We start from the raw sequence: 55,877 nt of genomic DNA on the forward strand, positions 1-55,877 counted from the left end.
CGGGGACCATCGGCACGCTCAATGCCACGGACATCACGACGTCCAACCTGTCGGCAACCACAGGCACCATCGGCACACTGAACGCGACGGACATCACCACGTCCAACCTCTCGGCCACGACCGGGACGATCGGCACGCTCAACGCCACCAACGTCACGACTTCGAACCTGTCGGCGGCGAGCGGCACGATCAACAACCTGACGTCGACCAACCTCACGACGACCAACCTCTCGGCGGCGCAAGGCACGATCAACACGCTGAACGCCACCAGCGTCAGCACCACCAACCTGTCGGCCGCCAGCGCCACCATCAACGCACTGAGCGTCGGCACGATGAGCGCGTCGACGGTGAATGCGAGCACGGTGAACGCGACCACCGGCAACTTCCAGACGATCACGGCCGCCAACGGCAACATCACGGTGCTGAACACGCAGACCGGCAACATCACCACCATCAACGCGGTGACGGGCAACGTCACCACCTTGAACGCAGGAACGGTCAACGTCACGGGCAACGTGACCGCCGGCGGCACGGTCACCGCGGGCAACGGCGTGGTCGCCAACGGCCGCGTTCAGAACGTGGCACCGGGCGTGCTGCCGACGGACGCCGCGAACATGTCGCAGTTGAACCAGGTGCGCACCGAGGTCCAGGACGCACGCAAGATCAGCAGCACCGGCGCGGCCATCGCGATGGCGGCGGCCGCGGTGCCGGCGCTCGAGGCGGGCAAGAACTTCGGGCTCGGCGTGGGCGTGGGCACGTACGACGGCCGCTCGGCCATCGCGGCGGCCGCCAGCTTCCGCATCGGCGAGTCCGCACAGATCAGGGTCAACTTCGGCAGCGGCAACAACGGCAAGGTCGGCGGCGGCGTCGGCGCATCCTGGTCCTGGTAAGCCGTTCGGCGAGCGCTGCGGCCTGTGCGCCGCACCGCTCGCCGGAGGGACTCCGCGCAAGGCCGGCCCCTATACTGGGTGGCCGGCCTTTTTCATGGATATCGAGGCCGCGCCTGCATCGGTCGGTCTCTTGAGCGTTCACTCCACGGCGTCATGAATTCACCTTCTCTTGCCCCCGCTCCCGCCGCCCCGGCCGAAGATGCCGGCCGCCTCCTGGAACAGGGACTGGGGCTGCACCGGGTGGGCCGGTTCGCCGAGGCGCTGCAGGTCTACGAGCACCTGCTGAGCCGCTTTCCGGAGCACGCCGACGCACTCCATCTCACGGGCGAGGCGCTGTACCGGCAAGGCCGGCCGAAGCTGGCGCTGAACTATGTGAACCGCGCGATCGCACGCACGCCGCACCACTTCTACTTCAACACCCGCGCCACGATCTTCATGCACATGGGCTTGCTGGCCGAAGCGCAGCAGGACCTGCGCCGCGCCGTCAAGGCGCAGCCGAACTACCCCGAGGCCTACGTGAACCTGTCGGCGGTGTACCGCCAGCAGAAGAAGTTCCGCCAGGCGCGCGAGGCCGCGGCCGAGGCCACGCGGCTCGCACCGCAAGCGCCGGCCGCATGGAACAACGCCGGCGCCATCGACATGGAACAGGACCGCTTCGACGAAGCCGTCGAGCAGTTCGCGCGGGCGCTCGGGCTGGACCCGGGCTACATCGTCGCGCACAAGAACATCGGCAAGATCCGCGCGCACCAGAACGACTGGACGGGTGCGCTCGCCTCCCTGGAGCAGGCCCAGACCGAGCCGCCGGACTTCGAGGCCAGCTACCTGCTGGCCCGCGCGCTGATCCACTGCGGCCGCAACGAAGACGCGGTGAGTCCCATGCAGCGCGCCATGCGCCATTCGACGATCGAGGTGCGCGCCCGGGCGCTGTCGGAACCCGACGCCATGGCCGCGCTCTACGGTGTCTGCGCCACGCTGGAGGGCGCGGCGATGCGCTTCGGCGAATCGGCGGAGCTGTACAGGCTGGCCCTGGAATCGATGCCGGAGCAGGAAGCGCTGCTCAACAACCTGGGCGCCAACAACTTCCGCCAGGGCCACTACGACGCCGCCATCGAGGTGCTGAAGAAGGCGCTCGAACTGCATCCGGGCCAGGTGCTGGCGCGCTGCAACCTGGGCGTGACCTACGTGATGGCGGGCCAGTCCGAAGCGGCCATTGCGGAGTTCGAGCAGTGCATGCGCGACGACCCGGACTTCATGCCGGCGATGGTGTGGCTGCTCGGCGAAAAGGCGCACATCGCGCGCTGGGACGGCACGCCCGAACTGCGCGAGCGCATCGCCACGCGCCTGGACAGGCCGGACAACGACCAGACCGCGTCCTCCTTCATCCTCATGTCGAACTACGACGACGCGAAGCGCCTGATGGCCTGGACGCAACGCTCGGCCACGCTCGCCGACACGAACGCGGGCATCAGGTCCTTTGCCGATGCCGGCGCGCGCCGCACGGCGCCGCGCATCCGCGTGGGCTACTACTCGTTCGACTTCCGCAACCACCCGGTGGCCCACCTCACGGCCGAGCTCTTCAACCTGCACGACCGCAACGCATTCGAGGTGTTCGTCTATTCCTACGGCCCCGACGACGGCCACCCGGCGCGCGCGCGCATCGCCGCGTCGGCCGAGCACTTCGTCGACATGCACGGCCAGTCGATCCAGCAGATGGCCGAGCGCATCCGCGAGGACGAGATCGACATCCTGATCGACCTGTCGGGCGACACGCGCGGCGCCAAGCCGCAGGTGATGGCCTACCACGCGGCGCCCGCGCAGCTCATGTGGCTGGGCTACATGGGCACCAGCGGCACGCCGAGCTACGACTACCTGGTGTCCGACAACTTCCTCTCGCCGCCGGGCACCGAGGATTGCTACACGGAAAAACTGCTGCGCCTGCCCGAGACCTTCCAGGTGATCGACACGCAGCGCCCGGTGAACCCGCGCAAGGCCACGCGCGCCGCGCACGGCCTGCCCGAGGACGCCTTCGTGCTGTGCAACTTCTCGCAGTCGTTCAAGATCCAGCCCGAGACCTTCGACGCGTGGGTGCGCATCGTGCAGGGCATTCCGAACGCGGTGCTGTGGCTGGCGCAGGGGCCCGACGGCTTCGAGCGCAACCTGCGCGCGCACTGGGAAGCCGCGGGCCTGGCGGCCGAACGCCTGGTCGTGTCGCCGCGCATGCCGGTCGACCAGCACCTGGCGCGCATCGGCCTGGCCGACCTGTTCATCGACACCTTCCCCTACAGCAGCGGCGCGACCGCGAACGACGTGCTGTGGTCGGGCGTGCCGCTGCTGGCGCTCACGGGCACGACGATGGTGTCGCGCATGGCGGGCAGCCTGCTCGGCGCCATCGGGCTGCCCGAGCTGGTGGCCACGGACCATGCCGCGTACGTGCACAAGGCCATTCACTACGCCACGCACCCCGGCGAACTGGCCGCGCTGCGCGCACGGCTCGCGGCGGCCAAGGAGGCGCGCCGCGGCTACTTCGACACGCCGCGTTTCGTGCGGCACCTGGAGGACGGCTTCCGGCAGATCGCCGCGCGCAGCCGCAGCGGGCTGGCCGCCGCGCACGTCGACGTTGCGCTGCGCCCGCTGGAGAAGTGAGCAATCGCGGGCATACTCGGCTCTCCTTCAACAGCAGAGCTCCAGCAGCCTTTTGAATCATGAGCATCCTCAGTGAATTCAAGGAATTTGCCGTCAAGGGCAACGTGATCGACCTCGCGGTCGGCGTGATCATCGGTGCCGCGTTCGGCAAGATCGTCGACTCGCTGGTGGCCGACATCATCATGCCGGTGGTCGGACTGGTGTTCGGCAGGCTCGACTTCTCGAACCTCTACGTGGTGCTGGGCACGGCGCCGGCCGGCGTGGCGAACACGCTGGCCGACCTGAAGAAGGCCGGCGTGCCGGTGCTGGCCTACGGCAACTTCATCACCATCGCGGTCAACTTCGTGATCCTGGCTTTCATCATCTTCATGATGGTCAAGCAGATCAACCGCCTCAAGCGCAACGACGAGCCGGCGGCCGCCGCGGCGCCCGTCACGCCCGAAGACGTGGTGCTGCTGCGCGAGATCCGCGACAGCCTCAAGCAACGCCCGTGAGCGGCTTCAGGTGCCGTGAGCGCCCTTAAGAGCCCTGAGCGCCCTGAGCGCTCTTGGGCTGAGCGCCACTGAGCACCCGGGCCATGCGCAACGCCTCCACGAGGCTGGACGCATCGGCCCGCCCCGTGCCCGCGATATCGAAGGCGGTGCCATGGTCGGGGCTGGTTCGCACCAGCGGCAGCCCCAGCGTCACGTTCACGCCCTTCTCCACGCCCAGGTACTTGACCGGGATCAGGCCCTGGTCGTGGTACATCGCCACCACCACGTCGAACTCGCCGCTGGACGGCACGCCCGCCTTCGCGCGCGCGCGCATGAAGACGGTGTCGGGCGCATGGGGCCCGCTGGCGTCGATGCCTTCGGCGCGCGCGGCCTCGATGGCCGGCGCGATGATGTGCAGCTCTTCCGAACCGAACAACCCGCCCTCGCCCGCATGCGGATTCAGCCCCGCCACGCCGACGCGCGGCACGCGGCCCAGCGCATGGGTCAGCGCCCGGTGGGTGATGCGCAGGGTTTCGAGCACGCCTTCGAAATCCACCGCCTCGATGGCATGGCGCAGCGACATGTGGATGCTGACGAGCACGGTGCGCAGCTCGTCGTTGGCCAGCATCATGCGCACCGGCACGTCGGCCACGGTGCGGCCCAGGTGGGCGGCGGCCTCGGCCTGCAGCAGCTCGGTGTGGCCGGGGTACGGAAAGCCCGCGGCCGACAGCGCCTCCTTGTGCAGCGGCGCGGTGACGATGGCGGAGATCTCGCCGCGCAACGCGGCCCGCGCGGCCCACACCACGCATTCGCCCGCCACGCGGCCGGCCTCGGCGCTGATGCGGCCGGTCTCGATGCGCGACGGCGCCGCGATCACCTGCAGCACCGGGATGCAGCCCGGCGGCACGGTGGCGGCCTCGGCAACGGTGTCGATCTCGAGCACCGGCCAGGCCGGCCGGCCCGGCACGGCCAGGGCCTGGGACGCCTTGCGCACCGTGCCCACGTCGCCGGCCACGAACGCGCCGCGCGTGGCATCGGGCGCGTCGCGGAACGCCTTGACGATGATCTCCGGGCCGATGCCCGCGGGATCGCCGAGCGTGATGCCGATGGGTGCGTTGCTCATGCCGGGTTGTCGATGTCGATGAACTGGTGTTCGAGCCCGAGCTGCGCCGCCACGTGGGCCGCCACCGCGGGCGCGCCGTAGCGCTCGGTGGCGTGGTGCCCGCAAGCCAGGAAGGCCACGCCCATCTCGCGCGCGTAGTGGGCCTGCGGCTCCGAGATCTCGCCGGTGATGAAGGCGTCGGCGCCGGCCGCGATGGCGGCCTCGAAGTAGCCTTGCGCGCCGCCCGTGCACCACGCTATGTTCTTGATAGCGCGATGCGCAGTATCGACGAGCGTAACCGGCCTTTTGAGCACTTTTTCGACGTGCGTGGCGAGCGTCCTGGCGTCGGCGAAGCCTTCGCCGCTGTCCGGCGCACCCAGGAAGCCCAGCTCCTGCTCGCCGAAACGCCCGCCCGCGCCGGGGTGCGCCACGAGCCCCAGTTGCAGGCCGAGCTGCGCGTTGTTGCCGAGCTCGGGGTGCGCGTCCAGCGGCAGGTGGTAGGCGAAGAGGTTGACGTCGCTGCCCAGCAGCAGGCCCAGGCGCTGCTTCATCCAGCCGGTGACGCGGCCGTCCTGGCCGCGCCAGAACAGGCCGTGGTGCACGAAGATGGCGTCGGCCTCGGCGTGGATCGCGGCCTCGATCAGCGCGCGGCTGGCCGTGACGCCGGAGACGATCTTGCGCACCGTGGTGCGCCCTTCGACCTGCAGGCCGTTGGGTCCATAGTCCTTGAAGCGGCCGGGGGCCAGCAGCAGGTCGAATGCGTGAAGCAGTTCGTGGCGGGTGGTGCTCATCGCGACATTGTCGCGCTGCCCCCGCCGACCTCGGGCGCCACGCCATCGCGCATGGCATGGCCGCGCGCCGCCAGCGGCAGGAACGCGAGCAGGAAGCCCAGGCCAGCCAGCACCGCGACGTAATGCGCCGGCGCCATGCTGTCGCGCTGCAGCCAGAGCGTGAGGATCACCGGCGTCAGCCCGCCGAACACGGCGTACGACATGTTGTAGGCGAACGAAAGCCCGGTGAAGCGCACTGGCGCCGGGAAGGCGCGCACGCCCGCGATCGGCACGGTGGCGATGGTGCCCACGAACAGGCCCACCAGCGCGTAGTGCGCGTACAGCGTCGACGGCGTGCCGGGCAGCCCGGTGTAGAACAGGTAGGCCGTGGCAAACAGGCCGCCCCAGCCGACCAGCATCACCGCGCGCGTGCCGATGCGGTCGCTGGCCCAGCCGGCCAGCATGCAACCCAGCGTCAGGGTGAGCGTGGCGAGCGCGTTGGCTTCGAGTGCCAGCGCGGCCGGAATGTGGTGCACCTTCTGCAGGTACGTGGGCGTGTACAGCACCACCACCACGATGGCGGCCGACAGCACCCAGGTCAGCAGTGCCACGTACACGCAGGCCAGGCGATGCTCGCGCAGCACGGTGCGCAGCGGCAGCTCGCGCGCCACGGTGCGCCGGCCCGCCAGCTCCTTGAACACCGGCGTCTCGTGCAGGAAGCGGCGCAGGTACACCGACACCAGCCCGAACACGCCGCCCAGGATGAACGGCAGGCGCCAGGCGAAGCCGCTCACCTGCTCCGGCGAATAGTGGCGGTTGATGGCCACCGCGACCAGCGAGCCCAGCAGGATGCCGCCGGTGATGCCCGAGGTCAGCATGCCGATGCCGAACCCATAGCGCCTGGCCGGCACGTGCTCGCCCACGAACACCCAGGCCCCGGGCATCTCGCCGCCGATGGCCGCGCCCTGCAGCACGCGCATGGCCAGCAGCAGCAGGGGCGCCGCGACGCCGATGCTCGCGTAGGTCGGCAGCAGGCCGATGACCAGCGTGGGCGCCGCCATCAGGAAGATCGACAGCGTGAACATGCGCTTGCGCCCGAAGATGTCGCCGAAATGCGCGATGACGATGCCGCCCACCGGGCGCGCCAGGTAGCCGGCCGCGAAGATGCCGAAGGTCTGCAGCTGCCGCAGCCAGTCGGGCATGTCCGCCGGGAAGAACAGCGCCCCGACCACGGTGGCGAAGAAGACGTAGATGACGAAGTCGTAGAACTCGAGCGTGCCGCCGAGGGCGGACAGGGCGAGGGTCTTGTAGTCGCTCGCACCGAGGGTGCGGGACGTGCTGGGGGGCGCGGACGGGGCGGACGGCGCGGTCTGGGCGCCGTCGTGGAGGGTTGCTTCTGGAGTCATGGCTGGCAAGGAGGTCGAAACCGCGCGCCAGCCCGCGGGACCGGGTGAGAAACGGAAAAATGGCGCGCCGACGAACGCCTGGCCGCCTCCGCCGGGTGGGCAGTGCGGGAGGCCTGAGAACACGGGCCGGATGGGCTCGCTCCGCGATGCTAGGTGTTTACCCGGATTCACGCAGGCGGTATTGCTCAATCTCGACCTCGCGGCGCGGTTTCCGGCTCGTGCGGTTGAGGGACAATTGGCCACATTGCTGCGCCCCACGGCAGCGTTCCTCCGTCTTTTTCACCGATTTTTCATGAAACGCACCTGGCTGCTCTTTGCCCAAGCCGTGACTGTCCTGCTCGCGGCCTACTTCGTCGTTGCGACGCTCAAGCCCGAATGGCTCAACAGGCGCGCGACCTCGCTGGGCGGCGTGGTGTCGATCGTGGAAGCACCGGCCGGCGCCCCCGCCGCGGCGGCGCCCGGCAGCCTGAGCGTGCCGGCCAAGAAGGCCTCGCCGGCGGTGGTGAGCATCAACACCAGCAAGGCCGCGCAGCGCCACCCGCGCAGCAACGACCCGTGGTTCCGCTTCTTCTTCGGCGACCAGGACGACCAGCCCCAGGTGGGCCTGGGCAGCGGCGTGATCGTCAGCACCGACGGCTACATCCTCACCAACAACCACGTGGTGGAGGGCGCCGACGAGATCGAGGTGACGCTCAACGACAGCCGCCACGCGCGCGGCAAGGTGATCGGCACCGACCCCGACACCGACCTGGCCGTGCTGAAGATCGAGCTCGACAAGCTGCCCGTGATCGTGCTGGGCGACTCCGACGCGCTGCAGGTGGGCGACCAGGTGCTGGCCATCGGCAACCCCTTCGGCGTGGGCCAGACCGTGACCAGCGGCATCGTCTCGGCGCTGGGCCGCAACCAGCTCGGCATCAACAACTTCGAGAACTTCATCCAGACCGACGCGGCCATCAACCCCGGCAACTCGGGCGGCGCGCTGATCGACGTGAACGGCAACCTGCAGGGCATCAACACCGCCATCTACTCGCGATCGGGCGGCAGCATGGGCATCGGCTTCGCCATTCCGGTGTCGATGGCCAAGATCGTGCTCGAGGGGATCGTGAAGGAAGGCCAGGTGCGCCGCGGCTGGATCGGCGTCGAGCCGAACGAGCTGTCGCCCGAACTGGCCGAGACCTTCGGCGTGAAGGCGGACGCGGGCGTGATCATCACCGGCGTGCTGCAGAACGGCCCGGCCGCCAAGGCCGGCATTCGCCCGGGTGACGTGATCACCTCGGTGGGCGAGAAGAAGACCGACAGCGTGCAGGCGCTGCTGACCGCGGTGGCCGGCCTGAAGCCCGGCAGCACCGCGCGGTTCGCGCTGCAGCGCGGCAGCGACAAGATGGAACTGGATGTGATGCCGGGGCTGCGGCCGAAGAGCCCGGTGCGGCAGGTGCCGAACCAGCCGGAATAAAGTAAAAAGCCTTCCCCGGGGTTGCGCACACATCGTGCGCTTCTTCCTTCTTCGCCACCCCTTTGCCCCGGGGAGCAGCACCCGAGGCTCGGCATAGCCGGTGTCGCGGTGTTCAGGAACTCAGGGAATTCGGGGGAATTCCGGGGATTGGGCAGACCGAGGTTCGCCGATGGCGAGCCCCCCGGGCCCCGCACCCCTTCGCAAGATCAGCTGGAAGCCGAGTCCGCGCTTTCTTCGTCTTCGGGCTTCTTGACCGAGCTGGCGAAGTACCTGGCACCGATGATGCCCACCTCGTACAGCAGGCACATGGGCACCGCCAGCGCCAGCTGCGAGACCACGTCGGGCGGCGTCAGCACGGCGGCCACGACGAACGCGACCACGATGAAGTAGCCGCGGAAGGACTTCAGCTTCTCGATGGTCACCATCTCGAAGCGCACCAGCAGCATCACCACGATCGGCACCTGGAAGGCCACGCCGAAGGCGATGTACAGCGACAGGATGGCCTCGACGTACGAGGAGATGTCGGGCGTCGCCTGCACCGCCGCCGGGGCGAAGCGCTGGATGAAGCTGAACATCTTGTCCAGCACGAACAGCTGCACGAAGGCGATGCCGGCATAGGCCAGCAGGCTGCCGAAGAAGATCAGCGGCAGCGCGAACTTCTTTTCATGGCTGTAGAGGCCGGGCGCCACGAACATCCACGCCTGGTACATGAGCCAGGGCAGCGCCAGCAGCACGGCCGCCATCATCAGCACCTTGAGCGGCACGAAGAACGGCGAGAACACGCCGATGGCGATGAGCTTGGCGTCGTGCGGCATGTGCGCCTTGATCGGCATCGCGATGATGTCGATCAGCCCGCCGGGGCCGGGCCAGATCGCCAGCAGGATGCCCGCGATCACCAGGCCATACACGCAATAGAGCAGGCGGTCGCGAAGCTCGACCAGGTGAGCCACGAACGGCTGTTCGGTGCCCGCCAGCTCGTCTTCTTTGTCGTTGTTCTTGTTGTCGGAATCGGCCATTGGAAAAGAAGAAAGCGTGACGTCGGCCGGCGTGCGGCGCTCGGGGAACGCGGTGGTGGGGGTGCGCTAGGTGATCTTGTTGATCGTGTGCGGGCGGAAACGCGCGACGCGCGCCGCACCCGACAGCGCCTTGGTGCGCACGCCGTTTCGCGACTTGTACCACTGCGGCGTGGCGCCCTGCTTCAGCCGCCAGTTCTTGCGCGGATGCTTGTATTCGGGCGGCGGTGGCGGCTCGGGCTCGGCCAGCGCCGACAGCGTTTCGCCCGAACCGCTGAACTGCTTCTCGAAGTCGCTCGCCCCGGTGTGGATGCTGTGCTCGACGTCGCGGGCCGCATCCTCCACCGTGGTCTTCATCTTGCGGAGCTCGTCGAGCTCCATCGATCGGTTGACTTCGGCCTTGACGTCGTTCACGTACCGCTGCGCCTTGCCGAGCAAGGTGCCCACGGTGCGCGCCACGCGCGGCAGCTTCTCCGGGCCGATGACGATCAGCGCCACGACGCCGATCAGCGCCAGCTTCTCAATGCCGAGGTCGAGCACGTGCGGTCTGCGCTCAGGACTTCTGACGCGCTTCGACGTCGATCGTCGACTTGTCGCTGTTGGCCGGCTGGCCGGTCACCTGCTGGGCCGGTGCCGAAGTGCCGGCCGGCGCGTCCGCGCTGCCGTCCTTCATGCCGTCCTTGAAGCCCTTGACGGCGCCGCCAAGGTCCGAACCCATGTTACGCAGCTTCTTGGTGCCGAAGATCATGACCACGACGAGCAGCACGATCAGCCAGTGCCAGATGGAAAAAGAACCCATGGAGAACTCCTAAGAATGTGTCCGATTTTAGTCGGGTGGAATGTGACAGTTTGGCTTAACGCCGCTCAGCCGCGAAGCCAGGGCCGGGGACCGCCCATGACATGGACATGGAGATGATGAACCTCCTGCCCACCCTCGTTGCCCGTGTTGACGACGACCCGGAAGCCGCCCTCCGGATAGGGCCTGCAGCCCTGCTCCAGCGCCAGCTTGGGAGCCAGCGTCATGATCTTGCCCATGAGCGCCGCATCGTCCGGCGTGAGTTGCGCCATCGAGGCGATGTGCTTCTTGGGCACCATCATGAAATGCACCGGCGCCCAGGGCGCGATGTCGTGAAAAGCAAACAGGTCCTCGTCCTCGTAGACCTTGCGGGAGGGGATCTTGCCCTCGATGATCTTGCAGAAGACGCAGTTCGGGTCAGATGACATCTTTGGGTTCCATGGGGCGGCCGTCGTTCATGCGGATCATGCCTTTCACGATCCGGTACAGGAACCACAGCGAGATCAGGCTCCAGGCAATCCAGCCCGGGACGTAGAACACGAGAAACAGCCAGATCGTCAGGATGTACAGCAGCCCCGCCCACAGCACCGAGCGGATGCGCCAGCTGAAATGCGAGGCCTGCCAGGTGCCGGCCGCGTCGTCGCGCTTGACGAAGTCGATCACCAGCGCGACCAGCAGGATGACGATGGAGGCCTGCGCCCCCGGCACGACGGCGCCGATGGCCACGATCAGGTGCAGGACGTAGCTGACCCAGCCCCAGGTCTTGAGGGAGTCGTCGGGTTTCGCGTTCACGATGTCGTTGGCCATGGTCGGTGTCCTTTCAATCGTTGGATGCGTCAGCCTCTCCAGCTTCCCGGGCCCGCACCTTGCGCAGGGCCTTTTCCTCGATGCCGCTGGTGCCTTCGCGGCGCTCGAGCTCCGCGGTGACGTCGGCGGGCGAGAAACCGTAGTGCGCCAGCGCCACCATGGTGTGGAACCACAGGTCGGCCACTTCGTTCACTATTTTCGAGCGGTCGCCGCCGTGATCGGCGTCCTTGGCGGCCATCACGACCTCGGTGGCTTCCTCGCCGATCTTCTTGAGGAAGGCGTCGGGGCCCTTGTGCAGCAGGCGCGCGACGTAGCTCTTCTCGGGGTCGCCGCCCTGCGCGGGCAGGCGGCTTTCGATGACCGCGGCCAGGCGCGCGAGGGCGTCGGAGGTGTTGTCGGTGTTGTCAGCGTTCACGGGGGCCGTCATTTGTAGATGGATTCCGGGTCTTTCAAGACCGGTTCGACCACGGTCCACTGGCCCTTGTCGTACTTGCTGAAGAAGCAGCTGTGGCGCCCGGTGTGGCAGGCGATGCCCGGCTCGTGGCCGAGCTGGGTGACCTTGAGCAGCACCACGTCGTTGTCGCAATCGAGGCGGATCTCGTGCACGGTCTGCACGTGGCCCGACTCCTCGCCCTTGAACCAGAGCCTGTTGCGCGAGCGGCTGAAATACACCGCGCGGCCGAGCTCGGCGGTCTTCTCGAGCGCCTCGCGGTTCATCCAGGCGAACATCAGCACGTCGTTGCTGCCCTGCTCCTGCGCGATGACCGGCACCAGGCCGTTCGCGTCCCACTTCACTTCATCGAGCCAATTCATGGCGCTATTGTCAGGGATGGCAAAAGACCCTTGAGAGGCGTTCGAGCTGCGCCCTGCGGGGCCGCTCACTGGTCGATGCGCACCGGGATGCCCCGGGCCGCCATGCGGGCCTTGGCCTCGCCGACCGTGTGCTCGCCGTAGTGGAAGATGCTGGCCGCCAGCACCGCGTCGGCGCCGCCGGTCTGGATGCCGTCGGCCAGGTCGTCCAGGCTGCCGACGCCGCCCGAGGCGATCACCGGCACGTTGACGGCGTTGCTCACCGCGCGGGTCAGCTCCAGGTCGAAGCCGCTCTTGGTGCCGTCGCGGTCCATGCTGGTCAGCAGGATCTCGCCGGCGCCGCGGCGCGCCATCTCGGTGGCCCACTCGACCACGTCCAGGCCGGTGTTCTTGCGCCCGCCATGGCTGTACACGTCCCAGCCCGCGCCGCGCGTGGCGGCCTCTTCGGGGCTGCGGCGCTTGGCGTCGATGGCGACCACGATGCACTGCGAGCCGTACTTCTGCGCGGCGTCGCTGATCACCTGGGGGTCGGCGATGGCGGCCGAGTTGAAGCTGGTCTTGTCGGCGCCCGCGTTGAGCAGCCGGCGCACGTCGGCCACGGTGCGCACGCCGCCGCCCACGGTCAGCGGAATGAAGACCTGCGAGGCCACGGCCTCGATGATCGGCAGGATCAGGTCGCGGCCGTCGCTGGTGGCGGTGATGTCCAGGAAGGTCAGCTCGTCGGCGCCCTGCGCGTTGTAGCGCGCGGCGATCTCGACCGGATCGCCGGCGTCGCGCAGTTCGACGAAGTTGACGCCCTTGACGACACGGCCACCGGTGACGTCGAGGCAGGGAATGATGCGTTTGGCAAGCATGGGATGAACGGGTAAGGAATCAGAGGACGCGGAGCTGTTGCCAGCCCTGCCATTGGGCGCCGGGGGCGAGCAGCACGGGTTCGTCGATGCGGGCGGCTTCGACGCACAGCATGTGCCGGAAGCCGTCCGCGGGCATGTCGGCGAGTTTCGCACCGAGCACCGCGCCGGGGTTCCAGACCACGGTTTCGCTGCAGCTCGCGCTTTGCGAGATCTCCAGCGTGCCGGCGGGCTGCACCAGGCGCAGCGGTTGTGCGGGGGCGGCGTAGACACTGTCGAACTCTGCATCGAAATGCAACGCGGCCGCGGTTTCCACGTGGCGGTCGTCGCGCAGCGAATCCCAGCGGTTGGCACCCTGCAGGCCCTCCAGGCGGGTATCGGCGATGTCGTCCACGCGCAGGTAGGTGTGCAGCGCGGCGGCGAAGGTCCAGGGCGCGCGGTCGATGTTGGTGAGCGTGAGCGAGGTGCGCAGCTGGCCGGCCGACAGGGTGGCCTCCAGCCGTGCCTCGAAAGCGTGCGGCCACAGCGCGCGGGTGGCGTCGGTGTCGCGCAAGCTCAGCCGAAGTGACTCCGGTGTGTCGGACGCCTCGTGCTTCCAAGGCAAATTGCGCATGAATCCATGCTTGGGCAACATGCCGCGCTGGTTGAATTGGGGGCAGCAGATGGGCACGCCGCCGCGGATGGCGGCTTGCCCGTCGAACACCGCCGAAGGGCTCAGGTAAAGCCTCTCGACCCCGTCGGCCGCCGTCCAGGACAGCACTTGCGCACCGTGCAATGCCACCGTGAGGGTGCTTCCATCGGCGCCTGTGGCACGCAATGCGGGCTGGCCGCGAAACTCGATCGGGGTGATTTCCATGGCGAGAATTGTAGGCAGCGCCCGCGCGGTGGCACGGAATTGGCATCCGGGGCCATTGCGTGCCCGGGGCCTTCTTGGATACCCTGTGACCGCTTGCGGTGAAGACAGCATGCAAGTCGGTCCCGTGCACTCCAAAAATCACTCCACACAGACAAAAGGGGATACGCATGAAGAAAAAGCTGCCGATGGCCGCCTGGATCCTGATCGCGATGGTGCTGGGCATCATCGTGGGCTACATGATCTTCACGAGCTTTCCGGACAAGAAGGCCGCCAAGGAGATCGCGGACTACGTCTCCATCGTCTCGGACGTGTTCCTGCGCCTGATCAAGATGCTGATCGGCCCGCTGGTGTTCTCCACGCTGGTGGTGGGCATCGCGCACATGGGCGACGCCAAGTCGGTCGGGCGCGTGTTCGGCAAGGCCATCGGCTGGTTCCTGACGGCATCGCTGGTCTCGCTGGTCATCGGCCTGATCATGGCCAACCTGCTCAAGCCCGGCGACAACCTCGGCCTGCCGCTGCCCGACATCGGCGCCTCGGCCAACCTGGCCACTTCCAAGTTCACGCTGAAGGACTTCGTGAGCCACACGGTGCCCAAGTCGTTCGTGGAGGCCATGGCCAACAACGAGATCCTGCAGATCGTGGTGTTCTCGATGTTCTTCGGCGTGGCGCTGGCCTCGCTGGGCGACAAGGCCAAGACGCTGGTGGCGGCCATCGAGGAACTGTCGCACGCCATGCTGAAGATCACGGGCTACGTCATGAAGCTCGCGCCGCTCGCGGTGCTGGCCGCCATGGCCGCCACGGTGGCTGTCAACGGGCTGAGCATCCTGCTGAAGTTCGCGGTGTTCATGGGCGACTTCTACCTGGGCCTGTTCGTGCTGTGGAGCGTGCTGGTGCTGGCGGGCTTCCTGTTCCTCGGGCCGCGCGTGTTCAAGCTGCTGGTGCTCATCAAGGAGGCCTTCCTGCTGTCCTTTGCCACCGCCAGTTCGGAAGCCGCGTATCCGAAGATCCTGCAGGCGCTCGACCGTTTCGGCGTGAAGCGCAAGATCTCCAGCTTCGTGATGCCCATGGGCTACTCGTTCAACCTGGACGGCTCGATGATGTACTGCACCTTCGCCGTGCTGTTCATCGCGCAGGCCTACAACATCCACATGCCCATCAGCACGCAGGTCACGATGCTGCTGATCCTCATGCTCACCTCCAAGGGCATGGCCGGCGTGCCGCGCGCCTCGCTGGTGGTGATTGCCGCCACGCTCAACCACTTCGACATTCCCGAGGCCGGCCTGCTGCTGATCCTGGGCGTGGACACCTTCCTCGACATGGGCCGCTCGGCCACCAACGCGGTGGGCAACTCCATCGCCACCGCGGTGGTCGCCAAGTGGGAAGGCGAGCTGCTCTCCGAGAGCGACGCCGAGACCAATGCCCGGGCGATCGACGAGGAAGCCAACGCCACCCTCGCCCACCCGGCGCACGCGTGAACGGCAACGCCATGAAGCGCATCGGCACGCTGCCATCCGCTTTTGCGGCACTGCTGGCGGCCTTCGCCTGCGTATTGGCGGTTCCCGCGCAGGCGCAGGAACTCACCGGCACGCTGGCCAAGGCGCGCGAAACGGGCGCCATCACCATCGGCTACCGCGAGTCGTCGGTGCCGTTCTCGTACCTCAACGCGCGCAAGGAACCGATCGGCTATTCGATCGAACTCTGCCGCTCGCTGGTGAGCTCCATCGAGGACGCGGTGAACAGGAGCCTCACCATCAAGTGGGTGCCCGTGACCTCCGACTCGCGCATCGACGCGGTCGCCAGCGGCAAGGTCGACCTGGAGTGCGGCTCCACCACCAACAACCTCGAGCGCCAGAAGCGCGTGGCCTTCTCGCCGACCATGTTCGTCTCGGGCACCAAGGTGCTGGTGAAGAAGGGCTCGCCGATCAAGTCGTTCCGCGACCTGGCCGGCAAGAAGGTGGCGGTGACGGCCGGCACCACCAACGAGAAGACGCTGCGCGAGCTGTCGGAGAAGTTCAAGCTCGGCATCAACCTGGTGGTGACGCCCGACCATGCGGAGTCTTTCGGGTTGGTGAAGAGCGGCCAGGCCGACGCCTTCGCCACCGACGACGTGCTGCTCTACGGCCTGATCGCGCAGGATGCCGCCAAGGCGAACTACGAGGTGGTCGGCGACTTCCTGTCCTACGACCCCTACGGGATCATGTACCGCAAGGGCGACGCGCAGCTCAACAAGGTGGTCGTCGACGCCTTCCAGGTGCTGGCGGAAGACGGCGAGATCGAGCGCCAGTACAAGCGCTGGTTCCTGCGCAAGCTGCCCACGGGCGAAAGCATCAACCTGCCGATGAGCGCGCAGCTGGATACGATCATCCAGACGATGTCGGTGAAGGCGGAATAAGGGCCCTCGCGCTCGCCTACCGCGCTGGCCACTCCCAGCGCGGAATCTCGCTCATGTCGAGGTTGGCGATGCGGGTTTCGCCGAACTGCTTCTCCAGCACCACCGGCTGCAGGCTGTCGCTGTCTTCCAGCGCGGCGATCAGCCTGGCGGCATGAGACACCACGATCACCTGCGACTCCCGTGCCGCCTGGGCGATCAGGCGGCCCAGCGCGGGCAGCAGGTCGGGGTGCAGGCTGGTCTCGGGTTCATTGAGCACCAGCAGCGCCGGCGGACGGGGCGTCAGCAGCGCCGCGATCCACAACAGGTACCGCAGGGTGCCGTCGGACAGTTCGGCGGCCGTCAGGGGCCGCAGCAGGCCGTGCTGGTGCATCAGCGTCTCGAAGCGGTCGCCGCTCACCTGCACTTCGACGCTGGCGCCCGGAAAGGCGTCGTCCACGGCGCGGTCGAGCGCCTCGCCGTCGCCGATCTCGCGGATGGTCTGCAGCGCGGCGGCCAGGTCGGCGCCGTCGTTGGCGAGCACCGGCGTGTAGGTGCCCAGCTGCGGTTGCCGCGCGGGCGCCTCGGCGTCGGAGCGGAAATGGTCGTAGAAGCGCCAGGAGCGCATCTGCTCGCGCAGCGTGAGCATCTCGGGCGCGTCGCGCGGATCGGCGTGCTCGGTCATCATGCTGGCGAAGGCCGGAACCGGCCGGCCGACGGCCTGCCAGCCCTTGCCGTCGCGCAGGCGCAGCGCGGCGCCCTTGCGGTCGACCAGCTGCGTCGAAGGGCGCAGCAGCGGACCGCTCCAGATGGCCTCGTGCTTGATCTGCGGGTCGTTCGAAAAGACCGACGAACTCGGCAGCGGCAGGCCGATGTCGATGGCATAGCCGAAGTCTTCGGCCTCGACCCCGGCGAACCCCAGCTTGAGCGCGACCGGCTCGCTGCGCGATGTGCCCTGCACCGGCACCTCGCCACGCAGCATGGCCGCAGAGAAGCGTTCGGGCCCGGCCCACAGAGTCGATGAAAGCCCGCCTTCGCGCACCAGCGAGCGGATCACGCCGCCGTTGGCAATGTCGGCCAGCAGCCGCATCGCCCGGTACACGCTCGACTTGCCGCTGCCGTTGGCGCCGGTCACGACCGTGAGCCGGCCCAGCGGCACCGTCAGCTGGCGCAGCGAGCGGTAATTGGCAATGGCGAGCGCGGAAAGCACGCGCTGCGCAATGAAGGCGTCAGGCGCCCAGTTCGTCCGCGCGAGCCTGCGCGGCAGCGAAATCGAGGTCGCCCGAGTAGATGGCGCGACCGCAGATCACGCCCTCGACGCCGTCGGACTCGACCGCGCAGAGCTTGTCGATGTCCATCATGTTCGACAGCCCGCCCGAGGCGATCACCGGAATGGTCAGCGCCTGCGCCAGCTTGACGGTGGCCTCGATGTTGATGCCCGAGAGCATGCCGTCGCGGCCGATGTCGGTGTAGATGATCGACTCGACGCCGTAGTCCTCGAACTTCTTGCCCAGGTCGGCCACTTCGTGGCCCGTGAGCTTGCTCCAGCCGTCGGTGGCGACCTTGCCGTCCTTGGCGTCCAGGCCCACGATGATGTGGCCGCCGAAGGCGCTGCAGGCGTCCTTCAGGAAGCCAGGATTCTTGACCGCGGCGGTGCCGATGATCACGTAGCGCAGGCCGTCGTCGATGTAGCGCTCGATGGTGTCGAGGTCGCGGATGCCGCCGCCGAGCTGCACCGGGATGTCGTCGCCGACTTCCTTCAGGATCGCCTTGATCGCGGCGTGGTTCTGCGGCTTGCCCGCGAAGGCGCCGTTCAGGTCGACCAGGTGCAGCCGGCGCGCGCCGGCCGTGACCCACTTGCGGGCCATGGCAGCGGGGTCTTCGCTGAAGATGGTGGACTGGTCCATGTCGCCCTGCTTGAGGCGAACGCAGTGGCCGTCTTTGAGATCAATGGCGGGAATGAGGAGCATGGAAGTGACGCGAGTGTGCAAATGCCGGGCTGTGGAAGGTTCGGCCCGGTCGGAAAAATAGGTTCAGGGATTCCAGTGGAGGAAATTGCGATAGAGCTGCAACCCATGGTCCGCACTCTTCTCGGGGTGGAACTGGGTGGCAAAAATGTTATCGCGTGCGATGGCTGCGGTAAAGCTCGCGCCGTATTCCGCCTCGCCCACACTGTGCCTGGGGTCGACCGGGCGGGCGTAGAAACTGTGCACGAAATAGAAATAGCTCTGGTCGGGCACGCCGGCCCACACCGGGTGCGGCTGGGCCTGGCGCACCTGGTTCCAGCCCATCTGAGGCACCTTGAAGCGGCTGCCGTCGGGCTGCAGCCGGCCGGCCAGGTCGAACTTGACGACTTCGCCGGGAATCAGGCCCAGGCCGTCGGTCGGACCCTCGTCGCTGCGCGACAGCATCATCTGCATGCCCACGCACACGCCGAACAGCGGCTTGCTGGCCGCCGCCTCGAGCACCGACTCCTGCAGGCCGGAGTCGCGCAGCTCGCGCATGCAGTCGGGCATGGCGCCCTGCCCCGGCAGCACCACGCGGGTGGCCTTGCGGACCACGTCGGGGTCGGAGGTGACGAACACTTCCACGCCCACCTGGTCGGCCGCGTGGCGCACGGCCTGCGACACGGAGTGCAGGTTGCCCATGCCGTAGTCGACGACCGCGACGGTATTTGCTGCTACAGATTTCATAGCTGTTCGCCGGCGCGTTTCAGAGCGAACCCTTGGTCGATGGAATCACCCCGACGGAGCGGGGATCGAGCTCGAGCGCGCCGCGCATGGCGCGCGCGAAGGCCTTGAACACGGTCTCGCACTGGTGGTGCGCGTTGATGCCCTTGAGGTTGTCGATGTGCAGCGTGACGAAGGCGTGGTTCACGAAGCCCTGGAAGAACTCGTAGGTGAGCTGGCTGTCGAAGGTGCCGATCATCCCGCTGGTGAAGGGCACGTGCATCACCAGGCCCGGGCGGCCCGAGAAGTCGATGACCACGCGGCTGAGCGCCTCGTCCAGCGGCACGTACGCATGGCCGTAGCGGCGGATGCCCTTCTTGTCGCCGATGGCCTTGGCCACGGCCTGGCCGAGCGTGATGCCCACGTCTTCCACCGTGTGGTGGCCGTCGATGTGCAGGTCGCCCTGGCAGTCGATGTCGAGGTCGATCAGCCCGTGGCGGGCGATCTGGTCGAGCATGTGGTCGAAGAAACCGATACCGGTCGACAGCCTGGCCTTGCCGGTGCCGTCGAGGTTGACGCTGACGGTGATCCTGGTTTCCGCGGTGTTGCGGGTGACGGACGCGATGCGGTCGCCGCTGTCCTGGGGGGTGGGGGTGGTCATAGTGAGGCTTCGAGTGCCGCGAGCATCCGCGCATTCTCGTCGGCCGTTCCGACGGTGAGGCGCAGGCAGTTGGCGAGCAGTTCGTGCATTTTAGAAACGTTCTTCACCAGGACCCCGCGCGTCTTCATGCCCTCGAAGGTCTTGGTGGCATCGGGCACGCGCAGCAGGATCATGTTGGCGTCGCTGGGCCAGGTCTTCACGCCGGGCAGGCGGCCGAGCCCCGTCATCAGGCGCTCGCGCTCCTCGCGGATCTGCCGGGCCTGGGCCTCGAACACCTCGGTGTGCTCCAGCGCGAACAGCGCGCACTCGCAGTTGAGCACGCTGATGTTGTAGGGCGGGCGCACCTTGTCGATCTCGGCGACCAGCGCGGCCGGGCCCATCAGGTAGCCCAGGCGGATGCCGGCCAGGCCGAATTTGCTGAGCGTGCGCATCAGCAGCACGTGGTCGTGCTTCGCCAGGCGGTCGATGTAGCTGCGCGCGGCAAAGGGCTGGTAGGCCTCGTCCATCACCACCAGGCCGCCCTGCGCGCCCTGGGCCTGCACGATCTTCTCGATCACGGCGTCGTCCCAGAGGTTGGCGGTCGGGTTGTTCGGGTACGCAAGGTAGACGATGGCGGGCTTCTCGCGCGCGATGGCGGCCAGCATGGCGGCCTCGTCCAGCTCGAAGTCGGCCGTCAGCGGCACGCCCACGAAGCGCAGGCCCTGCAGCTGCGCGCTCATGGCGTACATCACGAAGCCGGGCAGCGGCGCCAGCACGGTGGCGCCGGGCTGGTCACAGGCGATGTCGAGCAGCGAAATCAGCTCGTCCGAGCCGTTGCCCAGCATCAGCGCGAAGCCTTCGGGCATCTGCGCGTGCGCGGCCAGCGCGCGCTGCAGCTCGGCGCCGCGCTCGCCCGGGTAGCGGTTGAGCGCCAGCGCGCCCAGCCGCGCGCCCAGCTCGGCCTGCAGCGCGGGCGGCAGGCCGAAGGGGTTCTCCATGGCGTCGAGCTTGATGAAGCCGCTGGCGTCCTGCACCGCGTAGGCATGCATGGCCCGCACGTCGTTGCGGATGCGGTCGATCGGGGGGCGGACGGATTCAGGAGCGGTCATCGGGTGCAGCGGTAGCTGTTTTTCAGGGCGCCGGACATGACCAGTTGCACGGGCATGTCGGCTTCGTAGCTGTCGGCGTTGCGCGTCAGCTCGGTCTGGTAGAGCGAGCGCGCCATGGCGGGCTCGAGGCGGCGGCCCTCGACGCAGAACGCGGGCTTACGCCCGTCGCGCTGCGACGACTCGACGCCTTCGCGAAGGCCTTCGAGCACCCCCACCAGGTAGTAGCTGGCGTAGGCCTTGCCGTCTTTTTCGGCGGCCTCGAGCGTGCGCAGTTCGCGGATGCTCATGGCCTGCGCGCCGGCGGCCGCCGCCAGGGCGAGCAGCAGGAAGGCGGCGCGCTTGCGGGTCGTCATTTTCGGTAGCGGGGCGCCGGCGCGTAGGCGCCGTCGGCCGGGAAGGCGCTGGGCTGCGCGCCCGCGGGCTCGCGGCGGGCGCGGCGCGGGGCGTCGCGCTCTTCGAGCTCGAACAGCGCGGCGCCGATCACGCCGATGTTGCGCACGTCGCCGGCCTCGGTGTTCGCCGCGTAGGCCCGGCCCGGAGCGGCGAAGCGGAAGGCCGCGACCTCGTTCTGGCTCTTGCGGAAGCCCTCGATGGTCAGCGACTGCAGCGGGCGCAGCACGTAGCCGCCGTTGCGCATGCTGCCGGGCTTGCCGTTGAGCACGTCGAGGCCGTCGACCGTGGCGATCACCTCGTAGCTGCGCTCGCTGAGGTTGCGAAAGCGCAGCGTGTAGCGCGAGCCCTGAACGCCGGCCAGGCGGAACATGTCGTCATCACCGCCACTGACGCCACTGCCGCCAGCACCACGGCGCGCGCGTTGCAGCGGCAGCGGGCGCCCTTCCTCGTCGAGCACCGACCATTCGATGTCGCCGTCGGCCAGCAGCAGGCCCAGGCGGCGCTCCGGATTGCCGCCGACAGCGCGGCGCACGGCGGAAGCCTCGTTGTAGCCGAGCGAGGCCATGTCGTCGGGCTGGGCGGACAGGCGCTTGGTGACGACGGTGTGGGTCTTCGACTCGAGGCCCTCGCCCCATTGCGTGCCGAGCTGCGGCGCGGGTGCGGCCGGGGCCGGCGCGGCGCTGGAGGTCACGCCGACGGCGGAAAAGTCGCGCGGCGCCTGCGGCATCTGGCTGCAGGCGGCCAGCATTGCGGCGCCCGCGACGAGTCCTGCGGCGAATCGGAAAAGACGCGAACGGTACAGACGGTCAATCATCTTGCTTGCTCCTCCCTGGAGACTTGTGATGGAAGCTCAGATCTTACGCAGCCGCATCCGGGCGGCCTCGGCGTGCGCCTGCAGGCCCTCGCCCTCGGCCAGCGTCACGGCGATCGGGCCCAGCACCTGGGCGCCGGCCTCGCTGACCTCGATGAGGCTCGAGCGTTTCTGGAAGTCGTACACGCCCAGCGGGCTCGAGAAGCGCGCCGTGCCGCTGGTGGGCAGCACGTGGTTCGGACCGGCGCAGTAGTCGCCCAGGCTCTCGCTGGTGAAGGCGCCCAGGAAGATCGCGCCGGCGTGGCGCAGCAGCGGCTCCCAGCGGTGGGGTTCGCTGCTGCTGACTTCCAGGTGTTCGGGGGCGATGCGGTTGCTGATCTCGCAGGCCTCTTCCATGCTCTTCGTGTGGATCAGCGCGCCGCGGCCGTTGAGCGAGGCGGCGATGATTTCCGCGCGCGGCATGGTGGGCAGCAGGCGGTCGATCTCGGCCTGCACGCGGTCGATGTAGGCCGCGTCGGGGCACAGCAGGATGCTCTGGGCCAGTTCGTCGTGCTCGGCCTGGCTGAACAGGTCCATCGCCACCCACTCGGGCAGCGTGCTGCCGTCGGCCAGCACCAGGATTTCGCTGGGACCCGCGATCATGTCGATGCCCACGGTGCCGAACACGCGGCGCTTGGCGGCGGCCACATAGGCGTTGCCGGGGCCGGTGATCTTGTCCACTGCCGGCACGGTGGCGGTACCGTAGGCCAGCGCGGCCACGGCCTGGGCGCCGCCGATGGTGAAGCCGCGCGTCACGCCGGCCACGTAGGCGGCGGCCAGCACCAGCTGGTTCTTCTCGCCCTTCGGCGTGGGCACGACCATGATGATTTCGCCCACCCCCGCCACGTGCGCGGGAATGGCGTTCATCAGCACGCTCGACGGGTACGCGGCCTTGCCGCCCGGCACGTAGATGCCGACACGGTCCAGCGGCGTGACCTTCTGGCCCAGCAGCGTGCCGTCGGCGTCGCGGTAGCTCCAGCTCTCGCCGCTGGCCTTCTTCTGGGCCTCGTGGTAGCTGCGAACACGGCGCGCAGCGGATTCCAGCGCGTCGCGCTGGACGGCCGGCAGCGCCTCGAATGCGGCCTTGAGCTCGGCCTGCGTCAGCTCCAGTTCGGGCAGCGTCTTCGCGCCGAGCTTGTCGAAGCGGTTGGTGTATTCCAGCACCGCGTCGTCGCCGCGCTTCTGCACGTCCGCCAGGATATCGGCCACCACCTTCTCGATGGCCGCGTCGTCGTCCGCGGACCAATGCAGCCGCGCCTTGAATTCAGCGTCGAAGCTGGCTGAAGTCGTGGAGAGTCGGGCGGGGGCTGCTTTCAGAGTCATGTGCGTCGGGCTCGGGCGGAAAGGTTCAGGCGGAAGGGATGGCCGACGCGAACGCGTCGATGATGCGGCGGATCGGCTCGCGCTTGAGCTTCAACGCGGCCTGGTTGACCACCAGGCGGGCGCTGATGTCCATGATGCGTTCCACCTCGACGAGGTGGTTGGCCTTGAGCGTGTTGCCGGTGGAGACCAGGTCGACGATGGCGTCGGCCAGGCCCGTGAGCGGCGCGAGCTCCATGCTGCCGTAGAGCTTGATCAGGTCGACGTGCACGCCCTTGCTGGCGAAGAAGTCGCGCGACAGGCCCACGTACTTGGTCGCCACGCGCAGGCGCGAGCCCTGCTTGACGGCCGAGGCGTAGTCGTAGTCGTTGCGCACGGCCACGCTCAGGCGGCAGGCCGCGATGCGCAGGTCCAGCGGCTGGTACATGCCCTGGTTGCCGTTCTCGAGCAGAACGTCGAGCCCGGTCACGCCCAGGTCGGCGCCGCCGTACTGCACGTAGGTGGGCACGTCGGACGCGCGCACCAGCACCACGCGCACGTCGGGGCGGGTGGTGTCGAGAATCAGCTTGCGCGACTTCTCGGGGTCTTCGGTGACCTCGATGCCGGCGGCGGCCAGCAGGGGCATCGTCTCTTCGAAGATGCGGCCCTTTGAGAGTGCCAGGGTGATCATGCTGCGGCTCCGGTCACACGTTCGATGTCGGCACCCAGGCCGCGCAGCTTGGCTTCCATGCGGTCGTAGCCCCGGTCCAGGTGGTAGATGCGGTCGACCAGCGTCTCGCCCTCGGCCACGAGGCCGGCGATGACGAGGCTGGCGGACGCGCGCAGGTCGGTGGCCATCACGGTGGCGCCGGAGAGCTGCTGCACGCCCTCGACCATCGCCACCTTGCCCTCGACGTGGATGCGCGCGCCCAGGCGCACCATCTCGTTCACGTGCATGAAGCGGTTCTCGAAGATGGTCTCGGTGACCATCGAGGCGCCGCGCGCAATCACGTTCAGGGCCATGAACTGGGCCTGCATGTCGGTCGGGAAACCGGGGTATTCGGTGGTGCTGAAGCTCTGCGCCTTCAGGTTCTCGTACGCCGGGCCCTTGGAGCCGATGCGCACGCCGTCCTTTTCGCAGGCCACCGTGCAGCCCGCGTCGCGCAGCTTGTCAATCACCGCGTCCATGTGATCGCCGCGCGCGTGGCGCAGGAAGGCCTCGCCGCCCGTGGCGGCCACGGCGCACAGGAAGGTGCCGGCCTCGATGCGGTCGGCCACCACGGCGTGTTCGCAGCCGTGCAGCTTCTCGACGCCCTGGATGCGGATGTGGCTGGTGCCGTGGCCTTCGATCTTGGCGCCCATGCGGATCAGCATCTCGGCCAGGTCGACGATCTCGGGCTCCTGCGCGGCGTTCTCCAGCAGCGTCTCGCCCTCGGCCAGCGCGGCGGCCATCAGGAAGTTCTCGGTGCCGGTGACGGTGACCATGTCGGTCAGGATGCGCGCGCCCTTCAGCCGGGTGCGGCCTTCGGGCAGGCGCGCGAGCATGTAGCCGTGGTCGACCACGATCTCCGCGCCCATGGCCTGCAGGCCCTTGATGTGCTGGTCGACCGGGCGCGAGCCGATGGCGCAGCCGCCGGGCAGCGACACCTTGGCGTGGCCGAAGCGCGCCAGCAGCGGGCCCAGCGCCAGCACGGAGGCGCGCATGGTCTTCACGAGTTCGTAGGGGGCCTCGGGGTTGCCGAGGTCGCCGGCGTTCAGGCGGACGGTGCCGTTGTCGTCGCGCTCGGCGCTCACGCCCATGTTGCGCACCAGCTTGAGCATGGTCGACACGTCCTGCAGGCGCGGCACGTTGTGCAGCGTCACCGGCTGGTCGGTCAGCAGCGCCGCGCACAGCTCGGGCAGCGCGGCGTTCTTGGCGCCGGAAATGAGTACTTCGCCGCGGAGCTCTCGCCCGCCGCGAATCAGAAGTTTGTCCATCGAAATTCCAGCGAAATCAAGGCCCCCGCAAGGGCCGGAACGTTATTTTTCCACTGCCGCCCATTCGGCCGGCGTGTAGGTCTTCATCGAAAGCGCATGCACCTCGTCGGTGTGCATTTTCGCACCGAGGGTGGCGTAGACCCGCTGATGGCGCTGGATCGAGCGCTTGCCCTCGAATTCGGCCGAGACGATGGTGGCGTACCAATGTCGGCCGTCGCCTTCGAGCGTGATGTGCTCGCAGGGGAGATGGGACTGGATCAGGGCCTGGAGTTGTTCGGCGGTCATGGGGATTGGTATTTATCGGGAAACACCGCGGAACCGGCTTTGCCTGGCCGCAGGTGTTGCCCCCGCAAGGGGGTTGGCGAAGCGACACGAAGTGCGCGAAGACGGGGGGAGAGCCATGACTCAGCCTCGGATTTTGTAGCCGATTCGCAGCAGATGGACGGCCACGGCGCTCACCACCAGCCAGGCGGTGCCGACGATGCCCAGGCTGAGCCAGGGCGAGGCGTCGCTGACGCCGAAGAAGCCGTAGCGGAAGCCGTCGATCATGTAGAAGAACGGGTTCAGGTGGCTCACCTTCTGCCAGAACGGCGGCAGCGAGCCGATCGAATAGAACACGCCCGACAGGAAGGTCATGGGCATGATCAAAAAGTTCTGGAACACGGCCATCTGGTCGAACTTCTCGGCCCAGAGCCCCGCAATGAGGCCCAGCGTGCCGAGCATGGCGGCGCCCAGCAGCGCGAACACGACGATCCAGAGCGGCGCCACGAAATTCGGCGTCGCGAAGAACACGGTCACCAGGAACACGCCCAGCCCCACGGCCAGCCCGCGGATGAGCGACGAGCCCACGTAGGCGAAGAACCAGCCCCAGTGCGACAGCGGCGTGAGCAGCACGAACACCAGGTTGCCCATGATCTTGCTCTGGATGATCGACGACGAGCTGTTGGCGAACGCGTTCTGCAGCACGCTCATCATCACCAGGCCGGGCACCAGGAAGGCCGTGTAGCCGACCGTGCCGTACACCGTCACGCGGCCTTCGAGCACATGGCCGAACACCATGAGGTACAGCAGCGCGGTGAGCACCGGCGCGCCGACGGTCTGGAAGCCGACCTTCCAGAAGCGCAGCGTCTCTTTGTAGAGCAGCGCGCGCCAGCCCGTGACAGCCATCATGGAGCCCCCTTGCGCGGCACTGCGTGTCCGCGCTTCCCCCCGAGGGGGAGCTTCGCTTGCTTGGGGCGGCCCGGCGCGGCGCTCATCGCGCCACCTCCAGCGGCGTCTGCTCGCCCGCCATCAGGTCGATGAACACGTCTTCCAGGTCGGCCTTGCGCATTTCCACGTCTTCCACCGCGACGCCGGCTTCGCGGATCGCGGCCAGCAGTTGTTCGACTTCATGGGCGTTCTGTGCAGGCAGCTGCACGATGCGCCCGGTGATGCGCGCATGCTGGGCAATGGCCCACGGCAGCATGGCGTCGGTCTTGAAGCGCAGCACGTTGCTCGCGGCCGACTTCAGCAGCTCGCTGGTGCGGTCGAGCGCGATCACGCGGCCCAGCTTGAGCATCGCGATGCGGTTGCACAGCGCCTCGGCCTCTTCGAGGTAATGGGTGGTGAGCAGCACGGTGCTGCCCTGCTTGTTGAGCCGGGCAACGAACTGCCAGAGCGTCTGGCGCAGCTCGACGTCGACGCCGGCGGTGGGCTCGTCGAGCACGATCACCGGCGGCTTGTGCACCAGCGCCTGCGCCACCAGCACGCGGCGCTTCATGCCGCCCGAGAGCTGGCGCATGTTGGCCGTGGCCTTGTCGGCGAGGCCCAGGCTCTGCAGCAGCTCGTCGATCCAGGCTTCGTTGTTCTTGATGCCGAAGTAGCCCGACTGGATGCGCAGCGATTCGCGCACATTGAAGAAGGGGTCGAACACCAGCTCCTGCGGCACGATGCCGAGCTGGCGGCGCGCTTCGGCGAAGTCGCGCTGCACGTCGAAACCATGCACGCTGATGGCACCGGACGTGGGCCTGGAAAGGCCCGCGAGCATGCTGATCAGCGAGGTCTTGCCCGCGCCGTTCGGGCCGAGCAGGCCGAAGAACTCGCCCGGCTCGATCTGGAATGTGACCTCGTCGACGGCCTTCAGCCCCGGCTTGCCTTGGGCTTTCTGCTGTTTGGAGGGGGGGTAGGTCTTGGAGACCGATTGGAAGGAGATCGCGGGCATGGGAGCCCGCGATTTTACGGGGCGAGTTCGAAAGCGCGCCGCGCAGCGGCCCGATACCCTCATGCGGCCGCCGCCGGGCCGCCCCAAGGCGGCCCGCGCCTCACCCTGGGGGTGGCGAATTACATGCAGCGAAGCGAAGTGAAAAGCCGGGGGGACAGGCCGTCAGGGCGCAGCGGGCAAAAGGCCCGCAATGCCGTACAGGGCAGCCAGTTCGCGAAGACGCGGCGACAGGCCCTTGACCGCGAAGCCGCGGCCCAGCGCACTGGATTCACGCCGGCATTCGAGCAGCACCGCCAGGGCGGAAGAATCGAACTGGGCCAGGGCGGTGGCGTCCACCACGGTGGACGACGAATCGACCTGCCCCTTCAACCCCTGCTGCAGCATGCGCATGCAGGCGGGGGCCTCGTCGTGGGTCAGGCGCGTGGGCAGGACCAGCATCGGTCAGCCCTTGCTGTTGCCCTTGTTGCGCGCCGCGAGCGCGGAAATCAGGCCGTCGATGCCGCTCTTGTTGATTTCCTGCGCGAACTGCGTGCGGTAGGTGTCGACCAGCCAGACGCCCAGCACATTCAGGTTGTAGACCTTCCAGCCGGCGCCCTGGCCGGGGGTCTTCTCGAGGCGGTAGTCCAGCTGGACCGGGTCGCCGCGGCCCTTGACCTCGGTGCGCACCAGCACGTCGGCGTCGTCGGGCGAACCGCGGAACGGACGCACGGTGACGGTCTGGTCGCTGACCTGGTCGAGCGCGCCGGCGTAGGTGCGCACCAGCAGGGTCTTGAACTCGTCCTGCAGCTTCTTCTGCTGCTCCGGCGTGGCCGTGCGCCAGGCCGGGCCGACGGCCGAAGCCGTCATGCGCTGGAAGTTCACGTTCGGCATGATCTTGCTGTCGACGAGCAGCATGATCTTGTTGACGTCGCCGGACTTGATGGACTTGTCCGACTTGATGGTGTCGAGCACGTCGGTCGAGATGCGCTTCACCAGCGCGTCGGGGCTTTCGTCGGCGGCGCGCGCGGGGCTCACGAAGGCGGCCGCGGCGCTGAACAGCATCGCGCCGGCCAGCACCATGTGGCCGAGCCTGCGGCGTTGCACGATCATCTTGTTGTTCATTGAGAGGTCCCTCTGGTTTCGGATGGGCGCGGCACGCACGAAAGATGGCGTGCCACGACAAGAACGGTTTGGACAGGACCCGGGACTACCGGGTTCCTGAAGCCCAGGTGAAGCCTTGCAACGGAATGCAAGCGCAACCTGCGCTCCTGCGGACGTCCTGGCGCGTTCGATTCACTGTGCCTGCAGCCTACTTGCCTGCGTCCTCGTCGAACGACTTGCCGTCATGGATCAGGCTGCGGCGGCGTTGAAGGAAGGCATCGCGCGTGAAGGAGTACTTGTCGAGCGCGGCGTCGTCGATCAGGCGGCCGGCGCGCAGGTACTGCGAGCGCGTGTCGACCACGCGCAGCACGGTCAGCGAATTGCGCCATGCCACGTCGCTCACGGCGTTGATGCCGTCGCCGTAGAAGTCGACCGGCTTGGCCACGGTGTCGCGCAGCGTGGAGGGGCCGAGCAGCGGCAGCACGATGTACGGGCCCGCGCCCACACCCCAGCGGCCGAGCGTCTGGCCGAAGTCTTCGTCGTGGCGGTCGATGCCGGCTTCGGTCGCCACGTCCAGCAGGCCGCCGAGGCCGAAGAAGGTGTTGACGTTGACCCGCATGAAGGTCTCGGCGCTGTTCTGCAGCTTGAGCTGGGCCACGCTGTTGGCAAAGCTCCAGACGTCGCCGATGTTGCCGAAGAAGTTGTTCACGCCCGTGCGCACCATCGACGGCAGCACGTTGACGTAGGCGGTGGACACCGGCACGAGCACAGCCTGGTCGAGCTTGTCGTTGAACGTGAAAACGCCGCGGTTGAACGGCTCGAAGGGGTCGGCCGGATTCGCGTTGGGACCGGTGGCACAGCCGGCCACCAGGGCGAACACAGCGGCCGCGCTGGTCCAGCGGGCAAATTTAGCTATGCTTTTCATAGCATTCGGGGCGACAGGCGAGAAAGATCGTGTTTTCATTTTTTATTGGGGGTTCCCTGCGCCGATCCGGAGTTCGAGCTCCCGTCGGCGGCCTTGCTGTAGAGGAACTGGCTGATCAGGTTTTCCAGCACCACCGCGGATTGCGTGGCTGTGATGGTGTCGCCGGACTGCAGGTTCTTCTCCTCGGCGCCCGCCTCGATCCCGATGTACTGCTCGCCGAGCAGGCCACTGGTCAGGATCTTGAGCGAACTGTCCTTGGGAAAACTGTACCGGTTTTGCAAAGCCAGCGTCACGTCGGCCTGAAAGGTCTTGTCGTTGAAGGTGATGGACTCCACCCGCCCGACCACCACGCCCGCGCTCTTCACCGCGGTCTGCGGCTTCAGTCCGCCGATGTTGTCGAAGCGCGCTGTCACGGCGTAGGTCTTCTGGAAGTTCAGGCTCAGCAGGTTGGCCGACTGCAGCGCGAGAAACAGCAGGGCCGCCGCGCCGATCAGCACGAACAGGCCGACCCAGATGTCGTTGTTGGAACGTTGCATGGTTTGCACTCTTTAGAACGATGGAGGCCGAGCCTCTTTAGATACTGAACATCATGGCGGTGAGCAGGAAGTCCAGCCCCAGGACCGCCAGCGATGCCGACACCACGGTGCGCGTGGTTGCGCGCGACACGCCCTCGGGCGTGGGCTGGGCCTCGTAGCCCTGCAGCAGCGCGATGAAGGTCACGGTGAAGCCGAAGACGATGCTCTTGATGACGCCGTTGCCGACGTCGCGCCACACATCGACGCCGCCCTGCATCTGGCCCCAGAACGCGCCCGGGTCCACGCCCAGCATCAGCACGCCCACCACGTAGCCGCCCATGATGCCGACCGCGCTGAACACGGCCGCCAGCAGCGGCATGGTGATGACGCCGGCCCAGAAACGCGGCGCGAGGATGCGCTGCACGGGGTCGACGGCCATCATTTCCATGGCGCTCAGCTGCTCGTCAGCCTTCATGAGGCCGATTTCCGCGGTGAGCGACGTGCCGGCGCGTCCGGTGAACAGCAACGCGGCCACCACCGGTCCGAGTTCGCGCACCAGGCTCAGCGTGACCAGCAGGCCGAGCGCTTCGGACGAGCCGTAGCGCTGCAGCGCGTAGTACATCTGCAGCCCCAGCACGAAGCCCACGAACAGGCCCGACACGCCGATGATCGCGAGCGAGTAGTTGCCCAGGAAATGGATCTGGTCGCGCACGAGGCTGAAGCGCCGCATGATCTGCGCGCCCGGACCGACCAGGCGCATGAAGAGCTTCGCGCCATAGCCCAGGTTGGCCAGATGGCTGCGCACGGCAAAGCCGGTATCGGCAGGCTTCCACCAAGTCATACAGGCCCCCTCGTTCGGCACTTCGTGTCCTCACTGCCCCCCAGGGGGGACTTCGCTTGCTCGGGGCGGCCCAGCGCAGCGCTCATGAACGCCCCCCTTCGACATTGCCGAAGTCGTCTTCGATGCTGACGCCCGGGTAATGGAAACGCACGGGCCCGTCGGGCAGTGCGTTCACGAACTGATGGACCAGCGGATCGGCGCTGTGGCGCACGTCGTCGGGCGTGCCCTGCGCGGCGATGCCGCCGTTGGCCAGGATGATCACGTGGTCGGCGATGCGGAAGGTTTCTTCCAGGTCGTGCGACACGATGATGCTGGTGAGCCCGAGCGTGTCGTTGAGCTGGCGGATCAGCCGCGCCGCGGTGCCGAGCGAGATCGGGTCGAGGCCGGCGAAGGGCTCGTCGTACATCACGAGATCGGGGTCGAGCGCGATGGCACGCGCCAGCGCCACGCGCCGCGCCATGCCGCCCGACACCTCGCTGGGCATCAGGTCGCGCGCGCCGCGCAGGCCGACCGCGTCGAGCTTCATCAGCACGATGTCGCGCACCAGCGCTTCGGAGAGTTGCGTGTGCTCGCGCAGCGGAAACGCCACGTTGTCGAACACGGTCATGTCGGTGAACAGCGCGCCGAACTGGAACAGCATGCCCATGCGGCGCCGCGCCGCGTAGAGCGCGGTGGCGTCGAACTTGCCGACGTCATGGCCATCGAAGAGCACTTGGCCGCGCTGCGCCTTCTGCTGTCCGCCGATCAGCCGCAGCACGGTGGTCTTGCCGCCGCCCGATGCGCCCATGAGGGCCGTGACCTTGCCACGCGGTACGCTGAAGGAAACGCCGTCGAGGATGGCGCGCGCGCCGTAGCCGAACGTGACGTCTCGGAACTCTACGAAGGGATGTGGCAGGGGTGCGGCAGGGTCCATCTCAATAAAAAAGCCGGGGCGCTTCTTCAAGCATCCCGGCATGCGGTTTCACGCGGATGATACCGGGGCCGTGCCCGGCCCCGACAAATTGAAACAAAATTCAGCGCGGCAAGTCGCTGAATCCCATCAGAAATTCATCCACCGAACGCGCGGCTTGACGGCCTTCGCGAATGGCCCACACAACCAGCGACTGGCCGCGGCGGATGTCGCCGGCGGCGAAGACCTTCGGCACGTTGGTGGCGTAGCCGCCGATGAAATCGACCGTTGCCCTGGCGTTGCCGCGTGCGTCCTTCTCGACACCGAAGGCGTCCAGCACGGTGGCCACGGGGCTGATGAAGCCCATCGCCAGCAGCACGAGGTCGGCCTTGAGCACCTGCTCGCTGCCGGCCACTTCCTGCATCCTGCCGTCCTTCCACTCGACGCGAACGGTCTTCAGGCCGGTGACCTTGCCCTTCTCGCCGATGAATTCCTTGGTCGAGATGGCGAACTCGCGCTCGCAGCCCTCTTCATGGCTGGAGCTGGTGCGCAGCTTGATCGGCCAGTACGGCCAGGTCATCGGGCGGTTCTCTTCCTCGGGCGGCTGGGCCATCAGTTCGAACTGCGTGACGCTGACCGCGCCGTGGCGGTTGCTGGTGCCCACGCAATCGGAGCCGGTATCGCCGCCGCCGATCACGATCACGCTCTTGCCGTCGGCGCGCAGCTGGCCCTTGACCTTGTCGCCCGCGTTCACGCGGTTCTGCTGCGGCAGGAACTCCATCGCGAAATGGATGCCGTCGAGGTCGCGCCCCGGCACCGGCAGGTCGCGCGACTGCTCGGCGCCGCCGGTCAGCAGCACGGCGTCGAACTCCTTCTGCAGCTGCTCGGGCGTGACGGTTTCCTTGGCCAGGTTCGTGACCTTGGAGCCCTTGCCCAGCGGGTCCTTCGCGGCGCCGACCATCACGCCGGTGCGGAAGCTCACGCCCTCGGCCTTCATCTGCTCGACGCGGCGATCGATGTGCGTCTTCTCCATCTTGAAGTCGGGGATGCCGTAGCGCAGCAGGCCGCCGATGCGGTCGTTCTTCTCGAACAGCGTCACGTCATGGCCGGCGCGCGCCAGTTGCTGCGCCGCCGCCATGCCGGCCGGGCCCGCGCCCACCACGGCGACCTTCTTGCCGGTCTTGTGCTTGGCCACGCGCGGCGCCACCCAGCCTTCGTCCCAGGCGCGGTCGATGATCGCGTGTTCCAGCGACTTGATGCCCACGGCCTCGTCGTTCACGTTGAGCACGCAGGCGGCCTCGCAGGGCGCGGGGCAGATGCGGCCGGTGAACTCGGGGAAGTTGTTGGTCGAGTCGAGCACCGCGAAGGCGTTCTGCCAGTCGTCGCGGTACACGAGGTCGTTGAAGTCCGGAATGATGTTGTTGACCGGGCAACCGCTGTTGCAGAACGGCGTGCCGCAGTCCATGCAGCGCGCGCCTTGCACCTTGGCTTGCGCGGTGTCCAGGCCGACAACGAATTCCTTGTAATGCTTGACGCGTTCGTCGACGGGCTTGTAGCCCTCCTCGACACGCTCATGCTCCATGAAGCCGGTGATCTTTCCCATCGTGCTTTCCTCTGTTCTTCGTGTTCGTTGCCGCTCAGACCGCGGCGGTTGCGGACGGAGCCACCAGCGCATGCGGCTCGAGGCCGACGTGTGCGTTGTTGCCGCTGCTCGTGAGCTCGACCTTGCGGTCGTGCAGCTCGGCCAGCGCGCGCTTGTATTCGTTCGGGAACACCTTCACGAACTTCGTGCGCGACACGGCCCAGGTGTCGAGCAGCTCGCGCGCGCGCTTGCTGCCGGTCCAGCGGTGGTGGTCTTCGAGCAGCTTCTTCAGCTGTGCTTCGTCGGTCACGCCGCCGTGCCAGATCTTGCGGTGCACGCTGGCCGTTTGTTCGGCCGAGGTCAGCACCCTGTCCAGCGACACCATCGAGAGGTTGCAGCGCGAGGCGAAATGGCCGTCTTCGTCGTAGACGAAGGCGACGCCGCCGCTCATGCCGGCCGCGAAGTTGCGGCCCGTCTGGCCGAGCACGGCCACCGTGCCGCCGGTCATGTATTCGCAGCCGTGGTCGCCGGTGCCTTCGATGACCGCCGTGGCGCCCGACAGCCGCACGGCGAAACGCTCGCCGGCCACGCCGCACAGGTAGGCCTCGCCGGTGGTCGCGCCGTACAGCGCGGTGTTGCCCACGATGGTGTTGCGCACCGCTTCGCCGCGGAAGTCGAGGCTGGGGCGAACCACCACGCGGCCGCCCGAGAGGCCCTTGCCGGTGTAGTCGTTGGCGTCGCCGATCAGGTACAGCGTGATGCCGCGTGCCAGGAAGGCGCCGAACGACTGGCCGCCCGTGCCTTCGAGCTGGATGCGGATCGAATCGTCGGGCAGGCCCTGCGGATGCACCTTGGTCAGCGCGCCCGAGAGCATGGCGCCCACCGAGCGGTTGACGTTGCGTGCCACCTCGATGAACTGCACCTTCTCGCCCTTGTCGATGGCGGGACGCGACTTCTCGATGAGCTTCACGTCCAGCGCCTTGTCCAGGCCGTGGTCCTGGTTCTCGACGTGGAAGCGTGCCACGTCGGCCGGCACGTTCGGCAGCGCGAACAGGCGGCTGAAGTCCAGGCCCGAGGCCTTCCAGTGCTCGATGCCCTTGCGCATGTCGAGCAGGTCGGCGCGGCCGATCAGGTCGTCGAACTTGCGGATGCCGAGCTGGGCCATGATCTGGCGCACTTCTTCCGCAACGAAGAAGAAGTAGTTGACGACGTGCTCGGGCTTGCCCGAGAACTTCTTGCGCAGCACCGGGTCCTGCGTGGCCACGCCCACCGGGCAGGTGTTCAGGTGGCACTTGCGCATCATGATGCAGCCCTCGACCACCAGCGGGGCGGTGGCGAAGCCGAACTCGTCGGCGCCCAGCAGCGCGCCGATGGCGACGTCGCGGCCGGTCTTCATCTGGCCGTCGGCCTGCACGCGGATGCGGCTGCGCAGGCGGTTGAGCACCAGCGTCTGCTGCGTCTCGGCCAGGCCGATTTCCCACGGGCTGCCCGCGTGCTTGATCGACGACCAGGGCGATGCGCCCGTGCCGCCGTCATGGCCGGCGATCACGACGTGGTCGCTCTTGCACTTGGCCACGCCCGCCGCGATGGTGCCCACGCCGATCTCGCTCACCAGCTTCACGCTGATGCTGGCGTGCGGCGCGGTGTTCTTCAGGTCGTGAATGAGCTGCGCCAGGTCTTCGATCGAGTAGATGTCGTGGTGCGGCGGCGGGGAGATGAGGCCCACGCCCGGCACCGCATAGCGCTGCTTGCCGATGTACTCGGTGACCTTGCCGCCCGGCAGCTGGCCGCCCTCGCCCGGCTTCGCGCCCTGGGCCATCTTGATCTGGATCTGGTCGGCCGAATGCAGGTACTCGGCCGTGACGCCGAAGCGGCCCGACGCGACCTGCTTGATGCGCGAACGCAGCGAGTCGCCGTCCTTCAGGGGCAGGTCGACCTCGACGTTCTCGGCGCCGATCACGCTCTTGAGCGTGTCGCCCTGCTTGATCGGGATGCCCTTGAGTTCGTTGCGGTAGCGCGCGGGGTCTTCACCGCCTTCGCCGGTGTTGCTCTTGCCGCCGATGCGGTTCATGGCAATGGCGAGCGTGGCGTGCGCCTCGGTGCTGATCGAGCCGAGCGACATCGCACCGGTGGCGAAGCGCTTGACGATGTCGGCAGCCGACTCGACTTCGTCGACCGGAACGGCCTTGGCCGGGTCGATCTTGAACTCGAACAGGCCGCGCAGCGTCAGGTGACGGCGGTTCTGGTCGTTGATGAGCTGCGCGTATTCCTTGTACGTGTTCCAGTTGTTGGAGCGCGTGCTGTGCTGCAGCTTGGCGATGGCGTCGGGCGTCCACATGTGCTCTTCGCCGCGCGTGCGCCAGGCGTATTCGCCGCCGGCGTCCAGCATGCCGGCGAGCACCGGGTCGTCGCCGAAGGCGGCCTTGTGCATGCGGATGGCTTCCTCGGCGATCTCGAAGACGCCGATGCCTTCCACGCGGCTGGCGGTGCCGGTGAAGTACTTGCTCACGGTCTCGCTGTTCAGGCCGATGGCTTCGAACAACTGGGCGCCGCAGTAGCTCATGTAGGTGCTGACACCCATCTTCGACATGATCTTCGACAGGCCCTTGCCGATGGCCTTCACGTAGTTGTAGACCGCCTTCTCGGCGCTCAGGTCGCCCGGCAGGTCGGCGTGCATGGCCGTGAGCGTTTCCATGGCGAGGTACGGGTGCACGGCTTCCGCGCCGTAGCCCGCGAGCACGCCGAAGTGATGCACTTCGCGCGCCGAACCGGTCTCGACCACCAGGCCGGCGGTGGTGCGCAGGCCTTCACGCACCAGGTACTGGTGCACGGCCGACAGCGCCAGCACGGCGGGAATGGCCACCTGCGTCGGGCTCACGCCGCGGTCGCTGATGATCAGGATGTTGTGGCCACCCTTGATGGCGTCCACCGCTTCGGCGCACAGCGAGGCCAGCTTGGCTTCGACACCTTCGTCGCCCCAGGCGAGCGGGTAGGTGATGTCCAGCGCATAGCTCTTGAACTTGCCCTGCGTGTACTTGCCGATGTCGCGCAGCTTCGCCATGTCGGAGAAGTCGAGGATCGGCTGGCTCACTTCGAGCCGCATCGGCGGGTTGACCTGGTTGATGTCCAGCAGGTTGGGCTTGGGGCCGATGAAGGACACCAGCGACATCACGATGGCTTCGCGGATCGGGTCGATGGGCGGGTTCGTCACCTGCGCGAACAGCTGCTTGAAGTAGTTGTACAGCGGCTTGTTCTTGCTGGAGAGCACGGCCAGCGGGCTGTCGTTGCCCATGGAGCCGATGCCTTCCTCGCCGGCCTGCGCCATCGGGCTCATCAGGAACTTGATGTCTTCCTGGGTGTAGCCGAAGGCCTGCTGGCGGTCGAGCAATGCGACTTGCGACAGCGGCGCGGAGACCGGCTCGGCCTTCACGCTGTCGAGCTTGATGCGCAGGTTCTCGATCCACTGCTTGTAGGGCTTGCTGTTCGCGAGGTTGGACTTGACCTCCTCGTCGTCGATCATGCGGCCCTGTTCCAGGTCGATCAGGAACATCTTGCCGGGCTGCAGGCGCCACTTGCGCACGATCTTCTGCTCGGGCACGGGCAGCACGCCCGACTCCGAGGCCATGATGACCAGGTCGTCGTCGGTCACGCAGTAGCGCGAGGGGCGCAGGCCGTTGCGGTCCAGCGTGGCGCCGATCTGGCGGCCGTCGGTGAACACGATGGAGGCCGGGCCGTCCCACGGCTCGAGCATGGCGGCGTGGTATTCATAGAACGCGCGGCGGCGCGGGTCCATGGTGGCGTGCTGCTCCCAGGGCTCGGGAATCATCATCATCACGGCCTGGCTGATGGGGTAGCCGGCCATCGTCAGCAGCTCGAGGCAGTTGTCGAAGGTGGCGGTGTCGGACTGGCTGGCGAAGCTGATCGGGTACAGCTTCTGCAGGTCGGCGCCGAGCACGGGCGAGGACATCACGCCTTCGCGGGCCTTCATCCAGTTGTAGTTGCCCTTGACCGTGTTGATTTCGCCGTTGTGGGCAACGTAGCGGTACGGGTGGGCCAGCGGCCATTCGGGGAAGGTGTTGGTCGAGAAGCGCTGGTGCACCAGGCCCAGGGCCGAGACGCAACGCTTGTCCTGCAGGTCGAGGTAATAGGTACCGACCTGGTCGGCCAGCAGCAGGCCCTTGTAGACCACGGTGCGGCTGGACATGCTCGGAACGTAGTATTCCTTGCTGTGCTTGAGCTTCAGGCGCTGGATGTTGGCGCTGGCGGTCTTGCGGATCACGTAGAGCTTGCGTTCCAGCGCGTCCTGCACGATCACGTCATTGCCGCGGCCGATGAAGACCTGGCGCAGCAGCGGTTCCTTTTCGCGCACGGTGGGCGACATGGGCATGTCGCGGTTCACCGGCACGTCGCGCCAGCCGAGCAGCACCTGGCCTTCGGCCTTGATGGCGCGTTCCATCTCTTGTTCGCAGGCTTCGCGCGAGGCATGCTCCTTCGGCAGGAAGATCATGCCGACGCCGTACTCGCCGGGCGGGGGCAGCGTGACGCCCTGCTTGGCCATCTCTTCGCGGTACAGGTGGTCGGGCAGCTGGATCAGGATGCCCGCGCCGTCGCCCATCAGCTTGTCAGCGCCCACTGCGCCGCGATGGTCGAGGTTCTCGAGGATCTTCAAGCCCTGCAGCACGATGGCATGGCTTTTTTCGCCCTTGATGTGTGCAACGAAGCCGACGCCGCAGGCATCGTGCTCGTCGGCACCGGAATACAGACCGTGTTCTTGGAGATGTTGAATCTCGGCAGCCGTCGTCATGGGCGCGCTCCTTCAGTTTTCGCAGGGAAAGGGAGCATATTGCGATGCACAAAGAATGCCAAACACTTTAATGGGGGTCAGATTCGAATTAAATCTTGAGTTTTCTGATCGGAAATAAATTGGGGACACATCAAAAGCAGGAGCGATAACTCCAACATCAGCGACGGACTGGCGCCGATTTCGCGCTCAGGATTCGGGGTTCGAAGGCGGCCGGCCGGCCTTGGCTTTGACCACGCGGCGTTCGGTGGACTTCTGCAACAGGCCCAGAAAGTCGTCGTCACCGGCCGCCCAGCCGCGCAAGGTGGCCTCGGTCAGCGCGGTCTGGTCGGCCGCGCGCACGCCGGCGCGCACCAACTCGACATAGGCAGCCTCCCGCGCGAACGGCGTGTTGCCGAGCTGCCAGTACAGCGGATGGGGCGTCAGCAGCCGGTCGTGCCGCAGGCCGGCGTAGTGGCCGTGGCTCGACCAGGGGAAGTCGCGCGCATCGTGCACCAGCCCTGCCCGCACGGGGTTCAGGTCGATGTAGGCCATGCAGGTCAGCAGGTAGCGGTCGGTCTGGATCAGCGTCGAGCGGTAGCGCCCTTCCCACAGCGTGCCGCTGCGGCCATGCCGGTCATTGAAGTAGCGCACGTAGCTGCGCCCCACCGACTGCATGAACTGCGGCAGGCCCGTGGCGCTGTTGGGCGTGGCCAGCAGGTGGAAGTGGTTGTCCATCAGCACGTAGGCGTGCAGCGCGATGCCGAAGCGCGTGGCGTTCTCGGCCAGCAGCGCGAGCAGCTTCTCGTGGTCCGCGCGGTCCACGAAGACCGGCTGGCGGTTGTTGCCGCGCTGGATCACGTGATGCGGCATGTCGGCCAGGGTGAGACGGGGAAGGCGGGCCATGGGCGAAAGGGTGGGCGGACGACGGGCCGCAGGCTGCGCGCCAGCGCTCAGGCCAGGCGAAAGCGCGTGTCGCCCAGCGAATCGAGCCCGAACTGCGCCAGCAGCTCGCGCAGCCGGGTTGCCGCGCTGGCCTTGCGCTGGCCGGTGTAGCGCGCCAGGATCAGCTCGTTCTTCATGCTGTGCTCCCAGCCCACCAGCTCGGTGACGGTGACGCTGTAGCCGTTGGCTTCGAGGTACAGGCAGCGCAGCACGTTGGTCAGCTGGCTGCCGATTTCGCGCGTGTGCAGCGGATGGCGCCACAGCTCGGCCAGCGGCGTGCGCGACAGCGCGAGCGCCTTGGTCTCGCGCAGGCAGGCCGCCACTTCGGCCTGGCAGCAGGGCACCAGCACCATGCAGCGCGCCTTCTTGGCAAGGCCGAAGGCGATGGCGTCGTCGGTGGCGGTGTCGCAGGCGTGCAGCGCGGTGACCACGTCGATCTGCTCAGGCAGCTCGCTCGCCTGCGCCGATTCGGCCACCGTGAGGTTCAGGAACGACATGCGCTCGAAACCGAGGCGCTGCGCCAGCGCGCGCGAACGCTCGACCAGTTCACCGCGCGTCTCGATGCCGTAGACATGCCCTCCGCCGCCCTGCCTCGCCCGGAAGAACAGGTCGTAGATGATGAAACCCAGGTACGACTTGCCCGCGCCGTGGTCGGCCAGCGTGGCGCCGGCGCCCTGCTCCGGCAGTTCGCGCAGCAGCTGCTCGATGAACTGGAACAGGTGGTAGACCTGCTTGAGCTTGCGCCGCGAATCCTGGTTGAGCCGGCCCTCGCGGGTGAGGATGTGCAGTTCTTTGAGCAACTCCACGGACTGGCCCGGTTTCAGGACCTCGGCGAGTTCCGCGTCGGCCTTGACGGCCTTGTTCGTCTTCACGGGTTTGGTTTCGAGCTTCGTGTTCATGGCTTGGCACTCCCGGGCCCGACGTCGAGCGCGGCCCAACCTTGCGCGCCCAGCGCTTCGAGGGTGTCTATGTTGCGCTCGAAGATCGCTTCGGCGCCGGGAAAAGCGTCGACGGCGCGGTCGACGCTGTCTTCGCGCAGCAAATGCAGCGTGGGGTATGGCGCGCGGTTGGTGGCGTTGCCGATGTCGCCGGCTTCGGTGCCGGCGAACTGGAATTGCGGATGAAAGCTGGCCAGCTGGAACACGCCGTCGAAGCCGGCGCGCGCCAGCTGGCGCTCGGCACGCGCAGTGAAGTCGTTGAAGTCCAGGAAGTCGGCCAAGGTGTTGGGTGCTATCAAAAGGGTGGTGTCGCGCACGGCCGCGTCGAGGGCCGCGAGGTCCCTGGCCTGTGCCAGGAGCACCTCCATCAGGTCCGCCTCTTCGGCGGGCTCGTACACGGCGTAGTGGATCTGCCCCTTCACGTGCACCGCCTTCGCGAACGGGCACAGGTTGAGTCCGATGACCGCGCGCTCGAGCCAGCGCCGCATGTCAGCTTCGGCCTGGAGGGGCCCGATTGTCGCCGCGCCGGTCATGCCATCTCCGCCGCAGGGCGAATCCGCCCCAGCCGCCGCGCGACCGCGATGCCGACCAGCGAGCAGGCCAGCGTGGCCGCCCAGGTCCAATGCCAGCCGCCGGCGCGGTGGGCCACCCACGCCACCGCCGGCGGTGCGAGGAACTGGCCGAGCGAGGAGGCCTGCTGCATCAGGCCGATGGTCGTGGAGACGGTGGACGGACCGGGCGCGAGCCGCACGCCGAGCAGGAACAGCGTCGCCGGCACCATGCCGCCGCCCAGCGAAAACGCGCAGACCGCGATGTAGCGCAGCGCGGGCGGCAGGCCCAGGGCGTCGCTGCCCTGCCCCAGTTGCGCAAAGGCCGCGACGCCGCCCAGCGCCATCGTCAGGAAACCGAGCTGCAGCAGCCGCTCGGGCGCCACGCCGCGCTGCAGCCAGCGTCCGCCCGCGATGTTGCCGACGATGTTCATGGCGGCAGCCAGCGCGGTGAGCACGGCGTTCCAGGCGGCCGGCACCCCGGCGCCCGCATAGATGGCCGGCAGGAAGCCGATCACGGCCATCCACTGCGCCGAATACACGGCGAAGGTCAGGCCGACGAGCCAGGGCGCCCGCGCGCCGACCGTCGCCCGCAGGCGCGATGACCAACCCGAGGAAACCTGGCCGGCCGGCGCGCAACGCATCCCGTCGGGGGGCACGGCCAGCCAGACCCAGAGCGCGGCCAGCGACGAGACGATGGACAACGCCCACCACCAGTCGGCCCATCCGCCCCACGCGATCAGCGCGGGTCCGAAGAGCAGCGCCAGCGCCACGCCGAGGGGCATGTAGGCGCCCCACAAACCCAGTGCGGCCTTGTCGGCGCCCGGCGGGGTCAGGGCGCGGATCAGGCCCGGACCCGGCATCACGGCCAGCAGGAAGCCGATGCCTTCGACCGCGCGCAGCACCAGCAGCCACCGCACCGCGTGCGCTGCACCGAACGCGCCGCTGCCGACCCAGCCGCCGAGCAGGCTGGCAACCGTCAGTATCCCCAGCCCCGTCAGCATGCTGCGGCGAAGGCCGATGCTGTCGGCAGCCAGGCCGGCGACGAGGCCCAGCGTCATGCTCGCCACCTGCACCAGCGACAGCAGGAACCCCGCTTCCACCAGGCCAATGCCGAGCGAGGCCTGCAGCGCCGGCACCGCGGGCGGCAGCTTGCCCAGGTGCAAGGCGCCGCTCACGCCGCCCAGCAAAACGGCGAATGCGGCTACCGGCACGCGCGGCCGGGCCGAGGAACCGGCCGGGTTCACGCGATGCCCCGGCGGCCCGTGAGCCGCTCGTGCTCGCGCATGGCGAAGCGATCGGTCATGCCCGCGATGTAGTCGGCCACCGCGCGGTGCCGGTCGTCGCGCTGGGCATAGGAATCGGGCATTTCGGCGCTGCGTTCGAGGTAGGCCTCGAACAGCTCACGCACGACCGCCTGCGCCTGGTCGGTGGTCTGCGTGACCTGCGGGTGGCGGTAGAGGTTGCGAAACAGAAAACGCTTCAGGTCTTCGGACTGCGCCTGCATCGTCGGGCTGAAGGCGACGACCGGCGGCGCCTGGCGCACCGCATCGGCATCGGCTGGCGCGAGGGTTTCCAGCGCGGCGCGGGTCGCGTCGATCACGTCGTAGACCTGCGCGCTCAGCATGCGGCGGATGGTCTCGTAGAGCACGCGGCGGCCCTGCAGCTGCGGATGCTCCGCGAGCGCCTCGCGGCGGTAGCGCTCGAACAGCTCGACCTCGGCCAGCTGCTCGACCGCGATGAGCCCCGAGCGCACGCCGTCGTCGATGTCGTGGGCGTTGTAGGCGATGGCATCGGCCAGGTTGCACAGCTGCGCTTCGAGCCCGGGCTGCGTACGGTCGAGGAAGCGCCGTGCGACGCCATGGGGCTCTGCCGCCTCGATGCGCTCCGCGTTCGCGCGGGAGCAATGCTTGAGGATGCCTTCGCGGGTCTCGAAGCTGAGGTTCAGGCCGTCGTACTGCGGATAGCGGTGCTCCAGCGCGTCGACCACCCGCAGGCTCTGCAGGTTGTGCTCGAAGCCGCCATGGCCGTCCATGCAGGCGTTGAGCGCGTCCTGGCCGGCGTGGCCGAAAGGCGTGTGGCCCAGGTCGTGCGCCAGGGCGATCGCCTCGACCAGGTCTTCGTTGATGCGCAGCGCCCGCGCGATCGACCGGCCCAGCTGGGCAACTTCCAGCGAATGGGTCAGCCGGGTGCGGAACAGGTCGCCTTCGTGGTTCAGGAAGACCTGGGTCTTGTAGACCAGCCGGCGGAAGGCCGTCGAATGCACGATCCGGTCGCGGTCGCGCTGGAAGGCGTCGCGCGTCGGCGCCGGCGGCTCGGCATGCCGACGGCCGCGCGACTGCGCGGGCTGGCACGCATAGGCCGCGAGGCTCATGCCTCGCAGCATTGCGCGAGCACTTCGCGCACCAGTGCGTCGGGCGCACCGCGGACCACGGCCGAGCCGGGCGTGTCGATCACCACGAAACGGATTTCGCCGGCCTCCGACTTCTTGTCGACGCGCATCAGTTCCAGGTAGCGCTCGGCACCCAGCGCGGGGCCGACGGTCGGCAGGCCGGCACGCTCGATCAGCCGCGTGAGCCGGGCGACGAATGCCGCGTCGACGCCGCCCAGCCGCTGCGACAGGTGCGCCGCCATGACCATGCCGCAGCCGACCGCCTCGCCATGCAGCCATTCGCCGTAGCCCAGGCCCGATTCGATCGCATGGCCGAAGGTGTGGCCGAAATTGAGGATGGCGCGCAGGCCGGTCTCGCGCTCGTCCTGGCCGACGACCAGCGCCTTGATCTCGCAGCTGCGCTTCACGGCATGGGCCAGCGCGGCGGGGTCGCGCGCGACGAGCGCGTCGACGTTCGCCTCGATCCAGTCGAAGAAGGCCATGTCGTGGATCGGGCCGTACTTGATGACTTCGGCCAGGCCGGCGCTCAGTTCGCGCGGGGGCAGCGTCTGCAGCGTCGACAGGTCGCACACGACCAGTTGCGGCTGGTAGAACGCACCGATCATGTTCTTGCCGAGCGGGTGGTTGATGGCCGTCTTGCCGCCGACCGAAGAATCGACCTGCGCCAGCAGCGTGGTCGGCACCTGCACGAAAGGCACGCCGCGCATGTAGCTGGCAGCGGCGAAACCGGTCATGTCGCCCACCACACCGCCGCCCAGGGCGAACAGCACGGTCTTGCGGTCGCTGCCGTGGCCCAGGAGGGCGTCGAAGATCGAATTGAGCGTCTGCAGGTTCTTGTGCACCTCGCCGTCCGGCAGCTCGAGCAGGTGAACGGTGCGGTAACGGCCCGCCAAGGCGGCGCGCAGCGCCTGGGCATACAGCGGCGCCACCGTGGTGTTGCTGACGATCAGGGCGGAGGCGGCCGACGACGCGGCGGCAAAGTTTTCGGGGTTTTCCAGCAGGCCGGCACCGATGAGGATCGGATAACTGCGGTCGCCGAGCTGGATGTCGACGCGTTCTGGCGGGGCGGAAAGTACGGACAAGGACATGGCAGCGAGTTTAGGCGCTGCAGCCGGGGCCGGCTCAGTCGGCGGGCTCTTCCGGGTGCGCGCCGGGCTCGACGATGCCGGCCAGTTCCAGCTGCATGACGATGATGTTCACCAGCATGGCGATGGACGGGCGGCCGGTGTCGACCACGTCGTGGGCGGTTTCCCGGTAGAACGGGTCGCGCGCGTCGTGCAGTTCCCGCAGCCGCCCGAGCGGGTCCGCCACCTGGAGCAGCGGGCGCTTGACGTCGTGGCGCAGGCGCCGGAACAGGTCTTCGGGGGAGGAGCGCAGGTAGATCACGTGGAAGTGATCACGCAACTGGCTGCGGTTGGCATCCCTCAGGACAGCGCCACCGCCGGTGGCCAGCACGCCGTGGGCACTGAGCGCCAGGTCGGCGATCACGTTCTGTTCGAGGTCGCGGAAGGCGGTTTCGCCCTCACGATCGAAAAAATCACGGATCGAGCAGCCGATGCGCTGCTCGATCACGTGATCGGTATCGATGAACGGAAGGTCCAGCCGCATTCCCAGGCGCCGGCCCACTGCGGATTTTCCGGCGCCGGGCAAACCGACGAGTGCGACCGCCACGCGGTGGCTGCTACGCCCGCGCGTCAGCGCGCGGCGTTGCGGTCGGTAATCATCTTCGGAGTGATAAAGACGAGCATTTCGGTCTTGTTGGCAACGCGTTCGCGCTTGCGGAACAGTGCCCCCAGATAGGGCACTTCACCCAGCACCGGCACGCGCGATTCGTCATTGGTTTCGGTGAGCTCGAAGATACCACCGATGACCACCGTGCCGCCGTTCTCGACCAGCACCTCGGTCTGCACGTGCTTGGTGTTGATCGCCGGACCGGCCGACGTGTTCACGCCGCGGGCATCCTTGCTGACATCCAGCGTGAGGATGATGTTGCCTTCGGGCGTGATCTGCGGCGTCACTTCGAGCTTCAGCACCGCCTTGCGGAACGAGATCGAGGTGGCACCGCTGGACGTGGCCTGTTGGTACGGGATTTCTTCACCCTGCTCGATCAGCGCCTTGGTCTGGTCGGCCGTGATGACGCGGGGGCTGGAGACCAGCTTGCCCTTGCCATCGGCTTCGAGCGCCGAGATTTCCAGGTTCAGCATGCGCGAGAAGCTGGAGTTGAAGAGCGAGAGCGCGAAGGTGCCTGCGGCGTTGCCGGTGCCACCTGCATCGCCTGCGGGGAGGTTGATGAAGTTGGAGTTGGTGAACGAGGAGGTCGCGGCCCCAGTAGTCGTCGTGGCCGGTATGGCACCGACATTGGCAAACGCACGGTTGCCCGCCGAAGACGCGAAGCGCTCGCCGGAGATCCCCCCACCCAGCTTCACGCCCAACGACTTGCCGAACGTGTCGGAAGCTTCGACGATTCGGGCTTCGATCAGCACCTGGCGGACAGGAATATCCAGCTTCTGGATCAATTCAGTGACTTGAGCAAGGCGCGATGGAATGTCGGACACGAAGAGCTGATTCGTCCGCGACTCAGCGATCACACTGCCACGCGGACTCAGGATACGTGTATTAGTTCCGCTGGAACCACCACCACCACCGCCCGCCGAGGCGCCAGTACCAGTCAATCCCTGCGCGATCACGAGGGCCTTGGTGTAGTTGAGCTGGAACGACTGGGTGCGCAGCGGCTCGAGGTTCTCGATCGCGGCCTTGGCCTCGAACTCGAGCTTTTCCTTGGCATTGATCTCGTCCTTGGGCGCGATCCACAGCACGCTGCCGTTCTTGCGCATGCCCAGATTCTTGGCCTGCATGATGATGTCGAGGGCCTGATCCCACGGCACATCCTTCAGACGCAGCGTCAGCGCGCCAGTCACTGAATCCGAAGTCACGATATTGAAGTTCGTGAAATCGGCGATCACCTGCAGCAGCGAACGGATCTCGATGTTCTGGAAGTTGAGCGAGAGCTTTTCGCCGTTGTAGCCCACGCCTTGCGTCAGCTTTGTCGGGTCGACCTTGCGAGCCCGCATTTCCACCACGAACTGGTTTTCACTCTGATAGGCGCTGTGCTCCCAATCGCCTTTGCCCTCGATCGTCATGCGAACACGATCGCCCGACTGTTGCGAGGTGATCAACTGCACTGGCGTGCCAAAATCGGACACATCGAGACGGCGACGCAGGCCTTCAGGCAACGTCGATTTGGTGAACTCGACGACAAGGTTCTTGCCTTGTTGCTTCACATCGACACCAACCTGGTTGTTCGGAAGGTCGACGATCACGCGGCCGGTGCTGTCACTGCCAAGACGGAAATCGACATCGCGCAGCGGCAGGGTGTCGCGGTTACGGTTCTCCGCGAATGCCGTCGCAGACGACACGGCAAGAGCCGCTCCTGCCACGGGCTCGAGAATGACCAGCAGCGATTTGCCCTGGATCTCGGCCTTGTATGCCGTCGCCTGCTTGAGGTTCAACACCACGCGACTGCGCTCTCCCCCCTGGACCACGTTCACCGAGCGCAGATTGCCCTGGTTCACTTCGATGGCAGAGCGGCCGATGGCATTCGTGACACCTGGAAAATCAAGCGCGATGCGTGCGGGCGTCTGGACCACAAAGCCGGCAGGCAGCGCGGTAAGCGGTTGCGCAAGATCGATTCGGATCACTTCCCCGCCCGATTGCGTTGAACTGGTCACAGCCTCGATCGTGTTTTGCGCATGGGCCACCGCCAGTGCGCCGAAGGCCAGCAGACCCAGGCCGGTGGCGCGCAGCCACTGTGCCATCGTTGATTTCTTGTGGTTCATTTCTTCGCACTCTCTTGCAGCTGCAGCGTCGCGACGCGTTCGATCCATTCACCAGCAGCGTCTTGCACAATTTCGCGCAAGCCGATTTCGGTTTCGTTGATAAGGGTGATGCGCCCATAGTTGAGCCCCAGGTATTCGCCGACGCGCACCTTGTAGAGCAGCTTGTCGATTCGGACCAGCGCCACCGGCTGCCCTTTGCGGCCCATGCTGCCGACCATCGCCATCGCGTCGAGCGGGAAAGCTTCGAGCGGCTCCTTGCGGCGCGCCAGTTCGGGCGCAATCAATTCCGAGGTGCTTGGCTGGTTCGAATCGCGGCGCAACGCTTGCGTCAGCTTCAATATGTTGAACGGTTCGAACGAAGACGCCTCGGTATAAGCCTGTGGCGTGAACTTCTTGGGCGCCGTGATCGGAGGCACCGAGGGCTTCACCTGCGCGCGCTGCTCGGCCATCCAGCGCTGCAGATCCTCCTGGCCAGACTCGCAGGCGCTCAGCCCTGCCGCAGCCAGCATCAGCCACAAAATTCTTGCAGCGACCGTCACTTCTTCCCCTTCGGCGCAACTGCTGCGCGTTTCTGGGCGGCCCGCTCTTCGTCATCGAGGTAGCGGAAGGTGCGCGCGGTGGTGTCCATCGTCAACGTATCCTTGTCCTTCTGCGGCGTGACGGTGATGTTGTTGAGCGTCACGATCCGGGAAAGAGCGGCAACGTCAGCCACGAAAGCACCCATGTCGTGATAGCGGCCGGTCACCCTCACCGAGATCGGCAACTCGGCGTAGTAATCCTTCACCGACACCTGCCCCGGGCGGAACAACTCGAACTGCAGGCTGCGGCCGAGGCCCGCCTGGTTGATGTCGGACAAAAGGGCATCCATTTCGGCCTTGCTCGGCAGTTGCTTTTCGAGCAGGGTCACGTACTGCTGCACTTGCTCGCGTTGCTTTTTCAAGAGGTCCAGGTTCGCGGCCTGAGCAACCTTCTTGGAATAGTCGGCCTTGAGCGCGACTTCCTTCGAACGTTCTCCTTCCAATTCGTCGTTCGAATTGGTCAACCACACGAACCAAAGTGCAACCAGTACCAAAAGGGTCACAGCCACGCACAAGGCATAGCGTGGCACCGACGGCCACATGGAAGGGTCGTTCGGATTGAGTCCGCGGAACTGCTCACCGAAACGGCGCATGGCCGCGGCGACATCCACTTTCTGGGAGGGGCGATTGCTTGCCATGATCGATTACCCCTTGGATTGCGCCGTTGCAGCCAGCGCCTTTTCAGCGGCAGCCTTCTGGGCATCGGTCGGGCGTTTGAGCCCGATGCGCATCGTGAAGTTGGCAACGCGGCGCTGATCGCGCTGGGTCAGGTTCACGTTGGCCGAGGTGATCTCGACCAGCTCCGGCTTCACCAGCCACGGGCTGTTGTTGCCCAGATTCCGCAGCAATTCCGAAACTCGTTCGTTCGATTGCGCCATGCCTTGGAGCGTGACGGTCTGGTTGTCCTGCTTCATGCTTGTGAGATACACGCCGTCCGGCAGCTGCCGGACCAACTCGTTGAGCAGATGCACAGGCAGGTTGCGATCTCCCTGCAAGTCTTCCACTGCCATCTGGCGTGCGCGCAGGCCTGCGATTTCCTCTTGCAACGTCGAGATTTCCTTGATTTCGACCTCGAGTTTCTTGATCTCGGCCTGAAGGAATCCGTTCTTCGCGCGCTGCGCGGAAATCTGCGCTTCGTACCAAAGATAGCCCAGCCCGGCGATCAACACCCCCAGAACGGCTGCAGCACCCAAGGTGCCATAAAACGCCTCGCGCCGGCGCTTGCGCGCCGCCTCGCGGTGCGGAAGCAGATTGATGAGGATCACTGCACGAACCTCCGCATGGCCAGACCGCAGGAGGTCAGATAGGACGGCGCCTCGCGCTTGACCTTCTTCTCACGGATGTTCGAGCTGAATTCCATGCCATCGAAAGGATTCAGCAGTGAGCACGCAAACGAAGTCTGTCGCGTCACCGCATTGGTCAGGCCAGGCAACGACGCCGAGCCGCCAGCCAGCAACACATAGTCGACGCGGTTGTGCGGCGTGCTGGTGAAGAAGAACTGGAGCGCGCGCGCGATTTCTTGCGCGATGCTTTCCACGAAAGGCTTGAGCACACCCGAGCCGTAGTCGTCGGGCAGGTCACCGCTGCGCTTCTTGGCTTCCGCCTCTTCAGCGGAGAAACCATACTGGCGCACGATCAGCTGAGTCAGCTGCGCGCCGCCGAACGCCTGGTCGCGGTCGTACAACACTTCCTGGTTGCGCAGCACCTGCATGCTGGTGGTGAAGGCACCCACTTCGAACAGCGCCACGATCGCATCCGTTCCCTTGCCGGGCAACTGCTCGATCAGACGGGCCGTCGCAAGCCGCGATGCATAAGACTCGACGTCAAGAATCATCGCCTTGAGGCCAGCGGCTTCCGCCAGGCCTTCGCGGTCCTGGACCTTTTCCTTGCGGGACGCCGCGATCAGCACTTCCACGTCGCCGGGCGACGAGGTGCTTGGCCCGGTCACGCAGAAGTCGAGGCTGACTTCATCCAGCGAAAACGGGATGTACTGGTTGGCTTCGGACTCGACCTGGATCTCGAGCTCCTGCTCGCTCATGCCGCCGGGAAGAATGATCTTCTTGGTGATCACGGCCGAAGGCGGCAAGGCCAGCGCGACGTTGCGCGTGCGCGTGCCGCTCTTGCGGATCACACGCCGAACCGCTTCGGCGACTTCGTCGAACTTCTCGACATTGCCGTCGGTGATCCAACCGCGTTCCAGGGGCTCGATGGCGCAGCGCTCCAGGACCAGCTTGCCGCTGGCCTCACGGCCGAGCTCGACCAGCTTGACGCTGGACGAACTCACGTCCAACCCCAGCAGGGGAGCGTTCTGACGACGAAACAATGATCCAAGAGCAGCCAAGTTAGGTCCCTCTCCCCCTGTATTTGTAACCAATAGAAAAATTTGCGTTCGGTTGCATGCTAGCAGCAGGTGTAGCGCCAACCAAGCGACGCTATAGGACAAATCCAATAATCGTTGTCAAAACCTGACGTCAAATCCGCATTTTGTAACTTTTGAATTAGGCCGATGCAAGGGCAACAAAGATCGGATCGTGGGAAGGAGCTGGCTTTTTATAATGTCGGGTGACTCTCCGGCCCTCCATGCAAGAAACATCCAGCCCCAAAGGGCCAGCCAAGACCCCTCCCACCCCACGCCCGACCTGGCTGAAATGGCTTTTGCGCTTTTTCTTCTGGGGTTTCGGCATCGTCGCCGCGGGCGCGTTGTCGGTGCTGTGCGTGGTGGCGGTGGCGCTCGCGGTCGCCTATCCGAACCTGCCGGACATCTCGGAACTCTCCGATTACCGGCCCAAGCTGCCGCTGCGCGTGTTCTCGGCCGAAGGCATCCTGATCGGCGAGTTCGGCGAGGAGCGCCGCAACCTCACACCGATCTCGGCCATCCCCAAGGTCATGAAGGACGCCGTGCTGGCGGCCGAAGACGCGCGCTTCTACGACCACGGCGGCGTCGACTACAAGGGCATGGTGCGCGCCGGCCTGGCCAACATGAACCGCGTGAAGAGCCAGGGCGCCTCGACCATCACGATGCAGGTGGCGCGCAACGTGTACCTGAGTTCCGAGAAAACGCTCACCCGCAAGATCTACGAGGTGCTGCTGACCTTCAAGCTGGAGCACCTGCTCACCAAGGACCAGATCTTCGAGATCTACCTGAACCAGATCTACCTGGGCAACCGCGCCTACGGCTTTGCGGCGGCATCTGAGGCCTACTTCGGCAAGCCGCTGCAGGACCTCAGCATCGCGCAGGCCGCGATGCTGGCCGGCCTGCCCAAGGCACCGGGCGCGAACAACCCCGTGAACAACCCGCAGCGCGCGCGCGGCCGCCAGTTCTATGTGATCGACCGCATGCAGGAGGCCGGCTTCATCACCGCCGAGCAGGCCGCCGAAGCCAAGAAGGAAGAGCTTCACCTGCGCGACGCCGCCGATCCCAACCGCCTGCATGCCGAGTACGTCGCCGAAACCGTGCGCCAGCTCATGTACGCGCAATACGGCGACAGCACCTACACGCGCGGCCTGAAGGTCTACACCTCGCTGGTGGCCGCCGACCAGGCGGCCGCCTACAAGGCGCTGCGCAAGGGCATCATGGACTACGAGCGCCGCCAGATCTACCGCGGCCCCGAGAAGTTCGTCGACCTGCCCAACAACGCCAAGGAAGTCGACGAAGCCGTCGACGACGCGCTGAACGATCATCCCGACAACGGCGACGTGATGGCCGCCGTGGTGCTCAAGGCCACGGCCAAGCAGATCGACGCGGTGCGTGCCAACGGCGACCCGGTGCAGATCACCGGCGACGGCCTCAAGCCCGCGCAGTCCGGCCTTTCCGACAAGGCCCCACCCAACATCAAGATCCGCCGCGGCGCGGTGATCCGAGTGGTGAAGACACCCAAGAACACCTGGGAAATCACGCAGCTGCCCGAGGTGGAAGGCGCCTTCGTCGCGATGGACCCGCGCGACGGCGCCATCAAGGCGTTGGTCGGTGGCTTCGACTTCGGCAAGAACAAGTTCAACCACGTCACGCAGGCGTGGCGCCAGCCGGGCTCGAGCTTCAAGCCATTCATTTATTCCGCGGCGCTTGAAAAGGGCTTCACCCCCGCCACCGTCATCAACGACGGCCCGCTGTTCTTCGACGCCGGCACCACCGGCGGCCAGCCGTGGGAGCCGAAGAACTACGGCGGCGGCTACGACGGCCCGATGTCGATGCGCACCGCGCTGATGAAGTCGAAGAACCTGGTGTCAATCCGCATCCTGCAATCGATCGGCACGCGCTACGCACAGGACTGGATCACCAACTTCGGTTTCGACAAGGACAAGCACCCCGCCTACCTGCCGATGGCGCTCGGCGCCGGCTCGGTCACGCCGATGCAGATGGCGGTGGGCTACTCGGTGTTCGCCAACGGCGGCTACCGCGTCAATCCGTACCTCGTGACCCGCATCACCGACCACAAGGACAAGGTGCTGGTCGACAAACAGCCGCCGTTGCTCAACGAATCGCTGCGCGCCATTCCCCAGCGCAACGCCTTCATCATGGACACGCTGCTGAATTCCGTGGCACGTGCCGGCACCGCCGCCAAGGCGCAGGCGATGCTCAAGCGCCCCGACCTCTACGGCAAGACCGGCACCACCAACGACTCGCTCGACGCGTGGTTCGCAGGCTTCCAGCCGACCATGACGGCCATCTCGTGGATCGGCTACGACACGCCGCGCAACCTGGGCGACCGCGAGACCGGCGGCGGCCTGAGCCTGCCGATCTGGATCACCTACATGGAAACCGCCATCAAGGGCGTGCCCGTGACCGAGCTGTCGGCCAACCCGCCGTCGGGCATCGTGAGCGTCGGCGGCGAGTGGTACTACGACGACTACGCGCCGGGCCGAGGCGTTGCAAGCCTGGGCGTGGAATCGGCACCGACGGCACCGGCGGAAGCCCTGACGGGTGCGCCGGTCAGCCCGCCGCCCCCGCCCGAGGAACGCAACCGCATCCTCGACCTCTTCCGCAACTGAAGAAGATGAATCAGGCGGCCGCGAACTCCAGCGGCTGCCCGGCTTGCCGGGTCGCTTCGCGCGACAGGTTGCCGAAGAACTCCTCGCCGGTCTTGGTGTCGACCCAGGCGGTGCCGTCGTGGCGATAGTGGTAGCCGCCGGAGCGCGCGGCCAGCCAGATTTCCTGCAGGGGCTTCTGCAGGTTGACGATCAACTGGCTGCCATTCTGGAATGAAATCGTGATCATCCCGCCCACCCGCTGGTTGTCGAGGTCGGCGTCGCTCGCGTCGTTGATGCGGTCGCAGCCCTGCTCGATGGCGGCGAGCGCAGCTTCGGCGCGGTCCATGTACTCAATGTCGGTCATTACAATTTCGCTATGTTGAACGTTCGCCAAATTCTAGTGAGCACCCGCGCCCGCGCTGTGCTCATGGTCTGCCTCGTTGCAGGCACCACCGCCCTGGTGGCCTGCGGACAGCGCGGTGCGCTGTACCTGCCGACCGATCCTGCCGCTGCCGGGCGCGCCACCTTGCCGCAGCTCATGACGCCGGACAGCCTGCGCTCCTCATCATCCAGCTCCAGTTCCAGCGAGGCGGCGCCTACACCGGCTGCTGCCGCCAGCGCCCCGGCCCGCAACAGCAGCAGCAACACCACGGAACCGCGCAAATGAGCGCCAACGCCAACACCGCCTCCACCGCTCTCCCCGGCCAACCGCACATTGCCCAGCGCGACGGCGCGCTGCACATCGAAGGCGTCGCGCTCGACGCGCTGGCCCGCGAGCACGGCACCCCTCTTTTCGTCTACTCGAAGCAATGGATGCTGGACGCCCTCGCGGCCTACCAGCGCGGCTTCGAAGGCCGCGACGCGCTCATCTGCTATGCGATGAAGGCCAACTCGTCGCTCGGCGTGCTGCGTGTGTTCGCGCAAGCCGGCTGCGGCTTCGACATCGTCTCGGGCGGCGAGCTGTCGCGCGTGCTGGCGGTGGGCGCCGACCCGAGGAAGATCATCTTCTCGGGTGTCGGCAAGACGCGCGCCGAGATGCGCCAGGCGCTCGAGGCCGGCATCGCCTGCTTCAACGTCGAGAGCGAAGCCGAACTCGACGTGCTCAACGAAGTGGCACTGGCCGAAGGCCGCCGCGCACCGATCAGCATTCGCATCAACCCGAACGTCGATCCGAAGACGCACCCGTACATTTCCACCGGCCTCAAGGGCAACAAGTTCGGCATCGCGCACGACCGCGCGGTCGAGGCCTACCTGCACGCCGCGAAGCTGCCGGGCCTGGAAGTGGTGGGCATCGACTGCCACATCGGCTCGCAGATCACCGAAGCCTCGCCCTACCTCGACGCCTGCGACCGCGTGCTCGACCTGGTGGAAGCCATCGAAGCAGCCGGCGTGCCGGTCCATCACCTGGACTTCGGCGGCGGCCTGGGCATCGACTACAACGGCGAAGTGCCGCCCAAGGCCGATGCACTCTGGCAACAGCTGCTCGCCAAGCTCGACGCGCGCGGCTTCGGCCAGCGCAAGCTGGTGATCGAACCCGGCCGCTCGCTGGTCGGCAATGCCGGCGTGTGCGTGACCGAGGTGCTCTACACCAAACCGGGTGAAGACAAGAATTTCTGCATCGTCGACGCGGCCATGAACGACCTGCCGCGTCCCGCGATGTACCAGGCCTTCCAGCGCATCGTGCCGCTGCGCACCCGCGCCGGCGACGCGCCAACCTACGACGTGGTCGGCCCGGTCTGCGAAAGCGGCGACTGGATCGGCCGCGACCGCGCGCTCAACGTGGTGGCGGGCGACCTGCTGGCCGTGCTGTCGGCCGGCGCGTACTGCATGAGCATGTCCAGCAACTACAACACGCGCGGCCGTGCCGCCGAGGTGCTGGTGAGTGGCGCCACCGCCAAGCTGATCCGCCGTCGCGAGACGATGGAAGATCAGCTGCGCGCCGAGATCGACGGCTGATCTCCCGGCGTGGCCCTTCAGGGGTCACAGGGGTCAGCCGGTGCGCAGCGGCTTCTCGCTGCTGCGCGCGGCCAGCGTGGCCGCCGCCGGCTTTGCCTTGCGCTTGCTCGCGAAATTCCATACGCGCCACGCCAGCAGCACGCCGATGATCGCGGCGTAGACGAACACTTCAGCGAAGTTGTTCTTTCCCGCGCGCATCCAGAAGAAGTGCAGCAGGCCCAGCCCCGCGATCACGTAGACCAGCTTGTGCAGCATCTGCCAGCGCTTCGCACCCATCGCCTTGATCGCGCGGTTGAACGAGGTGGCGGCCAGCGGCGTCAGCAGCACGAAGGCCGAGAACCCCACGAGGATGAACGGCCGCTTGGCGATGTCCTTGGCGATGTCGCCCCACTCGAAGCCCATGTCGAACCAGCTGTAGCACAGCAGGTGCAGCACCACGTAGAAGTACGCGAACAGGCCCAGCATGCGGCGGTAGCGCGCCAGCGCGTTCCACTTGCTCATCACGCGCAGCGGCGTCACCGCCAGCACGATGCAGATGAAGCGCAGCGTCCAGTCGCCGGTGGCGCGGATCAGGAACTCGGCGGGGTTGGCGCCGAGCCCGTCCGTGAAGGCGCCGTACGCCAGCCGCGCGAACGGCAACAGGCACAGCAGGAAGATGACCGGCTTGGTCGCCGGATGCATGAGCAGCTTGTTCATGGGGCGAGCGCCGGTTGCCGAGCCGCGCTCAGAAGTTCTTCTTCAGGTCCATGCCCGCATACAGCTGGGCGACCTGCGCTTCGTAGCCGTTGAACATCTCGGTCTTGCGCCGCTTGGCGAACAGGCCGCCGCCGTCGCCGATGCGGCGCTCGGTCGCCTGGCTCCAGCGCGGATGGTCGACGTTCGGGTTCACGTTCGAATAGAAGCCGTACTCGTTGGCCGCGGCCTTGTTCCAGGCCGTGCCGGGCTCCTTCTCGACGAAGCGGATCTTCACGATCGACTTGGCCGACTTGAAGCCGTACTTCCACGGCACCACCAGGCGCACCGGCGCGCCGTTCTGGTTGGGCAGCACCTCGCCGTACATGCCGAAAGACAGCAGCGTGAGCGGGTGCATCGCCTCGTCCATGCGCAGGCCTTCGGTGTAGGGCCAGTCGAGCACGCGCGAGCCCACGAAGGGCATGGTCTTGGGGTCGGCCAGCGTCACGAATTCGACGAACCTGGCGTTGCCCTGCGGCTCGACCTTCTTGATGAGTTCGGCCAGCGAGTAGCCGACCCACGGGATCACCATCGACCAGCCCTCGACGCAGCGCAGGCGGTAGATGCGCTCTTCCTGCGCGCTGAGCTTGAGCAGGTCCTCGATGCCGTACTTGCCCGGCTTCTTCACGAGCCCCTCGACCTCCACGGTCCAGGGCCGCGTCTTCAGCGTGCCGGCGTTCTTGGCCGGGTCGGCCTTGTCGGTGCCGAACTCGTAGAAGTTGTTGTAGGTCGAGGCGTCCTTGTAGTCGGTGAGCTTCTCCATCGACATGGCGCCGGGCACCGCCGACTTCGCGCCGGGCAGCGGCGCGAGCTTGTTGGGCCGCTCCGCCTGCGCCCACGCTTCGCGCGAGGCAAAGCCCGCCAGCGCCGCGCCCGCGGCACCGCCGGCCATGAGCTTCAACAGGTCGCGCCGGCCTTCGTAGGCGGCGCGCGGCGTGATCTCGCTCGACAGCGGGTGGGTGAAGCCGTTGTCGCCGGTGTGGCGACGCATCGGGCG

At 67.0% G+C, this 55,877-nt stretch carries 57 protein-coding genes (1 of these 57 cut by a window edge); 9 read left to right on the top strand and 48 right to left on the bottom strand.

The annotated features are described in order from the left end of the window. The 3 genes from BM013_RS08355 to mscL form a co-directional block, all read left to right on the top strand. On the top strand, positions 1-890 hold an 890-nt coding region (locus tag BM013_RS08355), incomplete at its 5' end, for a YadA-like family protein (RefSeq protein WP_177225441.1). 153 nt (positions 891-1,043) lie between these two features. Beyond that, positions 1,044-3,533 (top strand): tetratricopeptide repeat protein, encoded by a 2,490-nt coding sequence (locus tag BM013_RS08360; protein WP_093125309.1) that lies wholly within the window; start codon positions 1,044-1,046, stop codon positions 3,531-3,533. Positions 3,534-3,592: 59 nt separating this feature from the next. Continuing rightward, on the top strand, positions 3,593-4,027 hold the full coding sequence (mscL, locus tag BM013_RS08365; RefSeq protein WP_093125312.1) for a large conductance mechanosensitive channel protein MscL: 435 nt from the start codon (positions 3,593-3,595) through the stop codon (positions 4,025-4,027). 25 nt (positions 4,028-4,052) lie between these two features. On the opposite strand, the gene pdxA is transcribed toward mscL, so the two are convergent. Genes pdxA through BM013_RS08380 form a run of 3 tightly spaced genes read right to left on the bottom strand, consistent with a single transcriptional unit; the run spans position 4,053 to position 7,284 of the window. After that, a complete protein-coding gene (gene pdxA, locus BM013_RS08370) occupies positions 4,053-5,129 on the bottom strand; it encodes a 4-hydroxythreonine-4-phosphate dehydrogenase PdxA (RefSeq protein WP_093125315.1) in 1,077 nt (358 codons plus the stop codon). Continuing rightward, complete coding sequence (locus BM013_RS08375; RefSeq protein ID WP_093125317.1) at positions 5,126-5,899, bottom strand: Nif3-like dinuclear metal center hexameric protein; 774 nt, start codon at positions 5,897-5,899, stop codon at positions 5,126-5,128. Before BM013_RS08375 ends, pdxA begins: the two co-directional genes overlap by 4 nt. After that, positions 5,896-7,284: an MFS transporter gene (locus BM013_RS08380; protein ID WP_093125319.1), complete on the bottom strand. Its 1,389-nt coding sequence runs from the start codon at positions 7,282-7,284 to the stop codon at positions 5,896-5,898. The genes BM013_RS08375 and BM013_RS08380 overlap by 4 nt, the downstream gene beginning before the upstream one ends. A gap of 292 nt (positions 7,285-7,576) precedes the next feature. Here BM013_RS08380 and BM013_RS08385 point away from each other — a divergent pair, with 292 nt between their 5' ends. Continuing rightward, positions 7,577-8,737, top strand: coding sequence for a trypsin-like peptidase domain-containing protein (locus tag BM013_RS08385; protein WP_093125322.1), 1,161 nt, complete (start codon positions 7,577-7,579; stop codon positions 8,735-8,737). A 206-nt stretch (positions 8,738-8,943) separates the two neighbouring features. Here BM013_RS08385 and tatC read toward each other — a convergent pair whose 3' ends face one another. The 9 genes from tatC to BM013_RS08430 form a co-directional block, all read right to left on the bottom strand. Continuing rightward, positions 8,944-9,753: a twin-arginine translocase subunit TatC gene (gene tatC / locus BM013_RS08390; protein ID WP_093125325.1), complete on the bottom strand. Its 810-nt coding sequence runs from the start codon at positions 9,751-9,753 to the stop codon at positions 8,944-8,946. Positions 9,754-9,819: 66 nt separating this feature from the next. Then, positions 9,820-10,290, bottom strand: a complete 471-nt coding sequence (gene tatB / locus BM013_RS08395) for a Sec-independent protein translocase protein TatB (RefSeq protein ID WP_093125328.1) — start codon at positions 10,288-10,290, stop codon at positions 9,820-9,822. A gap of 13 nt (positions 10,291-10,303) precedes the next feature. Further along, positions 10,304-10,549, bottom strand: coding sequence for a Sec-independent protein translocase subunit TatA (tatA, locus tag BM013_RS08400; protein WP_093125331.1), 246 nt, complete (start codon positions 10,547-10,549; stop codon positions 10,304-10,306). Positions 10,550-10,614: 65 nt separating this feature from the next. Next, complete coding sequence (locus BM013_RS08405) at positions 10,615-10,974, bottom strand: histidine triad nucleotide-binding protein (RefSeq protein WP_093125333.1); 360 nt, start codon at positions 10,972-10,974, stop codon at positions 10,615-10,617. After that, positions 10,964-11,353, bottom strand: a complete 390-nt coding sequence (locus BM013_RS08410) for a DUF4870 family protein (RefSeq protein WP_093125336.1) — start codon at positions 11,351-11,353, stop codon at positions 10,964-10,966. The genes BM013_RS08405 and BM013_RS08410 overlap by 11 nt, the downstream gene beginning before the upstream one ends. Positions 11,354-11,366: 13 nt before the next feature. Further along, on the bottom strand, positions 11,367-11,768 hold the full coding sequence (locus tag BM013_RS08415) for a phosphoribosyl-ATP diphosphatase (protein WP_371279728.1): 402 nt from the start codon (positions 11,766-11,768) through the stop codon (positions 11,367-11,369). 8 nt (positions 11,769-11,776) lie between these two features. Beyond that, positions 11,777-12,166, bottom strand: coding sequence for a phosphoribosyl-AMP cyclohydrolase (gene hisI / locus BM013_RS08420; protein WP_093125341.1), 390 nt, complete (start codon positions 12,164-12,166; stop codon positions 11,777-11,779). Between the two features lie 65 nt (positions 12,167-12,231). Continuing rightward, positions 12,232-13,017, bottom strand: a complete 786-nt coding sequence (hisF, locus tag BM013_RS08425) for an imidazole glycerol phosphate synthase subunit HisF (RefSeq protein WP_093125344.1) — start codon at positions 13,015-13,017, stop codon at positions 12,232-12,234. 19 nt (positions 13,018-13,036) lie between these two features. After that, positions 13,037-13,870, bottom strand: coding sequence for a D-hexose-6-phosphate mutarotase (locus BM013_RS08430; protein WP_093125347.1), 834 nt, complete (start codon positions 13,868-13,870; stop codon positions 13,037-13,039). Between the two features lie 167 nt (positions 13,871-14,037). Between BM013_RS08430 and BM013_RS08435 the strand changes: the two genes are divergently transcribed. Both BM013_RS08435 and BM013_RS08440 read left to right on the top strand, forming a co-directional pair. Further along, positions 14,038-15,345, top strand: a complete 1,308-nt coding sequence (locus BM013_RS08435) for a dicarboxylate/amino acid:cation symporter (RefSeq protein ID WP_093125350.1) — start codon at positions 14,038-14,040, stop codon at positions 15,343-15,345. Positions 15,346-15,356: 11 nt separating this feature from the next. Beyond that, positions 15,357-16,262, top strand: a complete 906-nt coding sequence (locus tag BM013_RS08440; RefSeq protein ID WP_093126732.1) for an amino acid ABC transporter substrate-binding protein — start codon at positions 15,357-15,359, stop codon at positions 16,260-16,262. A gap of 16 nt (positions 16,263-16,278) precedes the next feature. On the opposite strand, the gene BM013_RS08445 is transcribed toward BM013_RS08440, so the two are convergent. The 33 genes from BM013_RS08445 to BM013_RS08605 form a co-directional block, all read right to left on the bottom strand. Next, on the bottom strand, positions 16,279-17,448 hold the full coding sequence (locus BM013_RS08445; RefSeq protein WP_093125353.1) for an AAA family ATPase: 1,170 nt from the start codon (positions 17,446-17,448) through the stop codon (positions 16,279-16,281). 19 nt (positions 17,449-17,467) lie between these two features. Beyond that, on the bottom strand, positions 17,468-18,208 hold the full coding sequence (gene hisA, locus BM013_RS08450; RefSeq protein ID WP_093125356.1) for a 1-(5-phosphoribosyl)-5-[(5-phosphoribosylamino)methylideneamino]imidazole-4-carboxamide isomerase: 741 nt from the start codon (positions 18,206-18,208) through the stop codon (positions 17,468-17,470). A 63-nt stretch (positions 18,209-18,271) separates the two neighbouring features. Further along, positions 18,272-18,931 (bottom strand): imidazole glycerol phosphate synthase subunit HisH, encoded by a 660-nt coding sequence (hisH, locus tag BM013_RS08455; protein WP_093125359.1) that lies wholly within the window; start codon positions 18,929-18,931, stop codon positions 18,272-18,274. 19 nt (positions 18,932-18,950) lie between these two features. Continuing rightward, entirely contained in the window at positions 18,951-19,568 is a 618-nt protein-coding gene (gene hisB, locus BM013_RS08460; RefSeq protein ID WP_093125362.1) for an imidazoleglycerol-phosphate dehydratase HisB, read from the bottom strand. Next, positions 19,565-20,656: a histidinol-phosphate transaminase gene (gene hisC, locus BM013_RS08465; protein ID WP_093125364.1), complete on the bottom strand. Its 1,092-nt coding sequence runs from the start codon at positions 20,654-20,656 to the stop codon at positions 19,565-19,567. The genes hisB and hisC overlap by 4 nt, the downstream gene beginning before the upstream one ends. Continuing rightward, on the bottom strand, positions 20,653-21,009 hold the full coding sequence (locus tag BM013_RS08470) for a hypothetical protein (RefSeq protein ID WP_093125367.1): 357 nt from the start codon (positions 21,007-21,009) through the stop codon (positions 20,653-20,655). The genes hisC and BM013_RS08470 overlap by 4 nt, the downstream gene beginning before the upstream one ends. Beyond that, complete coding sequence (locus BM013_RS08475) at positions 21,006-21,863, bottom strand: hypothetical protein (RefSeq protein WP_093125370.1); 858 nt, start codon at positions 21,861-21,863, stop codon at positions 21,006-21,008. Before BM013_RS08475 ends, BM013_RS08470 begins: the two co-directional genes overlap by 4 nt. Positions 21,864-21,899: 36 nt before the next feature. After that, positions 21,900-23,222 (bottom strand): histidinol dehydrogenase, encoded by a 1,323-nt coding sequence (gene hisD / locus BM013_RS08480; protein ID WP_093125373.1) that lies wholly within the window; start codon positions 23,220-23,222, stop codon positions 21,900-21,902. A 25-nt stretch (positions 23,223-23,247) separates the two neighbouring features. Beyond that, a complete protein-coding gene (hisG, locus tag BM013_RS08485; RefSeq protein ID WP_093125376.1) occupies positions 23,248-23,889 on the bottom strand; it encodes an ATP phosphoribosyltransferase in 642 nt (213 codons plus the stop codon). After that, the gene (gene murA, locus BM013_RS08490; protein WP_093125378.1) at positions 23,886-25,175 is read right to left on the bottom strand and encodes a UDP-N-acetylglucosamine 1-carboxyvinyltransferase; all 1,290 of its coding nucleotides are present in this window, start codon (positions 25,173-25,175) and stop codon (positions 23,886-23,888) included. The genes hisG and murA overlap by 4 nt, the downstream gene beginning before the upstream one ends. 42 nt (positions 25,176-25,217) lie before the next feature. After that, positions 25,218-25,460, bottom strand: a complete 243-nt coding sequence (locus BM013_RS08495) for a BolA family protein (RefSeq protein ID WP_093048598.1) — start codon at positions 25,458-25,460, stop codon at positions 25,218-25,220. A gap of 120 nt (positions 25,461-25,580) precedes the next feature. Then, positions 25,581-26,345, bottom strand: a complete 765-nt coding sequence (locus tag BM013_RS08500) for an ABC transporter permease (protein ID WP_093125381.1) — start codon at positions 26,343-26,345, stop codon at positions 25,581-25,583. Positions 26,346-26,427: 82 nt separating this feature from the next. Continuing rightward, the gene (locus tag BM013_RS08505) at positions 26,428-27,375 is read right to left on the bottom strand and encodes an ABC transporter ATP-binding protein (protein ID WP_093125383.1); all 948 of its coding nucleotides are present in this window, start codon (positions 27,373-27,375) and stop codon (positions 26,428-26,430) included. A 162-nt stretch (positions 27,376-27,537) separates the two neighbouring features. After that, the gene (locus tag BM013_RS08510) at positions 27,538-27,813 is read right to left on the bottom strand and encodes an STAS domain-containing protein (RefSeq protein ID WP_093125385.1); all 276 of its coding nucleotides are present in this window, start codon (positions 27,811-27,813) and stop codon (positions 27,538-27,540) included. A 3-nt stretch (positions 27,814-27,816) separates the two neighbouring features. Next, on the bottom strand, positions 27,817-28,476 hold the full coding sequence (locus BM013_RS08515; protein WP_093125388.1) for an MlaC/ttg2D family ABC transporter substrate-binding protein: 660 nt from the start codon (positions 28,474-28,476) through the stop codon (positions 27,817-27,819). A gap of 187 nt (positions 28,477-28,663) precedes the next feature. Further along, a complete protein-coding gene (locus BM013_RS08520; protein WP_177225442.1) occupies positions 28,664-29,380 on the bottom strand; it encodes an MlaA family lipoprotein in 717 nt (238 codons plus the stop codon). Between the two features lie 35 nt (positions 29,381-29,415). After that, on the bottom strand, positions 29,416-29,916 hold the full coding sequence (gene mlaD, locus BM013_RS08525; RefSeq protein WP_093125394.1) for an outer membrane lipid asymmetry maintenance protein MlaD: 501 nt from the start codon (positions 29,914-29,916) through the stop codon (positions 29,416-29,418). 37 nt (positions 29,917-29,953) lie between these two features. Continuing rightward, positions 29,954-30,736, bottom strand: coding sequence for a lipid asymmetry maintenance ABC transporter permease subunit MlaE (gene mlaE / locus BM013_RS08530; protein ID WP_093125398.1), 783 nt, complete (start codon positions 30,734-30,736; stop codon positions 29,954-29,956). Between the two features lie 82 nt (positions 30,737-30,818). Next, complete coding sequence (locus BM013_RS08535) at positions 30,819-31,649, bottom strand: ABC transporter ATP-binding protein (RefSeq protein WP_256219760.1); 831 nt, start codon at positions 31,647-31,649, stop codon at positions 30,819-30,821. Positions 31,650-31,749: 100 nt separating this feature from the next. After that, the gene (locus BM013_RS08540; RefSeq protein WP_093125404.1) at positions 31,750-33,228 is read right to left on the bottom strand and encodes a glutamate synthase subunit beta; all 1,479 of its coding nucleotides are present in this window, start codon (positions 33,226-33,228) and stop codon (positions 31,750-31,752) included. A gap of 34 nt (positions 33,229-33,262) precedes the next feature. Next, a complete protein-coding gene (locus tag BM013_RS08545; protein WP_093125406.1) occupies positions 33,263-38,011 on the bottom strand; it encodes a glutamate synthase-related protein in 4,749 nt (1,582 codons plus the stop codon). Positions 38,012-38,197: 186 nt separating this feature from the next. Further along, positions 38,198-38,893 carry a transposase gene (locus BM013_RS08550; protein ID WP_093125409.1) on the bottom strand — a complete coding sequence of 232 codons (696 nt, stop codon included), beginning with the start codon at positions 38,891-38,893 and terminating at the stop codon, positions 38,198-38,200. 47 nt (positions 38,894-38,940) lie between these two features. Continuing rightward, complete coding sequence (locus BM013_RS08555; protein WP_093125412.1) at positions 38,941-39,831, bottom strand: class I SAM-dependent methyltransferase; 891 nt, start codon at positions 39,829-39,831, stop codon at positions 38,941-38,943. Continuing rightward, on the bottom strand, positions 39,828-40,403 hold the full coding sequence (locus tag BM013_RS08560; RefSeq protein WP_093125415.1) for a DUF1415 domain-containing protein: 576 nt from the start codon (positions 40,401-40,403) through the stop codon (positions 39,828-39,830). The genes BM013_RS08555 and BM013_RS08560 overlap by 4 nt, the downstream gene beginning before the upstream one ends. After that, a complete protein-coding gene (locus BM013_RS08565; RefSeq protein WP_256221429.1) occupies positions 40,400-41,632 on the bottom strand; it encodes an MFS transporter in 1,233 nt (410 codons plus the stop codon). The genes BM013_RS08560 and BM013_RS08565 overlap by 4 nt, the downstream gene beginning before the upstream one ends. A gap of 29 nt (positions 41,633-41,661) precedes the next feature. Further along, positions 41,662-42,792 (bottom strand): deoxyguanosinetriphosphate triphosphohydrolase, encoded by a 1,131-nt coding sequence (locus BM013_RS08570; protein WP_093125420.1) that lies wholly within the window; start codon positions 42,790-42,792, stop codon positions 41,662-41,664. Further along, positions 42,789-43,898, bottom strand: a complete 1,110-nt coding sequence (aroB, locus tag BM013_RS08575; RefSeq protein WP_093125422.1) for a 3-dehydroquinate synthase — start codon at positions 43,896-43,898, stop codon at positions 42,789-42,791. Before aroB ends, BM013_RS08570 begins: the two co-directional genes overlap by 4 nt. Positions 43,899-43,932: 34 nt before the next feature. After that, positions 43,933-44,481, bottom strand: coding sequence for a shikimate kinase (locus BM013_RS08580; protein ID WP_093125425.1), 549 nt, complete (start codon positions 44,479-44,481; stop codon positions 43,933-43,935). Positions 44,482-44,504: 23 nt separating this feature from the next. Further along, entirely contained in the window at positions 44,505-46,646 is a 2,142-nt protein-coding gene (gene pilQ, locus BM013_RS08585) for a type IV pilus secretin PilQ (protein ID WP_093125427.1), read from the bottom strand. Then, positions 46,643-47,155, bottom strand: coding sequence for a pilus assembly protein PilP (locus BM013_RS08590; RefSeq protein WP_371279906.1), 513 nt, complete (start codon positions 47,153-47,155; stop codon positions 46,643-46,645). Before BM013_RS08590 ends, pilQ begins: the two co-directional genes overlap by 4 nt. Positions 47,156-47,181: 26 nt before the next feature. Beyond that, complete coding sequence (locus BM013_RS08595) at positions 47,182-47,862, bottom strand: type IV pilus inner membrane component PilO (protein ID WP_093125432.1); 681 nt, start codon at positions 47,860-47,862, stop codon at positions 47,182-47,184. Between the two features lie 6 nt (positions 47,863-47,868). Continuing rightward, positions 47,869-48,489 carry a PilN domain-containing protein gene (locus tag BM013_RS08600; RefSeq protein ID WP_093125435.1) on the bottom strand — a complete coding sequence of 207 codons (621 nt, stop codon included), beginning with the start codon at positions 48,487-48,489 and terminating at the stop codon, positions 47,869-47,871. After that, positions 48,486-49,565, bottom strand: coding sequence for a pilus assembly protein PilM (locus BM013_RS08605; RefSeq protein ID WP_093125437.1), 1,080 nt, complete (start codon positions 49,563-49,565; stop codon positions 48,486-48,488). Before BM013_RS08605 ends, BM013_RS08600 begins: the two co-directional genes overlap by 4 nt. 239 nt (positions 49,566-49,804) lie before the next feature. Between BM013_RS08605 and BM013_RS08610 the strand changes: the two genes are divergently transcribed. Beyond that, complete coding sequence (locus BM013_RS08610) at positions 49,805-52,213, top strand: penicillin-binding protein 1A (protein WP_093125440.1); 2,409 nt, start codon at positions 49,805-49,807, stop codon at positions 52,211-52,213. A gap of 10 nt (positions 52,214-52,223) precedes the next feature. Here BM013_RS08610 and cyaY read toward each other — a convergent pair whose 3' ends face one another. After that, positions 52,224-52,556 (bottom strand): iron donor protein CyaY, encoded by a 333-nt coding sequence (gene cyaY / locus BM013_RS08615; RefSeq protein ID WP_093125442.1) that lies wholly within the window; start codon positions 52,554-52,556, stop codon positions 52,224-52,226. Positions 52,557-52,568: 12 nt separating this feature from the next. On the opposite strand from cyaY, the gene BM013_RS08620 reads away from it, so the two are divergent. Together BM013_RS08620 and lysA are read left to right on the top strand one after the other, a co-directional pair. Further along, entirely contained in the window at positions 52,569-52,859 is a 291-nt protein-coding gene (locus tag BM013_RS08620; protein ID WP_093125445.1) for an LPS translocon maturation chaperone LptM, read from the top strand. Next, a complete protein-coding gene (gene lysA / locus BM013_RS08625; protein WP_093125447.1) occupies positions 52,856-54,148 on the top strand; it encodes a diaminopimelate decarboxylase in 1,293 nt (430 codons plus the stop codon). Before BM013_RS08620 ends, lysA begins: the two co-directional genes overlap by 4 nt. A gap of 33 nt (positions 54,149-54,181) precedes the next feature. On the opposite strand, the gene BM013_RS08630 is transcribed toward lysA, so the two are convergent. Both BM013_RS08630 and msrP read right to left on the bottom strand, forming a co-directional pair. Continuing rightward, a complete protein-coding gene (locus BM013_RS08630; RefSeq protein ID WP_093125450.1) occupies positions 54,182-54,844 on the bottom strand; it encodes a protein-methionine-sulfoxide reductase heme-binding subunit MsrQ in 663 nt (220 codons plus the stop codon). 28 nt (positions 54,845-54,872) lie between these two features. Continuing rightward, positions 54,873-55,877, bottom strand: partial view of a protein-methionine-sulfoxide reductase catalytic subunit MsrP gene (gene msrP / locus BM013_RS08635; RefSeq protein WP_256220476.1) — the 3' portion only. Its footprint extends 15 nt past the window's final position; only the last 1,005 of its 1,020 coding nucleotides appear in the window; its start codon lies off the right edge, out of view; its stop codon occupies positions 54,873-54,875.

The sequence above is a fragment of the Variovorax sp. OK605 genome (genome assembly GCF_900115445.1).
GTDB lineage: Bacteria > Pseudomonadota > Gammaproteobacteria > Burkholderiales > Burkholderiaceae_C > Variovorax.

Bases quoted from the DNA above. Each gene is read 5' to 3' on its own strand.
- BM013_RS08360 (WP_093125309.1), top strand. From the start codon at position 1,044: ATGAATTCACCTTCTCTTGCCCCCGCTCCCGCCGCCCCGGCCGAAGAT.
- mscL (WP_093125312.1), top strand. From the start codon at position 3,593: ATGAGCATCCTCAGTGAATTCAAGGAATTTGCCGTCAAGGGCAACGTG.
- pdxA (WP_093125315.1), bottom strand. From the start codon at position 5,129: ATGAGCAACGCACCCATCGGCATCACGCTCGGCGATCCCGCGGGCATC.
- BM013_RS08375 (WP_093125317.1), bottom strand. From the start codon at position 5,899: ATGAGCACCACCCGCCACGAACTGCTTCACGCATTCGACCTGCTGCTG.
- BM013_RS08380 (WP_093125319.1), bottom strand. From the start codon at position 7,284: ATGACTCCAGAAGCAACCCTCCACGACGGCGCCCAGACCGCGCCGTCC.
- BM013_RS08385 (WP_093125322.1), top strand. From the start codon at position 7,577: ATGAAACGCACCTGGCTGCTCTTTGCCCAAGCCGTGACTGTCCTGCTC.
- tatC (WP_093125325.1), bottom strand. From the start codon at position 9,753: ATGGCCGATTCCGACAACAAGAACAACGACAAAGAAGACGAGCTGGCG.
- tatA (WP_093125331.1), bottom strand. From the start codon at position 10,549: ATGGGTTCTTTTTCCATCTGGCACTGGCTGATCGTGCTGCTCGTCGTG.
- BM013_RS08405 (WP_093125333.1), bottom strand. From the start codon at position 10,974: ATGTCATCTGACCCGAACTGCGTCTTCTGCAAGATCATCGAGGGCAAG.
- BM013_RS08410 (WP_093125336.1), bottom strand. From the start codon at position 11,353: ATGGCCAACGACATCGTGAACGCGAAACCCGACGACTCCCTCAAGACC.
- hisI (WP_093125341.1), bottom strand. From the start codon at position 12,166: ATGAATTGGCTCGATGAAGTGAAGTGGGACGCGAACGGCCTGGTGCCG.
- hisF (WP_093125344.1), bottom strand. From the start codon at position 13,017: ATGCTTGCCAAACGCATCATTCCCTGCCTCGACGTCACCGGTGGCCGT.
- BM013_RS08430 (WP_093125347.1), bottom strand. From the start codon at position 13,870: ATGGAAATCACCCCGATCGAGTTTCGCGGCCAGCCCGCATTGCGTGCC.
- BM013_RS08435 (WP_093125350.1), top strand. From the start codon at position 14,038: ATGAAGAAAAAGCTGCCGATGGCCGCCTGGATCCTGATCGCGATGGTG.
- BM013_RS08440 (WP_093126732.1), top strand. From the start codon at position 15,357: ATGAAGCGCATCGGCACGCTGCCATCCGCTTTTGCGGCACTGCTGGCG.
- hisA (WP_093125356.1), bottom strand. From the start codon at position 18,208: ATGCTCCTCATTCCCGCCATTGATCTCAAAGACGGCCACTGCGTTCGC.
- hisH (WP_093125359.1), bottom strand. From the start codon at position 18,931: ATGAAATCTGTAGCAGCAAATACCGTCGCGGTCGTCGACTACGGCATG.
- hisB (WP_093125362.1), bottom strand. From the start codon at position 19,568: ATGACCACCCCCACCCCCCAGGACAGCGGCGACCGCATCGCGTCCGTC.
- hisC (WP_093125364.1), bottom strand. From the start codon at position 20,656: ATGACCGCTCCTGAATCCGTCCGCCCCCCGATCGACCGCATCCGCAAC.
- BM013_RS08470 (WP_093125367.1), bottom strand. From the start codon at position 21,009: ATGACGACCCGCAAGCGCGCCGCCTTCCTGCTGCTCGCCCTGGCGGCG.
- BM013_RS08475 (WP_093125370.1), bottom strand. From the start codon at position 21,863: ATGATTGACCGTCTGTACCGTTCGCGTCTTTTCCGATTCGCCGCAGGA.
- hisD (WP_093125373.1), bottom strand. From the start codon at position 23,222: ATGACTCTGAAAGCAGCCCCCGCCCGACTCTCCACGACTTCAGCCAGC.
- hisG (WP_093125376.1), bottom strand. From the start codon at position 23,889: ATGATCACCCTGGCACTCTCAAAGGGCCGCATCTTCGAAGAGACGATG.
- murA (WP_093125378.1), bottom strand. From the start codon at position 25,175: ATGGACAAACTTCTGATTCGCGGCGGGCGAGAGCTCCGCGGCGAAGTA.
- BM013_RS08495 (WP_093048598.1), bottom strand. From the start codon at position 25,460: ATGACCGCCGAACAACTCCAGGCCCTGATCCAGTCCCATCTCCCCTGC.
- BM013_RS08500 (WP_093125381.1), bottom strand. From the start codon at position 26,345: ATGATGGCTGTCACGGGCTGGCGCGCGCTGCTCTACAAAGAGACGCTG.
- BM013_RS08505 (WP_093125383.1), bottom strand. From the start codon at position 27,375: ATGCCCGCGATCTCCTTCCAATCGGTCTCCAAGACCTACCCCCCCTCC.
- BM013_RS08510 (WP_093125385.1), bottom strand. From the start codon at position 27,813: ATGCTGGTCCTGCCCACGCGCCTGACCCACGACGAGGCCCCCGCCTGC.
- BM013_RS08515 (WP_093125388.1), bottom strand. From the start codon at position 28,476: ATGAACAACAAGATGATCGTGCAACGCCGCAGGCTCGGCCACATGGTG.
- BM013_RS08520 (WP_177225442.1), bottom strand. From the start codon at position 29,380: ATGAAAAGCATAGCTAAATTTGCCCGCTGGACCAGCGCGGCCGCTGTG.
- mlaD (WP_093125394.1), bottom strand. From the start codon at position 29,916: ATGCAACGTTCCAACAACGACATCTGGGTCGGCCTGTTCGTGCTGATC.
- mlaE (WP_093125398.1), bottom strand. From the start codon at position 30,736: ATGACTTGGTGGAAGCCTGCCGATACCGGCTTTGCCGTGCGCAGCCAT.
- BM013_RS08535 (WP_256219760.1), bottom strand. From the start codon at position 31,649: ATGGACCCTGCCGCACCCCTGCCACATCCCTTCGTAGAGTTCCGAGAC.
- BM013_RS08540 (WP_093125404.1), bottom strand. From the start codon at position 33,228: ATGGGAAAGATCACCGGCTTCATGGAGCATGAGCGTGTCGAGGAGGGC.
- BM013_RS08545 (WP_093125406.1), bottom strand. From the start codon at position 38,011: ATGACGACGGCTGCCGAGATTCAACATCTCCAAGAACACGGTCTGTAT.
- BM013_RS08550 (WP_093125409.1), bottom strand. From the start codon at position 38,893: ATGGCCCGCCTTCCCCGTCTCACCCTGGCCGACATGCCGCATCACGTG.
- BM013_RS08555 (WP_093125412.1), bottom strand. From the start codon at position 39,831: ATGAACACGAAGCTCGAAACCAAACCCGTGAAGACGAACAAGGCCGTC.
- BM013_RS08560 (WP_093125415.1), bottom strand. From the start codon at position 40,403: ATGACCGGCGCGGCGACAATCGGGCCCCTCCAGGCCGAAGCTGACATG.
- BM013_RS08570 (WP_093125420.1), bottom strand. From the start codon at position 42,792: ATGAGCCTCGCGGCCTATGCGTGCCAGCCCGCGCAGTCGCGCGGCCGT.
- aroB (WP_093125422.1), bottom strand. From the start codon at position 43,898: ATGTCCTTGTCCGTACTTTCCGCCCCGCCAGAACGCGTCGACATCCAG.
- pilQ (WP_093125427.1), bottom strand. From the start codon at position 46,646: ATGAACCACAAGAAATCAACGATGGCACAGTGGCTGCGCGCCACCGGC.
- BM013_RS08590 (WP_371279906.1), bottom strand. From the start codon at position 47,155: ATGCTGGCTGCGGCAGGGCTGAGCGCCTGCGAGTCTGGCCAGGAGGAT.
- BM013_RS08595 (WP_093125432.1), bottom strand. From the start codon at position 47,862: ATGGCAAGCAATCGCCCCTCCCAGAAAGTGGATGTCGCCGCGGCCATG.
- BM013_RS08610 (WP_093125440.1), top strand. From the start codon at position 49,805: ATGCAAGAAACATCCAGCCCCAAAGGGCCAGCCAAGACCCCTCCCACC.
- cyaY (WP_093125442.1), bottom strand. From the start codon at position 52,556: ATGACCGACATTGAGTACATGGACCGCGCCGAAGCTGCGCTCGCCGCC.
- BM013_RS08620 (WP_093125445.1), top strand. From the start codon at position 52,569: ATGTTGAACGTTCGCCAAATTCTAGTGAGCACCCGCGCCCGCGCTGTG.
- lysA (WP_093125447.1), top strand. From the start codon at position 52,856: ATGAGCGCCAACGCCAACACCGCCTCCACCGCTCTCCCCGGCCAACCG.
- BM013_RS08630 (WP_093125450.1), bottom strand. From the start codon at position 54,844: ATGAACAAGCTGCTCATGCATCCGGCGACCAAGCCGGTCATCTTCCTG.